This is a genomic window from Aeromonas sp. s9 (assembly GCF_040907765.1).
Classification (GTDB): Bacteria; Pseudomonadota; Gammaproteobacteria; order Enterobacterales; family Aeromonadaceae; genus Aeromonas; species Aeromonas caviae.
In genome coordinates, this window is the sequence record NZ_JBFOCK010000037.1 from 57,034 (window position 1) to 112,079 (window position 55,046).

Annotated in this window: 53 protein-coding genes and 1 pseudogene (1 of these 54 running past the window's edge); 24 read left to right on the top strand and 30 right to left on the bottom strand. The window is 63.9% G+C overall.

The window, feature by feature from the left end; genetic code table 11:
• Positions 1-6 precede the first annotated feature (6 nt).
• Positions 7-588 carry an RNA polymerase sigma factor RpoE gene (rpoE, locus tag AB5Y54_RS07230; protein WP_010675645.1) on the bottom strand — a complete coding sequence of 194 codons (582 nt, stop codon included), beginning with the start codon at positions 586-588 and terminating at the stop codon, positions 7-9.
• Between the two features lie 181 nt (positions 589-769).
• Between rpoE and nadB the strand changes: the two genes are divergently transcribed.
• The gene (nadB, locus tag AB5Y54_RS07235; protein WP_128342483.1) at positions 770-2,377 is read left to right on the top strand and encodes an L-aspartate oxidase; all 1,608 of its coding nucleotides are present in this window, start codon (positions 770-772) and stop codon (positions 2,375-2,377) included.
• Positions 2,378-2,478: 101 nt separating this feature from the next.
• Here the strand turns inward: nadB and AB5Y54_RS07240 are convergent, their stop codons facing one another.
• Both AB5Y54_RS07240 and AB5Y54_RS07245 read right to left on the bottom strand, forming a co-directional pair.
• Positions 2,479-2,850, bottom strand: a complete 372-nt coding sequence (locus AB5Y54_RS07240) for a protein YgfX (protein ID WP_043154867.1) — start codon at positions 2,848-2,850, stop codon at positions 2,479-2,481.
• 58 nt (positions 2,851-2,908) lie between these two features.
• Positions 2,909-3,178 (bottom strand): succinate dehydrogenase assembly factor 2, encoded by a 270-nt coding sequence (locus AB5Y54_RS07245; protein WP_368153408.1) that lies wholly within the window; start codon positions 3,176-3,178, stop codon positions 2,909-2,911.
• A gap of 113 nt (positions 3,179-3,291) precedes the next feature.
• On the opposite strand from AB5Y54_RS07245, the gene ygfZ reads away from it, so the two are divergent.
• Positions 3,292-4,203, top strand: a complete 912-nt coding sequence (gene ygfZ, locus AB5Y54_RS07250; RefSeq protein WP_266109127.1) for a tRNA-modifying protein YgfZ — start codon at positions 3,292-3,294, stop codon at positions 4,201-4,203.
• A gap of 7 nt (positions 4,204-4,210) precedes the next feature.
• Here the strand turns inward: ygfZ and AB5Y54_RS07255 are convergent, their stop codons facing one another.
• A complete protein-coding gene (locus tag AB5Y54_RS07255; RefSeq protein ID WP_010675650.1) occupies positions 4,211-5,092 on the bottom strand; it encodes a LysR family transcriptional regulator in 882 nt (293 codons plus the stop codon).
• Between the two features lie 124 nt (positions 5,093-5,216).
• Here AB5Y54_RS07255 and AB5Y54_RS07260 point away from each other — a divergent pair, with 124 nt between their 5' ends.
• The gene (locus AB5Y54_RS07260) at positions 5,217-5,654 is read left to right on the top strand and encodes a PACE efflux transporter (RefSeq protein ID WP_039040541.1); all 438 of its coding nucleotides are present in this window, start codon (positions 5,217-5,219) and stop codon (positions 5,652-5,654) included.
• Between the two features lie 70 nt (positions 5,655-5,724).
• On the opposite strand, the gene AB5Y54_RS07265 is transcribed toward AB5Y54_RS07260, so the two are convergent.
• Positions 5,725-6,066, bottom strand: coding sequence for a hypothetical protein (locus AB5Y54_RS07265; RefSeq protein ID WP_368153409.1), 342 nt, complete (start codon positions 6,064-6,066; stop codon positions 5,725-5,727).
• A 183-nt stretch (positions 6,067-6,249) separates the two neighbouring features.
• Between AB5Y54_RS07265 and cutA the strand changes: the two genes are divergently transcribed.
• The 3 genes from cutA to AB5Y54_RS07280 all read left to right on the top strand — a co-directional run bounded on the left by cutA (position 6,250) and on the right by AB5Y54_RS07280 (position 8,886).
• A complete protein-coding gene (gene cutA, locus AB5Y54_RS07270; RefSeq protein WP_213320111.1) occupies positions 6,250-6,567 on the top strand; it encodes a divalent-cation tolerance protein CutA in 318 nt (105 codons plus the stop codon).
• Entirely contained in the window at positions 6,564-8,336 is a 1,773-nt protein-coding gene (locus tag AB5Y54_RS07275; protein WP_368153410.1) for a protein-disulfide reductase DsbD, read from the top strand. Before cutA ends, AB5Y54_RS07275 begins: the two co-directional genes overlap by 4 nt.
• Positions 8,337-8,460: 124 nt before the next feature.
• Positions 8,461-8,886: a hypothetical protein gene (locus AB5Y54_RS07280; RefSeq protein WP_039040544.1), complete on the top strand. Its 426-nt coding sequence runs from the start codon at positions 8,461-8,463 to the stop codon at positions 8,884-8,886.
• Positions 8,887-8,904: 18 nt separating this feature from the next.
• On the opposite strand, the gene AB5Y54_RS07285 is transcribed toward AB5Y54_RS07280, so the two are convergent.
• The 9 genes from AB5Y54_RS07285 to AB5Y54_RS07325 form a co-directional block, all read right to left on the bottom strand.
• Complete coding sequence (locus AB5Y54_RS07285) at positions 8,905-10,206, bottom strand: FAD-binding oxidoreductase (RefSeq protein ID WP_041213912.1); 1,302 nt, start codon at positions 10,204-10,206, stop codon at positions 8,905-8,907.
• A 153-nt stretch (positions 10,207-10,359) separates the two neighbouring features.
• Complete coding sequence (fbaA, locus tag AB5Y54_RS07290) at positions 10,360-11,439, bottom strand: class II fructose-bisphosphate aldolase (RefSeq protein ID WP_010675658.1); 1,080 nt, start codon at positions 11,437-11,439, stop codon at positions 10,360-10,362.
• A 115-nt stretch (positions 11,440-11,554) separates the two neighbouring features.
• Positions 11,555-12,718, bottom strand: coding sequence for a phosphoglycerate kinase (locus AB5Y54_RS07295; RefSeq protein WP_052815671.1), 1,164 nt, complete (start codon positions 12,716-12,718; stop codon positions 11,555-11,557).
• Between the two features lie 66 nt (positions 12,719-12,784).
• Positions 12,785-13,795 (bottom strand): erythrose-4-phosphate dehydrogenase, encoded by a 1,011-nt coding sequence (gene epd, locus AB5Y54_RS07300; RefSeq protein ID WP_041211676.1) that lies wholly within the window; start codon positions 13,793-13,795, stop codon positions 12,785-12,787.
• Positions 13,796-13,845: 50 nt separating this feature from the next.
• The gene (locus AB5Y54_RS07305; RefSeq protein ID WP_045522010.1) at positions 13,846-14,775 is read right to left on the bottom strand and encodes an ROK family protein; all 930 of its coding nucleotides are present in this window, start codon (positions 14,773-14,775) and stop codon (positions 13,846-13,848) included.
• Positions 14,776-14,926: 151 nt separating this feature from the next.
• Positions 14,927-15,994: a uroporphyrinogen decarboxylase gene (hemE, locus tag AB5Y54_RS07310; RefSeq protein WP_043154833.1), complete on the bottom strand. Its 1,068-nt coding sequence runs from the start codon at positions 15,992-15,994 to the stop codon at positions 14,927-14,929.
• A 139-nt stretch (positions 15,995-16,133) separates the two neighbouring features.
• Positions 16,134-16,913: an NAD(+) diphosphatase gene (gene nudC, locus AB5Y54_RS07315; RefSeq protein WP_210555957.1), complete on the bottom strand. Its 780-nt coding sequence runs from the start codon at positions 16,911-16,913 to the stop codon at positions 16,134-16,136.
• 164 nt (positions 16,914-17,077) lie between these two features.
• Positions 17,078-17,683, bottom strand: a complete 606-nt coding sequence (locus tag AB5Y54_RS07320) for a TIGR04211 family SH3 domain-containing protein (RefSeq protein ID WP_368153411.1) — start codon at positions 17,681-17,683, stop codon at positions 17,078-17,080.
• A 152-nt stretch (positions 17,684-17,835) separates the two neighbouring features.
• Positions 17,836-18,588: a potassium channel family protein gene (locus tag AB5Y54_RS07325; RefSeq protein WP_029314808.1), complete on the bottom strand. Its 753-nt coding sequence runs from the start codon at positions 18,586-18,588 to the stop codon at positions 17,836-17,838.
• Positions 18,589-18,688: 100 nt separating this feature from the next.
• Between AB5Y54_RS07325 and AB5Y54_RS07330 the strand changes: the two genes are divergently transcribed.
• From AB5Y54_RS07330 to glnE, 3 genes are all read left to right on the top strand, one after another.
• A complete protein-coding gene (locus AB5Y54_RS07330) occupies positions 18,689-19,939 on the top strand; it encodes a methyl-accepting chemotaxis protein (RefSeq protein WP_010675666.1) in 1,251 nt (416 codons plus the stop codon).
• 118 nt (positions 19,940-20,057) lie between these two features.
• Complete coding sequence (locus AB5Y54_RS07335) at positions 20,058-20,498, top strand: GNAT family N-acetyltransferase (protein WP_039040551.1); 441 nt, start codon at positions 20,058-20,060, stop codon at positions 20,496-20,498.
• 135 nt (positions 20,499-20,633) lie between these two features.
• Positions 20,634-23,507, top strand: a complete 2,874-nt coding sequence (gene glnE, locus AB5Y54_RS07340) for a bifunctional [glutamate--ammonia ligase]-adenylyl-L-tyrosine phosphorylase/[glutamate--ammonia-ligase] adenylyltransferase (RefSeq protein WP_368153412.1) — start codon at positions 20,634-20,636, stop codon at positions 23,505-23,507.
• A gap of 56 nt (positions 23,508-23,563) precedes the next feature.
• On the opposite strand, the gene AB5Y54_RS07345 is transcribed toward glnE, so the two are convergent.
• The 3 genes from AB5Y54_RS07345 to AB5Y54_RS07355 form a co-directional block, all read right to left on the bottom strand.
• Positions 23,564-24,298, bottom strand: coding sequence for an SDR family oxidoreductase (locus tag AB5Y54_RS07345; RefSeq protein ID WP_143237084.1), 735 nt, complete (start codon positions 24,296-24,298; stop codon positions 23,564-23,566).
• Between the two features lie 139 nt (positions 24,299-24,437).
• A complete protein-coding gene (locus tag AB5Y54_RS07350; protein WP_368153413.1) occupies positions 24,438-26,606 on the bottom strand; it encodes an AsmA family protein in 2,169 nt (722 codons plus the stop codon).
• Positions 26,607-26,795: 189 nt separating this feature from the next.
• Positions 26,796-28,943: a prolyl oligopeptidase family protein gene (locus tag AB5Y54_RS07355; RefSeq protein WP_102948899.1), complete on the bottom strand. Its 2,148-nt coding sequence runs from the start codon at positions 28,941-28,943 to the stop codon at positions 26,796-26,798.
• Between the two features lie 217 nt (positions 28,944-29,160).
• Here AB5Y54_RS07355 and AB5Y54_RS07360 point away from each other — a divergent pair, with 217 nt between their 5' ends.
• From AB5Y54_RS07360 to AB5Y54_RS07405, 10 genes are all read left to right on the top strand, one after another.
• The gene (locus AB5Y54_RS07360) at positions 29,161-30,372 is read left to right on the top strand and encodes a threonine synthase (protein ID WP_368153414.1); all 1,212 of its coding nucleotides are present in this window, start codon (positions 29,161-29,163) and stop codon (positions 30,370-30,372) included.
• Positions 30,369-31,034 (top strand): amino acid ABC transporter permease, encoded by a 666-nt coding sequence (locus AB5Y54_RS07365; RefSeq protein ID WP_143237079.1) that lies wholly within the window; start codon positions 30,369-30,371, stop codon positions 31,032-31,034. Before AB5Y54_RS07360 ends, AB5Y54_RS07365 begins: the two co-directional genes overlap by 4 nt.
• Before the next feature lie 192 nt (positions 31,035-31,226).
• On the top strand, positions 31,227-31,889 hold the full coding sequence (locus AB5Y54_RS07370) for an amino acid ABC transporter permease (RefSeq protein ID WP_128344898.1): 663 nt from the start codon (positions 31,227-31,229) through the stop codon (positions 31,887-31,889).
• Complete coding sequence (locus AB5Y54_RS07375) at positions 31,886-32,647, top strand: amino acid ABC transporter ATP-binding protein (protein WP_143237078.1); 762 nt, start codon at positions 31,886-31,888, stop codon at positions 32,645-32,647. Before AB5Y54_RS07370 ends, AB5Y54_RS07375 begins: the two co-directional genes overlap by 4 nt.
• Entirely contained in the window at positions 32,644-33,480 is an 837-nt protein-coding gene (locus tag AB5Y54_RS07380) for a transporter substrate-binding domain-containing protein (protein WP_143237077.1), read from the top strand. Before AB5Y54_RS07375 ends, AB5Y54_RS07380 begins: the two co-directional genes overlap by 4 nt.
• 220 nt (positions 33,481-33,700) lie before the next feature.
• A complete protein-coding gene (locus tag AB5Y54_RS07385) occupies positions 33,701-34,960 on the top strand; it encodes an MgtC/SapB family protein (RefSeq protein WP_143237076.1) in 1,260 nt (419 codons plus the stop codon).
• A gap of 133 nt (positions 34,961-35,093) precedes the next feature.
• The gene (locus AB5Y54_RS07390; protein WP_143237075.1) at positions 35,094-35,684 is read left to right on the top strand and encodes a sugar O-acetyltransferase; all 591 of its coding nucleotides are present in this window, start codon (positions 35,094-35,096) and stop codon (positions 35,682-35,684) included.
• Positions 35,681-36,019 carry a DUF1294 domain-containing protein gene (locus tag AB5Y54_RS07395; protein WP_041211693.1) on the top strand — a complete coding sequence of 113 codons (339 nt, stop codon included), beginning with the start codon at positions 35,681-35,683 and terminating at the stop codon, positions 36,017-36,019. Before AB5Y54_RS07390 ends, AB5Y54_RS07395 begins: the two co-directional genes overlap by 4 nt.
• Positions 36,020-36,113: 94 nt before the next feature.
• Positions 36,114-36,326, top strand: a complete 213-nt coding sequence (locus tag AB5Y54_RS07400; RefSeq protein WP_043154852.1) for a hypothetical protein — start codon at positions 36,114-36,116, stop codon at positions 36,324-36,326.
• Positions 36,327-36,526: 200 nt separating this feature from the next.
• On the top strand, positions 36,527-36,988 hold the full coding sequence (locus tag AB5Y54_RS07405; protein ID WP_368153416.1) for a hypothetical protein: 462 nt from the start codon (positions 36,527-36,529) through the stop codon (positions 36,986-36,988).
• Positions 36,989-37,061: 73 nt separating this feature from the next.
• Here AB5Y54_RS07405 and AB5Y54_RS07410 read toward each other — a convergent pair.
• The 4 genes and pseudogenes from AB5Y54_RS07410 to AB5Y54_RS07425 form a co-directional block, all read right to left on the bottom strand.
• A pseudogene (locus AB5Y54_RS07410) lies at positions 37,062-37,696 on the bottom strand (FMN-binding negative transcriptional regulator).
• Positions 37,697-37,908: 212 nt separating this feature from the next.
• Complete coding sequence (locus tag AB5Y54_RS07415; RefSeq protein ID WP_143237073.1) at positions 37,909-38,457, bottom strand: DUF4865 family protein; 549 nt, start codon at positions 38,455-38,457, stop codon at positions 37,909-37,911.
• Positions 38,454-38,846: a tautomerase family protein gene (locus tag AB5Y54_RS07420; protein ID WP_143237072.1), complete on the bottom strand. Its 393-nt coding sequence runs from the start codon at positions 38,844-38,846 to the stop codon at positions 38,454-38,456. Before AB5Y54_RS07420 ends, AB5Y54_RS07415 begins: the two co-directional genes overlap by 4 nt.
• The gene (locus AB5Y54_RS07425; protein ID WP_010675684.1) at positions 38,837-39,163 is read right to left on the bottom strand and encodes a carboxymuconolactone decarboxylase family protein; all 327 of its coding nucleotides are present in this window, start codon (positions 39,161-39,163) and stop codon (positions 38,837-38,839) included. Before AB5Y54_RS07425 ends, AB5Y54_RS07420 begins: the two co-directional genes overlap by 10 nt.
• A gap of 96 nt (positions 39,164-39,259) precedes the next feature.
• On the opposite strand from AB5Y54_RS07425, the gene AB5Y54_RS07430 reads away from it, so the two are divergent.
• Positions 39,260-40,153, top strand: a complete 894-nt coding sequence (locus AB5Y54_RS07430; protein ID WP_223931648.1) for a LysR substrate-binding domain-containing protein — start codon at positions 39,260-39,262, stop codon at positions 40,151-40,153.
• Between the two features lie 106 nt (positions 40,154-40,259).
• Here AB5Y54_RS07430 and argH read toward each other — a convergent pair whose 3' ends face one another.
• The 5 genes from argH to argC all read right to left on the bottom strand — a co-directional run bounded on the left by argH (position 40,260) and on the right by argC (position 46,113).
• Positions 40,260-41,645 (bottom strand): argininosuccinate lyase, encoded by a 1,386-nt coding sequence (gene argH, locus AB5Y54_RS07435; protein WP_223931649.1) that lies wholly within the window; start codon positions 41,643-41,645, stop codon positions 40,260-40,262.
• Between the two features lie 422 nt (positions 41,646-42,067).
• On the bottom strand, positions 42,068-43,303 hold the full coding sequence (locus AB5Y54_RS07440) for an argininosuccinate synthase (RefSeq protein WP_010675687.1): 1,236 nt from the start codon (positions 43,301-43,303) through the stop codon (positions 42,068-42,070).
• A gap of 56 nt (positions 43,304-43,359) precedes the next feature.
• Complete coding sequence (locus tag AB5Y54_RS07445) at positions 43,360-44,277, bottom strand: ornithine carbamoyltransferase (protein ID WP_010675688.1); 918 nt, start codon at positions 44,275-44,277, stop codon at positions 43,360-43,362.
• 25 nt (positions 44,278-44,302) lie between these two features.
• The gene (argB, locus tag AB5Y54_RS07450; protein ID WP_010675689.1) at positions 44,303-45,082 is read right to left on the bottom strand and encodes an acetylglutamate kinase; all 780 of its coding nucleotides are present in this window, start codon (positions 45,080-45,082) and stop codon (positions 44,303-44,305) included.
• Positions 45,083-45,105: 23 nt separating this feature from the next.
• On the bottom strand, positions 45,106-46,113 hold the full coding sequence (gene argC / locus AB5Y54_RS07455; RefSeq protein ID WP_010675690.1) for an N-acetyl-gamma-glutamyl-phosphate reductase: 1,008 nt from the start codon (positions 46,111-46,113) through the stop codon (positions 45,106-45,108).
• 261 nt (positions 46,114-46,374) lie between these two features.
• Here argC and argE point away from each other — a divergent pair, with 261 nt between their 5' ends.
• Positions 46,375-47,520, top strand: a complete 1,146-nt coding sequence (argE, locus tag AB5Y54_RS07460; protein WP_039040568.1) for an acetylornithine deacetylase — start codon at positions 46,375-46,377, stop codon at positions 47,518-47,520.
• Positions 47,521-47,733: 213 nt separating this feature from the next.
• Positions 47,734-50,367, top strand: coding sequence for a phosphoenolpyruvate carboxylase (ppc, locus tag AB5Y54_RS07465; RefSeq protein ID WP_368153417.1), 2,634 nt, complete (start codon positions 47,734-47,736; stop codon positions 50,365-50,367).
• 166 nt (positions 50,368-50,533) lie between these two features.
• Here the strand turns inward: ppc and AB5Y54_RS07470 are convergent, their stop codons facing one another.
• The gene (locus AB5Y54_RS07470) at positions 50,534-51,967 is read right to left on the bottom strand and encodes a diguanylate cyclase (protein WP_368153418.1); all 1,434 of its coding nucleotides are present in this window, start codon (positions 51,965-51,967) and stop codon (positions 50,534-50,536) included.
• 230 nt (positions 51,968-52,197) lie between these two features.
• Between AB5Y54_RS07470 and ybaK the strand changes: the two genes are divergently transcribed.
• On the top strand, positions 52,198-52,668 hold the full coding sequence (gene ybaK, locus AB5Y54_RS07475; RefSeq protein WP_368153419.1) for a Cys-tRNA(Pro) deacylase: 471 nt from the start codon (positions 52,198-52,200) through the stop codon (positions 52,666-52,668).
• A gap of 125 nt (positions 52,669-52,793) precedes the next feature.
• Here the strand turns inward: ybaK and AB5Y54_RS07480 are convergent, their stop codons facing one another.
• From AB5Y54_RS07480 to AB5Y54_RS07490, 3 genes are read right to left on the bottom strand one after another with little or no spacing between them, the layout of a single operon-like run.
• Complete coding sequence (locus AB5Y54_RS07480) at positions 52,794-53,561, bottom strand: GNAT family N-acetyltransferase (protein WP_223914999.1); 768 nt, start codon at positions 53,559-53,561, stop codon at positions 52,794-52,796.
• Positions 53,551-53,988 carry a rhodanese-like domain-containing protein gene (locus AB5Y54_RS07485; RefSeq protein ID WP_069651919.1) on the bottom strand — a complete coding sequence of 146 codons (438 nt, stop codon included), beginning with the start codon at positions 53,986-53,988 and terminating at the stop codon, positions 53,551-53,553. Before AB5Y54_RS07485 ends, AB5Y54_RS07480 begins: the two co-directional genes overlap by 11 nt.
• Before the next feature lie 18 nt (positions 53,989-54,006).
• On the bottom strand, positions 54,007-54,474 hold the full coding sequence (locus AB5Y54_RS07490; protein ID WP_368153420.1) for an OsmC family protein: 468 nt from the start codon (positions 54,472-54,474) through the stop codon (positions 54,007-54,009).
• 252 nt (positions 54,475-54,726) lie between these two features.
• Between AB5Y54_RS07490 and AB5Y54_RS07495 the strand changes: the two genes are divergently transcribed.
• On the top strand, positions 54,727-55,046 hold the start of the coding sequence (locus AB5Y54_RS07495; protein ID WP_113977623.1) for a PLP-dependent aminotransferase family protein. The gene runs 1,108 nt beyond the window's last position; the window shows 320 of its 1,428 coding nt (coding positions 1-320); its start codon is at positions 54,727-54,729; its stop codon lies beyond the right edge, outside the window.

Consider the following 55,046-nt stretch of genomic DNA (forward strand, 5'->3'; position numbering starts at 1 on the left):
CCCCAGTTAATGCTCGATCAGAGGTTGCAGCTTTTTATCGATTGCTTCCCTCGCCCGGAAGATGCGGGATCTCACCGTACCCACCGGACAATCCATGATCTCCGCAATCTCCTCGTAGCTCAGCCCTTCCATTTCACGAAGGGTGATCGCCGTTCTCAAATCTTCTGGCAAGGCTTCTATGGCGGTAAACACGGTACGCTTGATCTCGTCGGTCAGCGCCAGGTTTTCCGGGGTGGCCACCTCTTGCAGGGCTTCACCACCACCATAATATTCAGCCTCGTCCGCTTCGACATCACTGCTGGGCGGTCTGCGCCCCTGTGACGTCAGGTAGTTTTTGGCCGTGTTGACGGCAATCCGGTACAACCAGGTGTAAAACGCGCTCTCGCCACGGAATGTCGGCAACGCACGGTAGGCTTTGATGAATGCCTCCTGCGCCACATCCGGTACATCGCCCGGATTGTTGACATACCTGGCCACCAGGTTGACCACCTTGTGCTGGTACTTGCGTACCAACAGGTTGAATGCATTTTTATCGCCACGCTGGACCCGTTCAACCAGCTGTTCGTCCAGTAGATTCTGGTCGCTCATCAGAGCCGTAAAACCCCCATCAGGTTATCGTTTTTCTTTTCCGGCCCCTTCTAAGCGCACAAGTTCAGACAGGAGGAATCAGGGAAAGTTCGCTTGCATTGAAAAAAATGTGATGCGGGCTGCATCACAACCCCCCTTGGGCTACCATGGGGCCAGTTCTTAATCCAGGCCAATGATACTTATGAAAGCAAGTGTTGAATACCTTTGCGACGTACTCATCATTGGCAGCGGTGCCGCCGGTCTGTCCCTCGCGTTGCGATTGGCAGACCAGGCCAAAGTCCTGGTTCTGAGCAAGGGGCCCATCAGTGAGGGGGCCACTCTCTATGCGCAAGGAGGCATCGCTGCCGTGTTCGACGAGACCGACAGCATCGAATCCCACGTGAGCGACACGCTCAACGCCGGCGCCGGGTTGTGCGACCCGGCGGTAGTGGAGTTCACCGCCCGCAACGCCCGCGACTCCATCCAGTGGCTCATTCAGCAAGGGGTCCCCTTCGATCAGGAAGAGGATGCCGAGGGGGAATCCCACTATCACCTGACCCGGGAAGGGGGCCACAGCCATCGCCGCATCTTCCACGCGGCCGACGCCACCGGCAAGGCGGTGCAGCTCACCCTGATCGACCAGGTGCGCGCCCACCCCAACATCCAGCTGATGGAGCGCTTCAACGCGGTCGATCTCATCACCACCCGCAAGCTGGGTCTGCCGGGCAACAAGGTACTGGGAGCCTATGTCTGGAATCGCAACGCCGAGCAGGTCGAGGTGATCCGCGCCCGCTTCGTGGCGCTGGCCACCGGCGGTGCCTCCAAGGTGTACCAGTACACCTCCAACCCGGACGTCAGCTCTGGCGACGGCATCGCCATGGCATGGCGCGCCGGCTGCCGGGTGGCGAACCTGGAGTTCAACCAGTTCCACCCCACCAGCCTGTTCCACCCGGACGACCCCAACTTCCTGCTGACCGAAGCGCTGCGTGGCGAGGGGGCCTACCTGCGCCGTCCCGACGGCAGCCGCTTCATGCCGGAGTTTGACGAGCGGGCCGAGCTGGCCCCGCGGGACATCGTCGCCCGCGCCATCGACCACGAGATGAAGCGCCTCGGGGCGGATTGCATGTATCTGGACATCAGCCACAAGCCGGCGGATTTCATCATCAAGCACTTCCCGACCATTTATGAGCGCTGCCTCGCGGTCGGTATCGACATCACCAGGGAGGCGATGCCCATCGTCCCGGCGGCCCACTACACCTGTGGCGGCGTGATGATCGACAACAACGGCCAGACCGACATCCCCGGCCTCTATGCCATCGGCGAGGTGACCTATACCGGGTTGCACGGCGCCAATCGCATGGCCTCCAACTCCCTGCTCGAATGCGTGGTCTATGCCCACCAGGCGGGAGCCGACATCCTGGCCAAGCTGCCCACCAGCGTGGCGCCCCCCAGCCTGCCGGCCTGGGACGAGAGCCAGGTGGATGACTCGGACGAGCAGGTGGTGATCCAGCACAACTGGCACGAGCTGCGGCTGATGATGTGGGACTACGTGGGCATAGTGCGCACCAACAAGCGCCTGGCCCGGGCCAAGCGTCGCATCGATCTGCTCAAGCAGGAGGTGCAGGAGTACTACGCCAACTTCCGGGTCTCCAACAACCTGCTGGAGCTGCGCAACCTGTTGCAGGTGGCCGAGCTCATCGTCAACTGCGCCCTGGAGCGCAAGGAGTCTCGCGGTCTGCACTACAACCTGGATTATCCGGACATGCAGCCGGATTCCAAGCCGACCGTGCTGACCCCGGATCTGGAATAAGGCCGTTGCGTTCGATTCGGGCGTATGCCCTCCCCCAGATGACCCCGCCCAGGCGGGGTCATCTGCTATGAGCGGCAGATGTAGCAGGTAGAGAGACGCCCCTAGCGGACAGCGAGGTGAATGGCGCGGGCCAGGGCGCGGTAGTGTGCAGGGGCCAGGGCATCGGAGAAGAGCCAGAGCTGCCCCTCGGAGCCCTCCACCGTCTTCAGCCGCAACCAGAGCACCCCGGGCAGGATGCGGCTGCGGGGATCCAGCCGATGGCGCGCCCCTTGCCACTCGAGCCACTCCCCATCCCAGACGAGCACGCCGCTCGCCGCCGGATGGCGGCGCAACGCGCGCCACAGACTCAGCCCCCAGACAGGGAGGAACAGCCCCCATTGCCAGCCCTGGATCAAGCTGGCGACGGGCAAGAGCAGCAACAGAAACAGGATGCACAGCAGCAGACGCTGCTGGCGGGAGGCGATCACGGGCATCACTACCCGCTGGGGAGACGCGAGGCTGGCCATGAGGGGTGGCGGTCGCGAGTCGGGCTCAGCGCAGGCTGTCGTGACGGGCCTGGTTGCGCTCGAGGATCAGGGGGATCATGGCGGCAAAAGCGGGATCCTCGGGCACGCCGTGACCCATGCACCAGCGGAACAGCTCGGGATCCTCGCACTCCAGCAGGCGGATGAAGGTGCACTGTTCGGCCTCGCCGAGGCCATCGAACTCGTGCTCAAAGAATGGCATAAAGATCACATCCAGCTCGAGCATGCCGCGACGGCAGGCCCACTTCAGGCGGGACTTCTCACTTGGGTTCAACATGGAACTCTCCTTACAAAGACCGGGGAATGGTAGCAGCAGGATTTTCCGGCTGACAAACATTCCTTACGTCTTTACCATGCAGGTCACATACTTTCTGTCTCTGGAATCCCATCGTGAGCCTGCCGACCCCTCTTCTTCCTGCCGAGCCGACCCTGTTTTCCCTGACCAATCTGGCCATCACCCGCCTCGGCGGCCCGGATCGCGCCAAGTATCTGCAAGGTCAGGTCACCTGCGACGTCAACGCCCTGCAACCGGGCCAGAGCACCCTCGGCGGCCACTGCGATCCCAAGGGCAAGCTGTGGAGCGATTTTCGCCTGCTCTGCCTGGAAGACAGCCTGCTGATGCTGACCAAGCCCTCGGTGCTGGCCCGCCAGCTGCCGGAGCTCAAGAAGTTTGCGATCTTTGCCAAGGTCGAGATCGGCGAGTTTCAGGGCAGCCTGGCCGGACTGGCCGGTCAGGGGACGGACGACTGGATGGCACAGCACTTCGCGCTGACCGGCACCGGCCTGGTGGAGGGCGGCATGGCAGTCAGGGTGGAGGCGGACCGCTGGCTGCTGGCGAGCACATCCCCGCTGGCCCTGAACCTGCCGGTGGGCGACGAAGGACTCTGGTGGGGGCTGGAAATCAAAGCCGGTCTCCCCCATCTGGAAGCGGTCCATCAGGGGGAATACATCCCCCAGATGCTGAACCTGCAAGCCCTTGATGGCATCAGTTTCAACAAGGGCTGCTACATGGGGCAGGAGACGGTGGCGCGCGCCAAGTATCGCGGCGCCAACAACCGCGCCCTCTTCGTGCTGAGCGGCACTGCCGCAACGCAGGTGGCCAGCGGTGACACCCTGGAGATCCAGCTCGGTGACAACTGGCGCCGCAGCGGTCTGGTGCTCAACGCCTGGCAGCAGCAGGGTCAGGTGTGGCTCACCGCCGTGCTGCCCAAGGATACCGAGGCCGACGCCCGCTTCCGCCTCAAGCTGGAAGAGGGCTCCAGCCTCAGTCTGCAACCCCTGCCCTATGCGTTGATCGACTGAATCCCCCCTAGCGAGGCACCCGCGCCAGCAGTGCCTCCTGCAACCAGCGCCCCGCCTGCCCGAGCGGGCGGGCGCGATACCACTGCAACTCCAGCGCCAGTTCCGCCTCGGCGATGAAGTCCGGCTTGAGCACCACCAGCTCCCCCCGCGCCAGGGGCCGGTGCAGCAGAAACTCGGGCACCGCCGCCCATCCCAGCCCCAGTTTCACCAGCTCCAGGATCCCGAGATCCCCCTCCACCCACCACACTTGCGCCGAGAGACGGAAGCGATGACGCTCCGTCCCCTCCCGCCGTCCGGTCACCATCAACTGGCGAGCCCCTTGCAGGTCGCTCTCCTTCAACGGCGTCTTGTGGGCCAGGGGGTGATCCGGAGAGACCACCAGGGGCATGGTGACCGTCCCTAGGGAGCGGGAGACCAGCTCCCGCTCGGGGTGCGCCTTCTGGTAGCTGATGCCGAGCTGGGCACGGCCACTCTTGAGCAGCTCGGTCACGTCCTCCATCAGCGGGAACAGCAGCTCCAGCTCCACCGCCGGGTAGCGGCTGGCAAACTCCTCCAGCAGGGAGCCAAGCCAGGGCAGGTGGGAGTCATCGTCGATGGCCAGGGTGAGGCGCGACTCGACGCCGTTGGCCAGCTCGCCGGCGATGGCCTGCAGTCGCTCGCTCTGGGCCAGCAGCACCCCCGCCTCCTGACAGATGCGGGCACCCGCCTCGGTCAGCACGGGATAGCGGCCGCTGCGATCGAACAGCGCAAGGCCGAGATCGATCTCCAGGTTGGCGATGGCGGCACTCACCACCGACTGGGCCTTGCCCAGCCTGCGCGCCGCCGCCGAGAACGACCCGGTCTCGGCCGTCGCCAGCAATGCCTTGAAGTGTTCCAGTGAAGGGGTCATGAGCCTGCTCCGCCGTGCTGTTGTGTCGTCACATCTATCTATTTTAGCGATAGATACCAACGTGAATCTATCCGGTTTTGGCGATACATTGCCGCCATTCCCTGACCAAAGAGAGAGACAGACCATGCGTACGACCCGTGACCGCCTGCGCCACGCCATCGGCTTCGAATTGATTGGCCTGCTGATCGCCGCCCCGCTGGCCAGTTGGGTGACCGGCGTCGGGCTCAACCACATGGGCCCCCTGGCCCTGTTCTTCTCGGTGGTCGCCACCGTCTGGAACTATGTCTACAACATCGGGGTGGACAAGCTGCTGCTGCGCTATCAGGGCCACACCCACAAGGCGCTGTGGCAGCGGGTGCTGCACACCCTGGGGTTCGAGGGGGGCCTGCTGATCGTGGCCCTGCCGGTGATGTCCTGGTGGCTCGACATCGGCCTGCTGGAGGCGCTGGTGCTGGATATGGGCTTCGTGCTCTTCTACCTGGTCTATGCCTTCGTCTACAACTGGAGCTACGACAAGGTGTTCCCCATTCCCATGGGACAGGTGCAGAAGGCGCTGGGATAAGCGATTCGAGGGGTAAGGGCGAGGCACCATCATGCGATGGCATGATGGTGCTGAAGAGGGCCTCGCGGGGTCAGGCCTGGGCCTTGGCCTCTTCCGGCGGGGTGTCGTCCTGCCTGGTTTCCTGGCGCATCATGGCTTCGAGGTCGCTCTGGTACTGGTTCAGCATGCGCTGGGCCGCCACCATGTCCCCCTTGTGCAGGCGCTCGAACAGATGATGCTGCACCACGCCGTTGAGGTACTCCACCGTGATGGGTTGCTCCAACGCCGACAACAGCTCCTCTTTTTCCAGCTCCGCATTGATCTCGTCGACACTGGTACGCAGCAGACCGGCCAGTTGCACCAGCATGCGGCGCTCCCCTTCACGCAACAGGCTCAACATGCGGTTTCTCTGCTGCTCATTCTGTTGGGTCATACATTTCCTTACGTAGAATTGGAACAAGCCCGCTCATTCTGCCCTGTCCTTTTCACAGCGTCCATCTCGGGCGCATGACTTATTCCGGGTGCGGGGGGCCGGGTGCTATTTGCCCCCCGGCCCGGTATAGTAACGGCTGATCCAGGGGGCCCGTGCGCCCCGTTGCCGAGACCGTCCATCCCTATGACCGACGCCATTCTGGTGCTCTGCACCTGCCCCGACGAGACCAGTGCAGACCGCCTCTGCGAGCAGCTTCTCGACCAGCGCCTCGCCGCCTGCATCAACCAGCTGCCCGGGGTTACCTCCGTCTATCGCTGGCAGGGCAAGACGGAGCGAACCCGGGAGATCCAGCTCGTCATCAAGAGTCGGGCCGCTCTGTTCGACCCCCTGCGCCAGTGCATTCTCGCCCACCATCCCTACGAGGTACCGGAGATCCTGGCGCTCCCGGCAAGCCAGGGCCACCCTGCCTATCTCGACTGGTTGACACAGGAGACCTCATGACCGCCTCTCGCCCCCTCTCCTTCCTGCCGATGCTGCTGGGCCTGCTCTGCGTCCTGACGACGGCCCCCGCCCGGGCCAGCAGCCAGGATCTGCTCGGCAGCCTCGGCATCGAGACCCAGCCCAGATTCCTCAAGGTGGATCAGGCCTTCGCCCTCGAGAGCGAACAACAGGGTGATCGGCTGCTGCTCCGGATACGCATCGCTGACGGCTACTACCTCTATCGCCACAGCATCCGTGTGAAGGGAGAGAACCTCGCCTTCGACGAGCCCGTCCTGCCCCCCGGCACCGAGCACGAGGATGACTTCTTCGGCAAGAGCCGGGTCTATTACCAGGAGGTGCAGATCCCCGTGGCGCTGACCCGGGTCGGGGACGCGGCCAGCCTCACCCTGAGTTACCAGGGCTGCACCGAGGGACTCTGCTACCCACCCACCGACAAGCGGATCGCCGTCGAGCCCCTCGCCGCCCCCGCCCGGGCGGAAGCGGCGGCCCCCCTTCAGGCCACCGACGTGCCGGGCAGCCAGCAGGACAGGCTTGCGGCCGCCCTCGGCAGCCAGGGGTTCTGGATCAGCGTCGCCGCCTTCTTCGCCCTGGGTCTCGGCCTCGCCTTCACCCCCTGCGTCTTCCCCATGTATCCCATCCTGACCGGGATCATCGCCGGGGCCGGGCATCGCCTCTCCACCCGTCGCGCCTTCCTGCTCTCCTTCGTCTATGTGCAGGGGATGGCGGTCACCTATACCCTGCTCGGGCTCGTCGTCGCCTCGGCGGGCCTGCAATTCCAGGCGGCCCTTCAACACCCCTATGTGCTCATCGGCCTCTCGGTGATGTTCGTGCTGCTCGCCCTCTCCATGTTCGGGCTCTACACACTGCAACTGCCGAGCAGCCTGCAAACCCGTCTCTCGGGCTTCTCCAACCGCCAGCAGGGCGGATCCGTGGCCGGCGTTGCCATCATGGGCATGATCTCGGGACTGGTCTGCTCCCCCTGCACCACGGCGCCGCTCTCCGGGGCCCTTATCTACGTGGCCCAGAGTGGCGACCTCTGGCTCGGCGGTGCGGCCCTCTATGCCCTCTCCCTGGGCATGGGGCTGCCGCTGCTCTTGCTCGGCACCTCTGGCGGCAAGCTGCTGCCCAGGGCCGGCGCCTGGATGGATGTGATCAAGCAACTCTTTGGTTTCGCCCTGCTGGCGGTGCCCATCCTGCTGCTCTCAAGGCTCCTGAGCGACCTCGTCGCCACCCTGCTCTGGCTCGGCTGGGGGCTGGTGCTGTGCGGTTATCTCTATCACCACAACCAGCATCGCGCCCATTCGGTGGGCAAGAGCCTCGGCGGCTTCGTCCTGCTGCTGGCGATGATGGGCCTTGTGGTGGTGGGCAAGGATCTGCTGCTGCCACCCGAGGGGGCCAATGCCGCCGCCCAGACCCCCCGATTCATCCGCATCAAGACCCTGGACGATCTCAAGGTGCAGCTCGCCGCCGCCCGCGGCAAGCCGGTGCTGCTGGATCTCTACGCCGACTGGTGCGTGGCCTGCAAGGAGTTCGAGCACAAGACCTTCAGCGACCCCGATGTGCAGGCGCGCTTCAGCGAGATGGTGCTGCTGCAGGCGGACGTCACCGCCAACGACGACGCCGACGTGGATCTGCTCAACGGCCTCAACGTGCTGGGATTGCCGACCCTCCTCTTCTTCGATCGCGATGGCAACGAGGTGAACGGCCAGCGGGTGACCGGCTTCATGGGGCCTGCCGAATTTCTCGGCCAGCTGGACAAGCTGCCCTAATACCGGGTGGCCCGTGCAACCGTGTGGGCCCCCGGTTTGACCGCCATTTTTCCGGCAATCCCTTGTATATGACCGACGCCGTGGCAGAATTTGCCCTTTCCCGTCTCGTTCGTCCGGAGTTTTGATGAAAAAGTGGTTCATCCCCCTGCTGGCCCTCTGGCTTTATGGCTGCAACGCAGGTCCCGGTGAAGAGACCATCCAGAGCCAGGTCACCGCCAGGTTGCAGGCGGGCACAGATGCTGACCTGTTCGACATCCGCGACTTCGCCGTGCTCGGCAAGGAGGAGCGGATGGAGGGGGTCTATCTGGTCAAGGTGAGCTACCAGCTCCACTTCAAGCAGGGACTGGATCAGTTGCAGGTGCTGCACGACGAGGATCTCGTCTATGACAGGGTCGGCCCCTTCCAGCAGGAGATGGGGCTGATGGAGCTCGAGCGCAAATATGGCGACTTCGAGGCAGGCCAGGCCCTGGCGCAGGAGACCCAGGTCTGGATGATGAAGACGGAGCAGGGCTGGCGCCTGGCCGAGCCAGACGCGACGCAGCAGGGATAATCCCGAGCCCCCCTCCCCCTAGAGCAGATCCTTCAGCCGATACCAGAGCATCCCGAGCGCCAGCAACGGAGAGCGCAACGCCGGGCCACCCGGGAAGGTCATGTGAGGGACGCGGCTGAAGAGATCGAAGCCCCGGCTCTCCCCCTTGATCGCCTCCGCCACCAGCTTGCCCGCCATGTGGGTGGCATTGAGGCCATGGCCCGAATAGGCCTGGGCATAGAAGACATTGGGATGCTGCTCGAGGCGGCCTATCTGGGGCAGCCGGTTGGCGCCTATGCCTATCATGCCCCCCCACTGGAACTCGATGGCGGTACCCGCGAGCTCGGGGAAGACCCGCAGCAGCTTGGGCAGCATGAAGGCCTTGATATCGCGGGGGTCACGGCCCGAGTAGTTGCAGGCCCCGCCGAACAGCAGGCGACCGTCCGCCGACAGCCGATAGTAGTCGAGCGCCACATTCTGATCGCACACCGCCATGTTCTGTGGCAGCAAGCGCTGGCGCAGGCGCTTCTCCAGCACCTGGGTGGCGAGAATGTAGGAGCCTGCTGGCAGCACCTTGCCCCCGAGATCGGGCTGGAGGTCGCCCAGGTAAGCGTTGCAGCCGATCACCAGGTAGTCCGCGCTGACCCGGCCGTGGGCCGTGGTCACCTCGACCCGCTCGCCGTAGTCGATGTGGGTCACCCTTGAGTGTTCGAACAGGGAGACCCCGAGACTGGCTGCCGCACGCGCTTCGCCGAGGGCAAGGTTGAGAGGATGCAGGTGACCGGAGCCCATGTCGATCATCCCGCCGATATAGCGATCCGACCCGACCACGGTGTGCATCTCCTCCCGCGCCACCATTTTCAGTGCGTGCCGATAACCCAGGCTCGCCAGGTGCTCGGCATCCTCCTCGAACCCCTTCAGGTGACGCGCCTTGGTGGCGAGATCGCAATAGCCCCAGGTCAGATCGCACTCGATATTGAAACGCTCGACCCGCTCGCGCACCAGCTGCACCGCTTCGATCCCCATCAGATCCAGCTCCCGCACGCCCGCCTCGCCAATCCAGCGGGCGAACTGGCTGGTATCGTGACCGATGCCGCGGATCAGCTGGCCGCCGTTGCGCCCCGACGCCCCCCAGCCGATGCGGTTGGCCTCCAGCAGCACCACCTTGTAACCGGCATCGGCCAGATTGATGGCGGTGTTGAGGCCGGTGAAACCGCCACCGATGACGCAGACGTCCGCATCCAGCTCACCACTGAGCTCGGGCCACTGCCGATGGTCGTTGCGAGTGGCCGCGTAATAGGAGGCCGTGTGTTCCTGATGTCCCTGTCTTCCTGTCTGCATGCTCAGCATCCTGCCTGGTTGCATTCGTTTACTAAATTAAACGGGTGTCATCGATAATACCCAGCCCCCCATCCCCAATCCAGCCCGTCAGGATCACAGAAATGCAAAAGGCGCCCCGAAGGGCGCCTTTTCATGCAATCAAGGTGCTGCGAATTACAGTACGTCGATGGCGTTCAGGTCGGAGAAGGCCTTCTCCAGACGCGCGATCATGGAAGTCTGACCGGCACGCAGCCATACGCGCGGATCGTAGAACTTCTTGTTCGGCTTGTCGGCACCTTCCGGGTTGCCCAGCTGGCCTTGCAGGTAGGCTTCGTTGGACTTGTAGAAGTTCAGCACGCCTTCCCAGGTCGCCCACTGGGTGTCGGTGTCGATGTTCATCTTCACCACACCGTAGGAGATGGATTCGCGGATCTCTTCCAGGGTAGAGCCGGAGCCACCGTGGAACACGAAGTCCAGGGACTTGGCAGGCAGACCGAACTTCTCGGAGACGTACTTCTGGGAGTTGTCCAGGATCTTCGGAGTCAGCTTGACGTTACCCGGCTTGTACACACCGTGCACGTTGCCGAAGGAGGCAGCGATGGTGAAGCGCGGGCTGATCTTGGACAGACGCTCGTAGGCGTAGGCCACGTCTTCCGGCTGGGTGTACAGGGAGGATTGGTCCAGGTGGCTGTTGTCCACGCCGTCTTCTTCACCGCCGGTGCAGCCCAGTTCCAGCTCCAGAGTCATGTTCATCTTGGCCATGCGGGTCAGGTACTCGCAGCAGATGTCGATGTTCTCTTCCAGAGACTCTTCGGACAGATCCAGCATGTGGGAGGAGAACAGCGGCTTGCCGGTTTCGGCGAAGTGCTTCTCGCCCGCGTCCAGCAGACCGTCGATCCACGGCAGCAGCTTCTTGGCGGCGTGGTCGGTGTGCAGGATCACGGGAACACCGTAGGCTTCGGCAACGGCGTGCACGTGCTTGGCACCGGAGATGGCACCCAGGATGGCAGCTTGCTGGCCTTCCAGCTTCAGACCCTTGCCGGCGGTGAACACGGCACCACCGTTGGAGAACTGTACGATAACCGGGGCTTTGACCTTGGCAGCAGCTTCCAGCACGGCGTTCACGGAGTCGGTACCGACGCAGTTGACGGCCGGCAGAGCGAAGCCGTTTTCCTTGGCGATGGCGAACACTTTCTGAACGTCATCACCAGTGATCACGCCGGGTTTTACGAAGTCGAAAATTTTCTTAGACATGTTTAATCGTCCTGTCTCGTATGCCGTTAATAAAAAGTGGGGGGTTCATCATGAACCGGCACAGCGGCCACATGATAAACGAAACGGGAGGCTTTTGCCCCCCGTCCCGGGTCAATTAGGCTTTGGCGCGCTCTTCGAGAATCGCGACAGCCGGCAGTACCTTGCCTTCTACGAACTCCAGGAAGGCGCCGCCGCCGGTGGAGATGTAGGAGACCTTGTCGGCGATGCCGAACTTGTCGATGGCAGCCAGGGTGTCACCACCGCCAGCGATGGAGAAGGCCGGGGAAGCGGCGATGGCTTCGGCGATCACCTTGGTGCCTTCAGCGAACTGGTCGAACTCGAACACACCGACCGGGCCGTTCCACAGGATGGTCTTGGCGTTCATGATGATGTCGGCCAGGGCCTTGGCGGAATCCGGACCGATGTCGAAGATCATGTCGCCGTCAGTCACGTCGGACACAGACTTGATGGTGGCCGGGGTGGATTCGGAGAACTCGGCGCCCACAACCACGTCGGTGGTCACCGGAATGTTGGTTTCGGCAGCCAGTTTCTTGGCGGTGTCGATCAGATCGTGCTCGCACAGGGACTTGCCGACGTTGTGACCGGCAGCAGCGATGAAGGTGTTGGCGATGCCACCACCGACCACCAGCTGGTCAGCGATCTTGGAGAGGGATTCCAGTACGGTCAGCTTTGTGGAGACCTTGGAGCCGCCCACGATGGCAACCATGGGGCGCTCGGGCTTCAGCATTGCTTTGCCCAGGGCTTCCAGTTCACCGGCCAGCAGGGGGCCTGCACAGGCAACCGGCGCGAACTGGGCCACACCGTAGGTAGAACCTTCGGCGCGGTGAGCAGTACCGAACGCATCCATTACAAAGACGTCACACAGGGCGGCGTATTTTTTGGCCAGCTCTTCGGTGTTCTTCTTCTCGCCTTTGTTGAAGCGGCAGTTTTCCAGCACAACCAGCTCACCGGCGGCGACGTCTACGCCATCCAGGTAGTCTTTGGCCAGACGAACCGGGCAGGACAGTGCGTCTTTCAGATAGTTGACAACCGGAGCCAGGGAGAATTCTTCGTTGTATTCACCCTCGGTCGGACGACCCAGGTGGGAGGTGATCATCAGCTTGGCGCCCTTTTCCAGAGCCAGCTTGATGGTCGGCAGAGTCGCAACGATACGTGCATCGGAAGTGACCTTGCCGTCTTTTACCGGCACGTTCAGGTCAGCACGGATCAGAACGCGTTTGCCCGCCAGATCCAGGTCGGTCATCTTGATAACAGACATATTCAGTCCTCTATATATTTTCAGGTAATGTTAAAAAAACAGTAACCTTGCGCCCGGTGCAGACTTTCAGCCTGCGGCCATCATGGCCCGGGTGGTATCCAGCATGCGGTTGGCGAAGCCCCATTCGTTATCGCACCACATCAACATCTTGACGAGGTTGGCATCGCTGACCCGGGTCTGGGTACCATCAATGATGCAGGAGTGTGCATCATGATTAAAGTCTACGGAGACCAGTGGCTCTTCCGTGTAGTCCAGAATACCGTGTAATGTACCTCTGGATGCCCGTTGCAGGGCTTGATTTACGTCACTAACTGTCACTTTTTTACGAACAGTAATGCTCAGATCCATGGCGGTTACATTGATGGTCGGTACCCGCACCGCGATCGCCTCGAACTTGCCGGCGAAGTGGGGAAGGATACGTTCCAACCCCTTTGCCAGCTTGGTGTCCACCGGGATGATGGACTGGCTGGCTGCCCGGGTTCTGCGCAAGTCGCCGTGATAGGCATCGATGACTTGCTGATCGTGCATGGCCGAGTGAATTGTCGTAATAGTACCACAATTTATCTCGAATTCTCGATGCAATGTTTCGATGACGGGGACCACGCAGTTGGTGGTGCAGGAGGCGTTGGAGACGATCCGCTCCCGCCCGGTCAGCACCTGGTGGTTGACCCCGTAGACGATGGTGGCGTCCACGTCCGCGTCCGCCGGATGGGAGAAGAGCACCTTGCCCGCTCCCGCCCCCAGATGCAGCTCGGCATCGGCCCGGGAGCCGAACACCCCGGTGCAGTCCAGCACCACGTCCACCCCCAGCGCCCGCCAGGGCAAGTTCGACGGATCCCGCTCGGCAAACAGGGCAATGAGATCCTCCCCCACCTGCATGCTGTTGCCCGCCAGTTGCACCGGATAGCGGAACCGGCCGTGGCTGGTGTCGAAGCGGGTCAGGTGCACCATGGCCTCGGGGGCCGCCAGCTCGTTGATGGCCACTATCTTGATGGTCTTGTCGCGGCCGCTCTCGTAGAGGGCCCGCAGCACGTTGCGGCCGATGCGGCCATAGCCGTTGATGGCAATCTTGATCATGGAAACGTTGTGTCCTTAGCTGCGACAAAGGGATGAGAGGAAGGGGCGACTCACGAGAGCAGTGCCTCGCGAAAGACGCCGCGGGCCAGCAGTGCGGCACCGAATACCCCGGCGCTGTCCCCCAGAGCCGGCGCTACCATGGGGGTGGCGAAGCGGGGGTTGAACAGGAAGGGCAATACCGTTTCGCGCCCGGCGCGATAGAGGCTCTGCACATTGCCCACGCCGCCACCGATGACGATGACGTCCGGATCGAGAATATTGATCACGTTGGCGAGGGCCTGGCCGAACAGCAGGTGCAACCTGTCCATGGTGAGCCTGGCGACATGATCATGGGCACTGGCCGCAGCAATCTGGGCGAGCGAGAGACGGCGTTTGGTCCTGGCCTCGTACCAGGCCTCCAGCGCCGGGCCGCTGATGAGGGTTTCGACGCAGCCGCGCTTGCCGCAGTAGCACTCTGGCCCCTCCGGCAACAGGACGTTGTGCCCCCACTCCCCGGCGATGCCGTGGTGACCGTTGAGGATCTGGCCGTTGATGACGATGCCGGCCCCGACCCCGGTGCCCATGATGATGCCGAACACCACTTTTGCATCGGGATGATGCTGGCGCACCGCCCCCAGATGGGTTTCCGCCAGGGCGAAACAGTTGGCGTCGTTGGCGATGAGCACGGGGACGCCCAGCCTGCGCTCCAGATCTTCCTTGAGCGGCTTGCCGTTGAACTCGGTGGTGTTGCTGTTTTTCAGCAGCCCGGTCTGGGGGTCCCGGGCCCCCGGCGTCCCCATGCCGATGAGTGCAGGACGCTGACCGAGTTTGGCGGCACACTCGTCCACCAGTTTGGCGATCTGGCCCAGCATGTGCTGGTAGCCGCCGTGCCGTTCAGTGGGAATGCGGTGGCGCAGCAACACCTCGTCGCCATCGAGCACCACGCACTCGCACTTGGTCCCGCCAAGGTCGATCCCCCAATCCCACGCCTGCTTCTCCATCCAGCCTCCTGCCCCTCAACGACCCCATCCCGGCCACAACTGCCAACATGGGGGTGCAGTGTAACCCGAGCCGCAACCAGGATGCAGCCCCCTGTGTCACGGACAGCAAAACGGGGCCCGCAGGCCCCGTTCATCACGCTGTTTGCCGCGCTCAGCGACCGTGGTACCGGGCGGAGAGCTCATGCACCGCGTTGACGAACACGCCGGCATGTTCCGGGTCCACATCCTGATGGATGCCGTGCCCCAGGTTGAAGACATGACCGTTGCCATGACCGAAACCGGCCAGAATGGTGGCGACCTCTTCGCGGATCCGCTCCGGGGTGGCGTAGAGCATGGAGGGGTCCATGTTGCCTTGCAGCGCCACCTTGTCGCCGACCCGGCGTTTGGCGTCCGCGATGTCGGTGGTCCAGTCCAGCCCCAGGGCATCACAGCCGGTGGCGGCGATCTGCTCCAGCCACTGGCCGCCGTTCTTGGTGAACAGGGTGACCGGCACACGGCGGCCCTCATGTTCACGGATCAGGCCATCGACGATCTTGTGCATGTACTGCAGGGAGAAGTCGCGGTAATCGCGCGGGGTGAGCACGCCGCCCCAGGTGTCGAATACCATGACCGCCTGGGCACCCGCCCTGATCTGGGCGTTGAGATAGCTGATCACGCTGTCCGCCAGCTTGTCGAGCAGCAGATGCAGGGTCTGCGGCTCTGCATACATCATCTTCTTGATCTTGGTGAAGGCCTTGGAGCTGCCCCCCTCCACCATGTAGGTGGCCAGGGTCCAGGGGCTGCCGGAGAAGCCGATGAGCGGCACGTCGCCCTTGAGCTCGCGGCGGATGGTGCGTACCGCATTCATCACGTAGCCGAGCTCGTCTTCCGGATCCGGGATGGGCAGGGCCTGCACGTCGGCCATGGAGGTGATCGGGCGCTCGAAGCGCGGGCCTTCCCCCTGTTCGAAGTAGAGGCCCAGCCCCATGGCATCGGGCACGGTCAGGATGTCGGAGAAGAGAATGGCGGCATCGAGCGGATAGCGGCGCAGGGGCTGCAAGGTGACTTCACAGGCCAGCTCGGCGTTGCGACACAGGGACATGAAATCCCCCGCAACGGCGCGGGTCGCCTTGTATTCCGGCAGATAACGGCCAGCCTGACGCATCATCCATACCGGGGTCATGTCCACTTCCTGGCGCAGCAGGGCACGCAGGTATCGATCGTTTTTCAGCTCTTTCATCCCAGTTCCTGAGTCATGTCACGCATAAAATGGCGGACATGATACCACTTTGTGCAAGGCTGAGGGCGACCCTGACGCCGCACTTCGCCGCAGGAGTGCAAAGATGTGAGGGGGCGCATACAAGCGCCCCCGTTTTCCCTCAACGCGCCTCGGCGAGGCACTGTTCGATGAGCCGGCGCGCTATGGTGCCATGAGGGGGCAAGCGCGGCAGCCGGTCGGCGGCAAAGAAATCGGCCGCCACCAGTTCGTCATCCTGCACCCGGATCTCGCCGCTCTCGTAGTCGGCGGTGAAGCCCATCATCAGGCTGTGGGGGAAGGGCCAGGGCTGGCTCGCCACGTAACGCACATTGGTCACCCGGATGCCGCTCTCCTCGAACACCTCCCGCGCCACGCACTGCTCCAGATTCTCCCCTGCCTCCACGAAGCCGGCCAGCACGGTATACATGGGATCATCCGCCTGATAGTGACGGCGGTGGGCTGCCAGCAAGATGGCCGGCCCCTTGCGCACCGCGACGATGATGCAAGGGGAGATGCGCGGATAGACGACATGGCCGTGATGACACCCCTGGGCCCACTCTCCTTCCCTCGGGGTCATGGGGGCGCCGCACTCACCGCAGAAACGATGGGTTCGGCGAAAAGTGGCGAGCTGCCAGGCCCGTCCTGCGAGGCGAAAGCCCTCTTCGTCCCCCGCCACCATGAGCTGGCGCAGCGGGGCCATGGCCCCGGTCTCCGCCTCGCCCCCCAGATCCAGCAGATGGCAAGGCAGGCCGTCCCACTCGTCGAAGCGCTCGAAGGGGGCGGTGTGCAGATGGGTGGGCAAAACGGCGCGGGGCCCTTGTGGAATGCGCCCCTGTTCATCCAGCAGGACGAGGTGATCGCCCCCCAGCACGAACCAGAAGGCCTGTTCAGTTGATGACATATGATGAAGGCTCTTGTTGAGAATGCGCGCGGCACAGGATCGTTTGCCTCATCTTACGAGCAGGAAGGGCCGATGGCGACCCCCGACATGGCCCTCTTCTCGCCAGACACACCATGAAAAAAGGCCGCCTCTGGCGACCTTTCATTCTGTTGACCGCCGGGCGATCAGTTCATCCAGCGCTCGCTGCTCTTGCGACGGCGCGGGAGCATGGGCAGGAGGATCCCGAGCAGGATGCCGCCCCCCACCATGGCACCACCGCGGATGAACCAGTCCATCTGCATGTCGTGCTCACGGTTGTCATAGCTCTGGGTCAGGGCGTCGTTCTGTTCCTTGAGGCCGCTCATCTCGGCGCTCTGGCTGTCCAGACGGGCTTTGAGGCTGGCGATCTCCTTGCTCTGCTCGGCGATCTTGCCATCCTTCTCGGCGAAGCGTTTCTCGTTGTCGCCATTGAGGTTCAGCAGACGCGCCTTGGCTTCGTCCAGCTCTTTCTGAACCTGGGGAAGACGTTCACGCAGGCTGATCTCCCCCTGCAGCTCGCTGTTCTTGATCCAGCCCTCGCGGCCACGACCGTCCACCACCTGGGTGAATCCGGCCTCCTGGTTCACCGCCTTGACCTCCAGCGGCTCACCGGCCTTGACGCTGCCGAGGATCCGGTACTGGGTACCCGGACCGTTGTGGATATAGGTAAAGATGTTGTCTGAAACATAGCGGGTATCGGCCAGTGCCTGTTGGGTACACAAGCAGATCAGGATCCCGAGAAGGGCGCGCATGGTCGATCGATTCTCTTCGTTGGATTAGGTTGCAGGCCGAATGTTAAGCCGCCTGCGGGTCAAAGGACAAGCAAAGAAAAGCGCCATCTCCCCGAGTGAGAGCTGTCTCGCAGCACCGCCGGTTTACGACGCGACCATTCCAGACGTCGCACCTACTTCTGTTTCAGCGCTTGCACCTCGGCGCGCAGGGCCTTGAGCTCTTTGAGCAGTTGCGCCTGCTGCTCGCTCTGTTGGCGTCGCCACACAGCGGTGTCGTCGTTGGTCTTGCCGGGATGGACGAACAGGCTGGCCATGAAGCCGCTGAGGGCGCCAAACAACCCCACTCCAAAGAGGATCAGCAGGCTGGCGACGAAGCGCCCCTCCTCCGTCTTGGGCACCAGATCCCCGTACCCCACGGTAGAGAGGGTCACCAGCGTCCACCAGAAGGCATCGTAAGGAGTCTGGATCTGGCTGCCGGGTTGCCCCGTTTCCAGCCAGTACATGACGCCGGAGCCGACCCCCAGCAACAGGAAGAAGAGGAAGAGAATGCCGGAGAGGGTGGTTTCGTTGCGTTCACGACGGAACATGGCCAGCAGATCCGGTCTGTCCCGGAGCAACTGGTAGACCCGCCACAGCTGGATGAGCCGCGCCCAGCGCAGTTGCTCCACCATGGGCAGGCTGCCGGGCAGATAGAACCAGTTGCTCTTGAAGAAAGCCATCCTGTCGGAGGCACGCGCCCAGCCATAGGCGAAGTGAGCGAGGAAGAAGTAGCAGATCAGACTGTCGACATCATAAAAGAGCTGCAAAGTCTGGGGACTCAGTTCACCGTGCCCCAGCCAGCGAGCAGCCACCAGGCAAACCGAAATCACGGAGAGAAACCCCATCAGCAGATCCATGGTACGCAAATGAGTTAAGTGATGTCGCATACATTTTCCAACTTTAAGCACGGTGCAAATTAATAAAAAGGAAGATAATGCCGATAGCTATGACGGCAAAGGAATAATGGACGTTGAAAGGAGAAAAATTATGCAGTTGAACCCGCTGGAGAGGCGCATGAGCAACATCCGACTGGTGCCCAAGGTGGTGCTGCTCATGGTGTTCAGCACCCTGCTGCTGCTGGCCAAACTCTGGTTCGATGCCAGCAACCTGGAAGCGACCCTGCTCAGCGAGGGCATTGATGCCGCCATGGCCAACACCATCGCCGATCGCCTGCTCTGGACCGGGCTGGTGGAGACGGCGCTCATGGGGGTCGTCTTCGTGGTGCTGCTGCTCACCGGCTCCCGCCTCATGGTCAAGCAGGTCCACTACCTGGTGGGGCTGCTGGAGCGTTTCGCCAACAAGGATCTCAGCCACAGCGTGCTGCTCAAGTCCCGGGACGAGTTCGGCGACATCGCCAAGGCGGTGGCCCACTCTCAGGAGAACCTCAAGGAGGTGTTCGGGACCCAGCGTGCCGCCTGCAAGGAGCTCAACGAGATCGCCTCCCAGGTGACTCTCTGCATGGATGAGGCAAACGAGGCCATCAACGAGGAGTTCACCCAGATTGAGCAGCTTGCCAGCGCCATGAGCCAGATGGTGGGGGCCATTCGAGAAGTGGCCAACCACGCGGAGCAGGCGTCCCACGCCACCGCCGAAACCAGCCAGCTGGCCGAGGAGGGCAGCCGCTGCGTGGCGGCTACCGTCAACACCATCGACACTCTCTCCGGCAACATCCAGCGCTCCTCCACCGTGGTCAACGAAGTGGAGCACGGGGTCGATCGCATCGGCTCCGTGGTGGACACCATCCGCAGCATCTCCGAGCAGACCAACCTGCTGGCCCTGAACGCTGCCATCGAGGCCGCCCGCGCCGGTGAGGCGGGTCGCGGTTTTGCCGTGGTCGCCTCCGAGGTGCGCGAACTCGCGAACCGTGCCCAGGCGGCCACCGTCGAGATCCAGAAGATGATCGAGCAGCTTCAGGGCAACGCCCGCCAGGCCGTCGGCCTGATGGCCGAGAGCGTGCAACAGGCGGACAAGGGGGTGGAGCAGGTGACTCAGGCTGGTACCCAGCTCGACACCATAGTGCAGCGGGTGCAGGGAGTGGCCGACATGAACCGCCAGATCGCCGCCGCCTCCGAGCAGCAAAGCTCGGTGGCCGAGGAGATGAATGCCAACCTGGAGCAGGTCAAACAGGTGGTGGAAGGCTCCGTCGTGGTGCTGCGGGAGCTGAAAGATGCCTCCGAACTGGTAGAACACCACAGCCAGACGCTGGACAGCCATATCCAGGCCTTCAAGCTGGCCTGATGCTGGCCTGATGCTGGCGCCCATCGTCAAACCTTCAGGCTGGCCTGAGGTCGTGATTTGAGTACACTGGAAGGCCCCCTTAGGGGCCTTTCTTTTTTCATCACGGCAAGGAGCCAGGATGCAGACCACAGAACCTGCGCTTGAGATAAGCGACGACAAGGGACGCCTCGACGTCCCGCTCATTCACCGTTTCCTCAGTGAAGAGGCCTACTGGTGCCTCGGCATTCCCCTCGCCACCCTGCAGCGGGCCATCAACCACTCCCTGTGCTTCGGAGCCTATCTCGACGGCCAGCAGGTCGCCTTCGCCCGGGTCATCACCGACAAGGCCACCTTCGGTTATCTCGCCGACGTCTTCGTGCTGCCCGAACATCGCGGGCGCGGTCACAGCAAGGCCCTGGTGGCAGCCATCCTCGCCCACCCGGAGCTGCAAGGGCTGCGCCGTCTCTCTCTCGCCACCTCCGATGCCCACGGCCTCTACGCCGGCTTCGGTTTTGTGCCGCCGAGAAGCCCCGGCAGCCTGATGGAAATCTACGACCCCGAGATCTACCGGCGTCCCTGAGCCCGGCCGATCGCCAGATCCGTTGCCGGATCACCTTCCGGGCAGCGGCGCTGTGACGCCAGCGCCCGGGAGTGCTAGATTGGCAGCCGGCATTTCACTCTCCCTGCAGACTCGTCAACCACAAGGATGGCAACCGTGGCCCAGCACTCTCCCTCTTTCTCCGCCTTCTCCCCCTTGTTGCAGGAGCAGGCCCTGCGCCACTGGCAGCGGCTGCTAGCCCTGGCGCCCCAGTATGACGCACTGCCCGAGCCCACCCGCCAGACCCTGCTGACCCTGCTCGGCCTCTCCGACTTTGTCGCCGACTCCCTCATCAAGCAGCCGGGGCTGCTGGCCGAGACCCTGGCATCGGACGCACTGACCCGGGCCGAGCGCTGGCCCGCCTATGAACCTGAACTCGCAGCCCTGCTCGCCGAGGTCGCGGACGAGGAGGCGCTCAAGCGCATCCTGCGCCAGTTCCGCCGCAGCCGCATGCTGGTGATCGCCTGGCGCGAGCTGCTCGGGGAGTCCGAGGTCGAAGAGAGCTTCATCCATCTCACCAAGCTGGCGGATGTCCTCATCTGTGGAGCCCGCGACTGGCTCTACGCCAAACAGTGCAGCGAGCTGGGCACCCCCATGGACGGCGATGGTAACCCCCAGCCGCTGCTCATCCTCGGGATGGGCAAGCTCGGCGGCGGCGAGCTCAACTTCTCCTCGGACATCGACCTTATCTTCACCTTCCCCGAGAACGGCTACACCGTTGGCGGGCGGCGGGAGCTCGCCAACCAGCAGTTCTTCATCAAGCTGGGGCAGCGTCTCATCAACGCCCTCCACCAGCCCACCCAGGATGGTCAGGTGTTCCGGGTCGACATGCGGCTGCGCCCCTTTGGCGATGCGGGGCCGCTCGCCATCTCCTTCGCCGCCATGGAGGACTACTACCAGCATCACGGCCGCAACTGGGAGCGCTACGCCATGGTCAAGGCACGGGTGCTGGGCCCCCAGTGCGAACACGCCATGGCCCTGACCGAACTGCTGCGCCCCTTCGTGTTCCGCCGCTATATCGACTTCGGCGTCATCGACGGCCTGCGCCAGATGAAGGCGATGATCGCCGCCGAGGTGCGTCGCAAGGGACTGGAGGGCAACATCAAGCTGGGGGCCGGGGGCATTCGCGAGGTGGAGTTCATCGCCCAGGCGCTGCAACTCATCCGTGGCGGGCGCGAGCCCGCCCTGCGGGTACGCCACCTGCCCGAGGCGCTGGCCGCCATCGCCCAGGGGGGTGCCCTGGAGGGGAGCCAGTGCGAACGCCTGCTCACCGCCTATCGCTTCCTGCGCCGGGTGGAAAACATCTTGCAGGAGATCGGCGATCAGCAGACCCAGACTCTGCCCAGCGAGGATCGGGATCGCCAGCGGCTCATCGCCACCCTCGGCTTTACCGACTGGGACGCCTTCATGGCCCACCTCGATGAGGAGATGGCCGCCGTCCATCAGGAGTTCGTCGCCGTGGTGGGGGAAGAGAAGGAGGCCCCCGCCCACCTGGAACAGCTCTGGCTCGATCTCTGGCGCACCGAGCTTGATGCCGCCGAGCTGGAAAAACTGCTGACCACGCAGGGAGTGGTGGAGCCCGCCCCCCTCTGCGCCGCCCTGCTGCGTTTCAAGGAGGAGTACAAGCGCCGTCAGGTAGGGCCCCAGGGGCGCATCGCCCTGGACTGGCTGATGCCGGAGCTGCTGCGGCTGGTGGTGGCGAGCCGCGAGCCCGCCCGCCTGTTCGAGCGGGTCTGCACCCTGCTGACCTGCATCTTCACCCGCAGCGCCTATCTGCAACTGCTGGCGGAAAACCCCGCCGCCCTGCGCCAGCTGGTGCGCCTGTGTGACGAGAGCAACCTGGTGAGCGAGCAGCTGGCCCGCTACCCCATCCTGCTGGACGAGCTGCTGGATCCCCAGCACCTCTACCACCCCACCCCGCTGGATCAGTACAAGCCCCAGTTGCGCCAGTTCCTGCTGCGCATCCCCGAGGAGGACGTGGAGCAGCAGATGGAGGCGCTGCGCCAGTTCAAGCAGGTGCAGCTCCTGCGCATCGTCGCCGCCGACATCGCCGGCGCTCTGCCGCTGATGAAGGTGAGCGACCACCTCACCTGGCTGGCGGAGGCGATCACCGAGGAGGTGGTCAATCAGGCGTGGGCCCAGATGAGCGAACGCTACGGGGTGCCGCCCGAGGTGGCGGTGAGCGGTGAGCGCGGCTTTGCGGTGGTGGCCTACGGCAAGCTGGGGGGCATCGAGCTCGGCTACGGCTCGGATCTCGATCTGGTGTTCCTGCACGGCGGCGACCCCAACAGTTACACCGATGGCCGCAAGCCCATCGACAGCCGCCAGTTCTACCTGCGCCTGGCCCAGCGGATCCTGCATCTGTTCAGCACCCGCACTCCGTCCGGCATCCTCTACGAGATCGACATGCGGCTGCGCCCCTCCGGCGACTCAGGCCTGCTGGTCTCATCGCTGTCGGCCTATGAGCAGTACCAGCAGCAGGAAGCCTGGACCTGGGAGCATCAGGCCCTGGTGCGAGCCCGTCCCATCTATGGCGATGATGCCGTGGTCGCCGAATTTGCCCGCATCCGCCGCGACGTGCTGGCCAAGGAGCGGGATCTGCCCACCCTGGCCCGCGAAGTGCGGGAGATGCGCCAGAAGATGCGGGATCACCTGCTCAAGGCGGGAGAGGGAGAGTTCGATCTCAAGCAGTCCCCCGGCGGCATGGTGGACATCGAGTTCATCGCCCAGTACCTGGTGCTGGCCCATGCCTGCGGTGAGCCGGACGCCCTCACCCGCTGGTCAGACAATGTGCGCATCTTCGATGAGTGCGTGATGGCGGGAGTGCTCACACTGGAGCAGGCAGAGGGGCTCAAGCAGGCCTATCTGGAGATCCGCAACCTCGGCCACCGCCTCAACCTCTCGGAGATCTCCCGCAAGGTGGGGGACGATCAGTTGCCGCGAGAGCGGGGCCATGTGCTGGCGGTCTGGCAACAGTTGCTGGGAGAATAAGCAGAAGGGGCGCCATGGCGCCCCTTCTCGTTGACGAAAGGCTTGTTGAAGATGACCTAGCGTCCGCCCGCCACATCGATAAAGGTGCCGGTGGCATAGGAGGCCTCGTCCGACAGCAGCCAGGCGATGGCGGCCGCCACCTCACGGGGTTCGCCGCCCCGTTGCAGCGGAATGGCCCCCTTGATCCTGTCCACCCGGCCGGGCTCGCCGCCGTCGGCATGCATGTCGGTGTAGATGAAACCCGGACGCACCCCGTTGACCCGGATCCCCTGGGCCGCCAGCTCCAGCGACAAGCCTCTGGTCAGCACGTCGACGGCCCCCTTGGCGGCGGCATAATCCACGTACTCCCCGGGGGAGCCCAGCCGGGCAGCGGCGGAAGAGACGTTGACGATGGCGCCCCCCGCCGTCATGCGGCGCACCGCCTCGCGGCAGCAGAGAAAGCAGCTGGTGACATTGGTGGTCAGGGTCTGGTTGATGCGCTCTGCGCTCATCTCCAGCACCTTCATCTGGGGCTGCAACCTGCCGGCGTTGTTCACCAGATGAGTGACGGGGCCGAGCCGCGCGTCCATCTCCTCGAACAGGCGCACCACCTCGGCCTCCACGCTGACATCGGCCTGCACCGCGATGCACTCGACCGGATGGGTGGCCAGGAGCTCGGCCACCACCGCCTCGGCGGACACCCTGTCCTGACGATAGTTGAGACAGAGATGGTAACCCTGCGCCGCCAGATAGCGGGCTGTCGCGGCCCCGATACCTCTGCCACCGCCGGTGATCAGCACCCGTTTTTTCATGAACCCTCCTGGTTCCCGGTTTCGAAGACTATTTCGCATAGTACCTCATGTTGCCGACCACACCTCGTCCCGTAACGCCCGGCACCACAGCAAAGAGCCCGCACGGGGCGGGCTCTTGATGACAACAACGGGAGGCTGGCTATTTGAACAGGCCCTTGAGCAGCTGGTCCGCCACCCCCTTCACCCCTTCGTTGTCGGCCTTGTCACCCAGCAGCTTCTTGAGACCGCGCTCGGCCTCCTTGCGGGCCTTCTCCTCCAGCACCTTGTTGTTGCTGAGCAGCTCCTTCACGTCAAGCTTGTAGCTCGGCGCCTGCCAGTGGCCACCGATGCGCACCGGTATGGTGATGTCCTTGAGCTCATCCACCGTCTTGCCCCCCTGCCCCTTGCTGCTCTCCACCACGGAGGTGAGGAACAGGAAGTCGAGGGTCTCCGGCACCAGAGCGGTCTGGCCCTGCCCCTTCACCCGCAGGGCGGGGGCAAAGAGCTGGATGTCATCGCTCCTGGCAACCCCGTCGGCAATCTGGAAGCTGGCGGTGAGGGCACTGAAGTCGGTCTTGCGCACCTCCTTCACCTGATCCGCCCCCTTGCCGGTCAGGGTGGCCCGCGCCTCGCGGATCATCTCCGCCAGGTTGATGCCGTGCAGGGCGCCATCGCTCAACTTGAGGTTCACCTTGCCCTGCATCCGGCTGCGCAGCGCCTGCTCGGAAAGACCGCTACCCTGCACCTGCACCTCCAGATCCCCCTTGCCTTCCAGCAGGTCGGTCTGGGCCAGGGTCTGCAGCAGGGGCCGCACATCGACCCCTTGCACCCGCTTGTGCACCTGATAGCGGGCCGGCTGCTGACGGGCATCGAGCACGCCGCTAGCGGTCACCTTGCCACCGGCCACCCCGGCACTGAACTGCTTGAGGTTGAGCTCACCGCCGCTCAGGGCCAGTTGCAGATCGACGGAGCTCAGGTCCAGGCCCTTCACCTTCAGGCCGCCCAGTTGCAATCGACCCGCCAGATCGACCAGTTTGAGGGCACTCAAGTCAGGCTCTGCCGTGGACAGGGACTGAGCCGAGGGGGCTGACTTGGCCGCTGCGCCCTGCTCACCCGCCGACACTGTGGCCGGTGCGGCAGAAGATGCGGCGGTCTTGGCCCCGTCCTGCTTGCCGAGCCAGCCGTCGAGATCGAGCTTGTCCCCCTTGAGGTCAAAGTCCACTTTGGGTACGGCCCCCAGACGAACGGCGCCGCTGCCGCTCAGCAGAGCATCATCCACCCCCATCACCAGGTTGCTGAGGGTGACGGCCTGCTTGTCCAGCTCGGCGCGGGCAAAGCCAGCGAGCTTCACCTGCATCTGCGGGCGCGGCAGGGCATCACCGCTCAGCTTGGCGGCCAGCACGGCATCCGACAGCTCCAGCAGTTGCCGGTTTTCATCGAGGCGCGCCTTGAGGGTCCCCTCCAGCGTACCGGCCAGGGTCGGCTTGTCCGCCGCCCCCTGGGCCCCCTGCAGACTGAGGGTGAGGCTGCTCCACTGCCCCAGTGCCAGCCGGTCGGCCTTGAGGGAGAAGGCATCCAGCCGCTGGGTCGGTTCGCTCAGGCTCCCCGCCAGTGCGACGTCTTTCAGCTCGCTGCGGCTGGCATCGGACGCCACCTTGAGCTGGGTCGACCCCTTGAGATCAAACGCCAGCTCACCCTGGGCCCCCTTGGCGGCCAGAGTCACCGGTACCCATTGATCGACCGCCAGCTGGCCCAGGTTCAGGTCCAGCTGTTCGAGACGAGAGACGGTGCCATTACGATCGTCCTGCAGCAGGGCGCTGGCCTGTTGCAGCTCCACTCCTTGCAGGCTGATCTGCCAGGGCTGTTTGTCACTGGCGGGCGGGGGCGTCGTTGCGACAGGCTCGGTGGTCGCTGCCTCCCCCTTGGGCTCGGCGGAGGCCTTGAGCAGATCGCTCAGGTTGGAGCTGCCGTCAGCCTTGGTCTGGATAAACAGATGGGCGCCACTCAGGGTCACCTTGCCGATCTCAAGCCGGTGAGAGAGCAGCGACAGCAGGCCCACCGAGGCCTCCCCGCGCGTGAAGCGCACCAGGTCGGGCTCGGCAAAGCCGGCAGGGTTACGCAGTGCCACCTGCTCGAGGGAGAGGCCCAGGCTTGGCCAGAAACGCCAGCCGATATCCCCTTGTATCACCAGCTCGCGGCCGGTGCTCTTGCCCACCTGTTCCACCAGCTGGGGCTTGAACTGGTTGGGATCGATGAGAGACACCAGGGCGGCGATGGCCACCACGGCCGCCAGCGCCAACCCCAGCAGGATGTAGATGATCTTCTTCACGATGGACTCCTTGAATGCGGATCTTGTGGCTGACTATACCACCGGGGGGATGACAGATGGGGCCCTTCAGCCAAAACGGGCCAGCGGCGAGACAGGGATGGTCGCAGGCCCACGTTCAAACTCGCGGCAATGAAAAGGGCCCCGCAGGGCCCTGATGATAGTGGATGGCTGGCGCCCGTCTCGCCCGGATCAAGGCTGACGCGGCAGCTCCCGGTAGCCCATCTCGTACAGGGTGAAGGCATAGATGTCCGCACTCTGCTCGATCAGTTTCGCCACCGGCGTACCCGCCCCGTGCCCGGCATTGGTCTCGATACGGATGAGCTGGGGATGGGGGCCGGCATTGTCGGCCTGCAGGGTGGCGGCAAACTTGAAGGAGTGAGCCGGCACCACCCGATCGTCGTGATCCGCCGTGGTCACCAGGGTCGAGGGGTAGCTGACCCCGGCCCGGACGTTGTGCAGCGGCGAGTAGCCCTTCAGGTAGTCGAACATCGCCTCGCTGTCGGCGCTGGTGCCGTAGTCATAGGCCCAGCCTGCCCCGGCGGTGAAGGTGTGGTAGCGCAACATGTCGAGCACCCCCACCGCCGGCAGGGCGACCCGCATCAGATCCGGCCGCTGGGTCATTACCGCCCCCACCAGCAGACCGCCGTTGGAGCCACCGCGGATCGCCAGCCGATCGGTGCGGGTGTAGCCCTCGGCCTTGAGGTACTCGGCCGCCGCGATGAAGTCGTCGAACACGTTCTGCTTGTTCATCCTGGTGCCCGCCAGGTGCCAGGCCTGGCCGTACTCGCCGCCCCCGCGCAGGTTGGCCACCGCATAGACGCCCCCCAGATCGAGCCAGTTGGCCACCGCTACGCTGAAGCTCGGGGTCAGGCTCACGTCGAAACCGCCGTAGCCGTAGAGGATGGTCGGATTGCTGCCATCAAGCTTGAGGCCCTTGCGGTAGCTGATGATGAGCGGCACCCGGGTGCCGTCCTTGCTCTGGTAGAAGCGCTGCTCGGAGACGTAATCCTCCGGTTTGAACGGCGCCGCCGAGGCGCGATAGAGGCTGATGGCGCCGCTCTTTGGCTCGAACCGGTAGAGCGTGGGCGGCTGGGCATAGTTCTCGAAGCCGAAGTAGAGGGCGGGATCATCGTGCTTGCCGTTGAAGCCGCTGACGCTGCCAAGGCCGGGCAGCGCCACCTCGCGCACTCGCTTGCCTTCGTAGTCGAACTGCTCGACCCGGGCGGTGGCATCCACCATGTACTCGGCGAACAGATAGCCGCTGCCGCTGTGCACCGTCAGCACCTGCTGACGCTCGGGGATGAGATCCCGCCAGTGGGCCGGGCCCGGGTTGGCGGCATCCACCGTCACCAGCCGGCCGTTGGGGGCGTCCCGGTTGGTCAGCAGGTAAAGGGTGCTGCCCTGGTTGTCCACCAGGCTCACGTCCGCCTCCAGATCCCCCTGCACCGTCAGCAGCGGCGCGTTCTCCTGGCTCAGATCCTTCACATAGAGGCGGTTGCCTGAGGTGGAGTTCGCCGCCGAGATGAGCAGGAAGCGGTCATCTTCGGTGACGGTCGCCCCCACATAGCGGTGGTGCTGGGCCGGGATGGCGCCGAACACCAGCCGGTCATCCTCCTGCGCCGTGCCTAGCCGGTGGAAATAGACCTTGTGCTGATCGGTCCTGGCCGACAGCTCGCTGCCGTCGGGCTTGTCGTAGCTCGAGTAGAAGAAGCCCTCGTTGCCGAGCCAGCTGATGCCGCTGAACTTCACGTCCTTGAGGGGCGCCTCCAGCGGCTGCTTGCTCTCTACGTCCATCAGGTGGATCTCGCGCCAGTCGCTGCCGGCCAGCGACAAGGAGTAGGCCAGGATGCGGCCATCGCGGGAGAAGCTCAGTTGATCCAGCGCCGTGGTGCCGTCGGGGCTGAGGGTATTGGGATCGAGGAACACCTCGGCCGGCTTGCCCTCCTGCTGGCGCCACAGCACGTTCTGGTTCTGCAGGCCGTCGTTCTTGAAGAAGTAGTGGTAGCGCCCCTCGCGAAACGGCGCCCCCTCCTTGGCATAGTTCCAGGAGGCGGCCAGCTTCTCCTTGATGGCGGCGCGATACGGGATCTGTGCCAGGTAACCCTGAGTCACCCGGTTCTGGGCCTTGACCCAGGCCTCGGTCTCGGGGCTGCGATCATCTTCCAGCCAGCGATAGGGGTCGGCCACGGCCTGGCCGAAGTAGTGATCCACCTGCTCACCCTGACGGGTGACGGGGTAGTGAAGGCGCGCTTTCCCTGACATGGCATCCTCTTTGGTTGACTGGCCGCTGCACGCACACAGCAGTGACAGGGCCAGCAGGCTGACAATGGCTCGCATCGATGCGGCTCCCTGCGATTTCGGGTGAAGCGGGCAGGTTAACAAAGCGCGCCGGATGGCCCAACCCCCCGACCGGTGGCAGAGGGTGGTCCGCCGACACGGGGGAGCCATATGAATTTTTTCGCTTAAGTTTGCCGCTTTATTTTGTTTGTTATCCGGCCCTTTGGTCACAGGATGGAATAAGACACCAGCCAACGTGAGCCATTCAGGATAAAGCATGCCGTACAGCTACCTATCACATCTGCGTTGCAGCAAGACCGGCGAGATTGTGGATGCCGATCAGCCCCAGCAGTTGAGCCCGGTCGGCGCCCCCTTGCTGGCCAGCTACGACCTCGAGGCCCTGAAGCAGGCCTGGCACCCGGCCGTCCTGCTGGGGCGCCCCGCCAGCCTGTGGCGCTACCACGAGCTGCTGCCGGTGCGCGACCCCGCCCAGGTGATCACCCTGGGGGAAGGCTTCACCCCTCTGCTGCCCCTGCCCGCTTTCGGCAAGCAGATCGGCATTCCGGATCTCTGGATGAAGGATGAGAGCCTCACCCCCACCGGCTCCTTCAAGGCCCGTGGCGCCGCAGTCGGCGTCTCCCGTGCCCGCGAACTCGGTGTCACCCACTTCGCCATGCCCACCAACGGCAACGCCGGGGCCGCCTGGGCGCTTTACGGCGCCCGCGCCGGCTTGCGCAGCACCATAGTCATGCCCCAGGCGGCCCCCGCCATCACAAGACTGGAGACCTCGCTGGCCGGTGCCCGCCTCTATCTGGTGGATGGCCTCATCAGCGACGCCGGTCGCCAGGTGGCCGAGACGGTGGCCGAGCAGGGGCTGTTCGATGCCTCCACCCTCAAGGAGCCCTATCGCATCGAGGGCAAGAAGACCATGGGGCTGGAGATCGCCGAGCAGCTCGGCTGGACCCTGCCGGACGTCATCCTCTACCCCACCGGCGGCGGAGTCGGTCTCATCGGCATCTACAAGGCGCTGCGGGAGTTGCAGGAGCTGGGCTGGGTCAAGGGGCCACTGCCGCGACTGGTGGCGGTGCAGGCAAGCGGCTGCGCCCCCATCGTCCAGGCCTGGCAGCAGGGGGAGCGCGAATCGCGCTTCTGGCCCGATTCCCAGACCCTCGCCTTTGGCATCAACGTGCCCAAGGCGCTGGGGGACTTTCTGGTGCTGGACGCCCTCTATCGCACCGAGGGGTGCGCCATCGCGGTGGACGATAGCGCCATCCAGCGCGAGATCCGCCAGCTCGCCGCGCGCGAAGGCAGCTTCGTCTGCCCGGAAGGGGCGGCCGCCTTCGCCGCCGCCCGCCAGCTGCGGGAAGCGGGCTGGATACAGGGGGGCGAGCGGGTGGTGGTGCTCAACACCGGCGCCGGCATCAAGTACCCGGATGCCATCACGGTCGTGCTCCAGCGGCTGCGCCGCGACGGGAGGATCCCGGCATGAGCTTCGACTGGTCCTTTGTTCTCACCACCCTGCCGGCGTTCGGCCAATCGGTCTGGGTCACCTTGCAGCTCGGCGCCATCGTGATCCTCACCTCGCTCGTCGTGGCGCTGCTCAATGTGACGCTGCTGAGCCTGCACAAGCCCTGGCTGAACGGGGTGATCCGCGCCTATGTGGAGCTGGCCCGCAACACGCCGCTCTTGATCCAGCTGTTCTTTCTCTACTTCGGGCTGCCGGCGCTCGGCATCTCGCTCTCCGGCTTTGCCACGGCAGTGATCGCCATGACCTTCCTCGGTGGCGGTTACCTCACCGAGGCGCTGCGGGCAGGCGTTCAGGCAATCCCCCCCAGCCAGCTGGAAGCGGGCCGGGCCATCGGCCTCTCCCGCTGGCAGCTGCTGCGCCACGTCCAGCTGCCCCAGGCCTGGCTCGCCAGCCTGCCGGCGCTGTTTGCCAACTTCATCTTTCTGCTCAAAGAGACCACGGTGGCCTCGGCAGTGGCGGTGCCGGAGCTGCTCTACACCACCAGGAACTACATCGCCCTCTACTACAAGACCTACGAGATGCTGGCGGTGCTGACCTTGATGTGCGTGCTGATCTTTCTGCCGCTCTCCCTTGCCCTGCGCGTCGTTGAAAGGAGGCTGCAACATGGTCAGTTCAGTCATTGAGCAACTGATGCAGACACCTATTGTCCTGCTGCCACCCTCACTCGCCACCCATGCAGAGGAAAGGAGGGATCAATATGGTCAGTTCGGTCACTGAATCGCTGATGCAGGCGAGGATCCCGATGTGGGCACTTATCTTCCTGCAGCTGCAGCCGCCGTCACTCGCCACCCATACACAAGAAAGGAGGGATCACTATGGCCAGTCCGGTCACTGAGCAGCTGACGCAGGCGCTGCCGCTGCTGGCGGTGGGCGCGGGTCAGACCCTCGCCATATCGCTGCTCGCCATCCTGTTCGCGACCCTGGGTGGTCTGGGTTACGGCGTGCTGGCCCAGCAGGGCGGCCGCCTGACTCAAGGGGTGCTGCGGCTGTATCTGGAGCTGTTTCGGGTGGTGCCCGTGCTGGTCTGGCTCTACCTCTTCTTCTTCGGGCTGCCGATCTTCTTTGGCCTGGACATCCCGGCCTTCTGGTGCGCCGTGCTGGTGCTGGCCCTCTGGGGCGCCAGCGAGGTGGGGGAGGTGGTGCGCGGCGGCCTCAACTCCCTCGCCCGCGGCCAGCAGGAGGCTGGCCTGGCGCTCGGGCTCTCCCGCTGGCAGCTCTATCGCCACGTGCTGCTGCCCCAGGCGCTGCAACGGCTGACGCCGCCCACCATCAACATCTACACCCGCATCATCAAGACCAGCTCGCTGGCGGTGCTGATCGGGGTGGTGGAGGTGATCAAGGTGGGCCAGCAGATCATCGAGCGCACCTATGGCTCGCTGCTTATCTACGGTCTGCTGTTCCTGTTCTTTTTTCTGGTCTGCTATCCGCTCTCGCTCGCCTCGCGCCGGCTGGAGCAACAATGGGGTAATGCGGTATGACACCTCTGCTTGAGCTCAATGCTGTCAGCAAACAATTCGGCCAACACCGGGTACTGGATGAGGTCAGCCTCACGGTGAACCCAGGGGAAGTGATCGTCATCCTGGGGCCGAGCGGCTGCGGCAAGAGCACCTTGCTGCGCACCCTCAACGGGCTCGAACCCATTCAGGGGGGCGACATTCGCTTCGACGGAGAGTTGCTGGATGCCAACACCGACTGGCAGCGGCTTCGCCAGCGCATCGGCATGGTGTTCCAGAGCTATCACCTCTTCCCCAACCTGACGGTGCTGGAGAACGTGCTGCTCGGCCCTGTGCAGGTGCAGAAGCGGGAGCGAGCCGAGGCCCTGTTGCAAGCGGAACAGCTGCTGACCCGCATCGGCCTGTGGGAGCGGCGCCATGACTATCCGCGCCAGCTCTCCGGCGGCCAGCAGCAGCGCATCGCCATCGTGCGGGCCCTGTGCATGAACCCCCAGGTGATGCTGTTTGACGAGGTGACCGCAGCGCTGGATCCCGAGATGGTGCAGGAGGTGCTGGAGGTGATCCGGGATCTCGCCGGCAGCGGCATGACCCTGCTCATCGTCACCCACGAGCTGGCGTTCGCCCAGGCGGTGGCGGATCGCATCGTCTTCATGGACGGCGGCCACATCCTGGAGCAGGCCGCCCCCCATCAATTTTTCGACAATCCCAGGAGCCAGCGTGCCCGCCAGTTCCTCGCCAAGTTTTCTTATACAACTGTCAGCAAACGAAAGGAGTCAGCATGAAGATAATTACCTCGGTCCTGTTTAGCGCCCTCATCGGCCTGGGCCTCGCCAGCGGCGCCGCCCAGGCAGAAGACGGTTCCCTCGCCAAGATCAAGGCGCGGGACAAGCTCATCGTCGGCGTCTTCACCGACAAGCCGCCGTTTGGCTATGTGGACGAGAAGGGCAACTACGTCGGCTTTGACACCAATCTCGGCCGCCGCTTCGCCAAGGATCTGCTGGGGGACGAGAACAAGGTCGAGTTCGTGGCGGTGGAGCCCGCCAGTCGCATCCCCTTCCTGCAGAGCGACAAGGTGGATCTCATCCTCGCCAACATGACGGTGACCCCGGAGCGGCGGCAGGTGGTGGACTTCACCAACCCGAACCTCAAGGTCGCGGTGCAGGTGCTGGTGCCGGAAGGCAGCGACGCCAAGAAGCTCGACGATCTGGCCGGCAAGCGGCTTATCGTCACCACCGGCACCACGGCCGACATCTGGCTGACCCGCAACCACCCGGAGTGGAAGGTGCTCAAGTTCGAGAAGAACACCGAATCCCTGCAGGCCCTGGCCCAGGGCCGCGGCGACGCCTACGCCCAGGACAACCTGGTGTTGTTCAGCTGGGCCAAGGAGAACCCGGGCTATCGGGTGCTGCCCGAGAAGCTGGGCTCGGAAGACCCCATCGCCCCGGCGGTGAAGAAGGGCAATATCGAGCTGCGTGACTGGGTCAACGACCGTCTCGCCAAGCTGGGGGAAGAGAAGTACCTGCTCAAACTCTACGACCAGTATGTGCGCGACAAGCTTAGCGCCGATACCGATCCCAACGACGTGATAGTGGAAGGAGGCAAGTGGCAGGGTTGAGCCCTGCCCCCACAGCAGTGCTGAGTGTGAAGTGTGTGATCTTTGGTTCCGTTGGTCTGCAAACCGCAAGGTTTGACCTTTCCAGGCGCCCCCTCCAGGTGGCGCCTTTTTTTTGTTTGCAAGGCCCCGGCAGGCGGGACACCCGCTCTGTGGGCCAGCTCCCCCTGCCCCGGGATGCCCTGTGCCATCCTCACTGAAACGGCAGCGGGAGGAGAAACCCATGTGGATAGAGGCCGAGCCCGTCTACGGCGCCCTGGTGTCCCTGGCCATCGGGCTCATCATCGGGCTGGAGCGGGGCTGGCAGGTGCGCCAGCTCGGAGACAACCAGCGCATCGCCGGGATGCGCACCTATGGCCTCATCGGTCTGCTCGGCGGGGTCTGCGCCCTGCTGCTGCCCACCCTGGGGCCCTGGCTGGCTCTGCTCGGTCTGCTGACCGTGGTGACGGGGTGCGGCCTCTCGGTCTGGCTGGCCCAGCGCTGGCAGGGGGAGTTCGGCCTCACCAGCTCGGTGGCCATGGTGCTCACCTACCTGCTGGGGCTGATGTCGGTGCTGCAGAGCCCGAGCGAGGCGGTGGCCTGCGCCGTGCTGGCGGCCCTCCTGATGGGGCTCAAGGGCAAGATCCAGCAGGGGATGCTGTTCTTGAGCGAACTGGAATTTCACGCCACCCTGCGCTTTCTGCTCATCTCCCTGGTGCTGCTGCCTGTGCTCCCCGATGCCGAGATGGGTCCCCTCAATGCCTTCAATCCCTTCAAGATCTGGCTCATGGTGGTGGTGATTGCCGGCATCTCGTTCTGTGGTCACTTTGCGGTGCGCCTGCTCGGCACCCGCTCCGGACTGGTGCTCACCAGCATGCTGGCGGGGCTCGCCTCCTCCACCGCCCTCACCCTGCAATTTGCCCGCCTCAACAAGGAGCAGGGAGGGCTGGAGCGGCTGCTGGCCACCGGCATCCTGCTGGCGGGGGCCACCATGTGGCTCAGGCTGCTGACACTGGTGCTGATCATCCACGGAGAGCTGGCGCTGCGTCTGGCCGCCCCCCTGCTGCTGCTGGCAGCCATCGTCTACGGCTTTGCCTTCTGGTTCTGGCGCCAGCGGGAAGAGATGCCGGACGGCCCGGTACAGCCCGAAACCCGCAACCCACTGGATCTCGCCACCGCCATCAAGTTCGGCCTGCTGCTCGCCCTCATCGGCTTCATGGCCACCCTGCTGCAAAGCAAGGTGGGCAACTCCGGGGTCTATCTGCTGTCGCTGGTCTCCGGCATCACGGACGTGGACGCCATCACCCTCTCCCTCTCCCAGCTCGCCCAGAAGGAGCTGGCCCTGGAGGTGGCGGCCAGGGGCATACTGCTCGCCGGGCTGGTCAACTCCCTGGTGAAAGGGGTGCTGGCACTGGTGATTGGCGGACGCAGCCTGGGGCGGCGGGTCTTGCTCCCCTACCTCGTCTCCATCCTGCTCATCCTGCCCCTTGTCCTGATGACGTGATGACGTGATGACGTGATGACGTGATGACGTGATGACAGGATGACGGGGATCACCTGACGGGCCCGGCACTCACTCTGACACCCTTTCCCCTTGTCGCGTATACTGCCCCCTCTTGCAGCAGGAGGAGATGACCATGGCAAGCGACTGGGACAAGGTACTGGCGGGGGGCGCCCTGGACAGCCAGAGCGAGGAGATAGCGAACGACCGCATTCGCGGCCAGACGCTGCTGAGCCGACTCAACGCCTCACCGGCGGGGGATCACGTCCTGCGCCAGCAGATCTGCCGCGACCTCTTCGCCCACTGTCCCGACTCCTGCTGGATCAGTACCCCCTTCACCTGCGAATTCGGCCGCAACATCCACATCGGCGAGAAGACCTTCTTCAACTTCAACGTCACCATACTCGACGTAGGCGAGGTGCATATCGGCAACCATGTGCTGCTGGCCCCCAACGTGCAGATCTACACCGCCACCCACACCATGGACTATCTGGAGCGACGCAACTGGACCGCCTACAACAAGCCGGTGCGGATCGGCGATGACTGCTGGATTGGCGGCGGGGCCATCATCTGCCCAGGCGTCACCATAGGGCCCCGCTCCATCATAGGGGCTGGCGCCGTGGTGACCCGGGACATCCCGGCGGACTCCCTGGCGGTGGGCAATCCGGCCCGGGTGATCCGCACGCTACACCCGGGCGAGACCCGGGATCCGGCGTGCCTGTCATGATGGCCCTTGCCCTGCTGCCTTTGGGTTGGGCAGGCTGGCTCGGCGCGCGGGACGCCAACTGGTGGCCGCTGGCCCTGATCCTGCTGATGAGCCTGCTGACCCTGGCTGCCTACGCCTGGGACAAGCGCCAGGCCATTCGTGGCGGCTGGCGCGTGCCCGAGGCCCGCCTGCACCTGCTTGAGCTGTGCGGCGGCTGGCCCGGCGCCCTGGTCGCCCGCCAGTGGCTGCGCCACAAGACCCAGAAAGGGAGCTACCGCCTGCGGTTCTGGGCCATCGTCTGGGGGCAGTTGCTGCTGCTCGGGATCTGGCTCGGCTGGCCGCTCTGGCCGCTCTGAACAACCAAGCGGGCATTGCCGCCCAAGGTCGGGTATGAGACAACGACAGCGCGGGAGACAGATCCTCTCGTTCAAATCTTGAAAGGAGTCATTCATGACCATGTGGACAGGTATCGTTCTGATCGTCTTTATCAGCGTGTCGTTCAGCTATCTCACCAAGCGCGCCCGCTACCAGATGGGGGATGCCCGCATTACCGACCGTCTCGGCAAGCAGGACATGATCATCAAGGAGTTGCAGGAGCGCATCGCCAATCTGGAGGCCATCGTCATCGAGGAGGAGAAGCGCCGCCCGTTCAAGGATCTCTGATCCGGCAAGCCGGGTGGCAAACCAACCAGCCCCCGGGCTGCAAGGGTTTGCCGCCGCCCCCGTTCGCACCCGCTCGCCCTCTGCCTGGCAAAAACGAAATTCACAGCAGGATCAATCCCCTGCCATTTTTCGGCTGAATGATCGCCAAGCTGGCCCGTTCCCTGCTCCGTCATGACATCAGTCGTACGGAGAGTGACATCATGATCGCCATCGGCACCCTGCTTCCCCTCGCCTCCCTTGCCATCAAGCTCGGCAGCAAGCTGCTGGGCGACAGCACGCCGCCCGCCCAGACCGAGCCTGCCGTGCAGGAAGAGCACCTTGCCCCCACGGTGCAGAGCCTGTTCCAGCGCCTTGGCATCCAGGAGGCTGACAGCGAGCAGAACCGCCCTGCCATCAACCACTTCATGGGGGCGCTGATGCAGACCCTGGGCCAGGAATCCTCGGGCCAGTCGCTGCCCCAGGCCATCGATGCCGCCCGCATCCAGTTGGCAGACGGCACCCAGAGCACCCGCCTCGACGCGCTGCAGAGCGAGCTCGACACCCTCAAAGGCTCCCTTGGCAACAGCGACCTCAACCTCGATCAGCTGCTCTACGCCTTCAAGCAAACCCTGCCCAATGGCAAGGGGGAAGGTGTCGGCAAACTGCTCAATGCCAGCGCGTGAACGGGAGTGGAACCATGAAAAACGGCAACCTAGAGGTTGCCGTTTTTGTCGGGCCGGATCCCATGATGCCACGCTAGGGTAGTGAGGAAGGTGGACTCAGCATCGCCTCTGCCAGCGTGCTCTGCCCGCGCTCCTGCAGGGCATTGGCCGCTCCCAGGCGATCCGCCGCCTCTTTGTTCTGACCCAGCTTGAACTTGCCGACCAGCCGCTCAATCTCGATCTCTATGCCCACCACGGCCTGCACCATGGTCTCGAGATAGTCTCTCGGTGCATCCGCCATCTTCCAGGGAATGGACTCTCCCGCCTCGTGGGTACGGGTCAGGGTCGCGAGCAGGCGACGCACGAAGCGGGCATCGTCCCTCACCCGGATACGGCCATGGGCGTGCACCACGGCATAGTTCCAGGTGGGCACCTGCTGGTGATGCACCTGCTTGCCCGGATACCAGCTGGGAGAGATATAACCCTCGGCGGCTCTGAAGATCACCAGCACCTCGTCGCCCTCTTTCACCTCCTGCCAGAGTGGGTTGTTGCGGGCCACATGGGCCCGCAGCACACCGTGGGCCCCCTGCTCCCCATCGAACTCGAACGGCAGGTGGTTGGCATCCAGCCCCCCTTCACCACAGGTGATCAGGGCCCCCAGGGGTGCGCCTGCATCAGCTGGTGCAGCGCCTCGGGGTCGGTAACGGCGAAATGGGGTGGCAGGTACATGGGAACTCCTTGATCCGGTTGACGCGTCCATACGCATTGCAGCGGGATCATGCCCTGCCCGGCGCGGGCCGTCACCCTGAATGTGTCCCACTGAGCCAGTTCATTGCCGCAGGTGGCCGCAATGCCACATCATCATCCACAAGCGCGATATAACACCCTATGTTCACGATGCGAATATCACTTTCACAGCCCAAGTGAATGGAAAAATAACCTCAATGACAAAGATAATTCCGCTTTACCCCCCCGCCCCCCTTCGCCAGATAGCCGACACGGTAGATCTCGCCCCCGCCAGGCAAGGGCGATGAGGGGGACGGGAGAAAATCCGCCTCCAGCCATTCCCATCGGGTGAGATCCCAGCCGCTCACCATGGCCTCGCCGTGCAGGTCGGCCAGCTGGTCGTGGGAAGCGACCTTGGTGCGCCGCAGCCTGGCCATGCAAGCCCCGTCGAGGGAGGCCGGATCCGGCGCCCGCAGCAGATGCCAGGTCTCGATGCGGGGCCAGCCGAAATGCCGGGTGAGCGCCGCGAATCCCTCGCTTGCCAGGAATCGGTGCATCGCCTCGGCGCTGTGCCACACATAGAAGGGGGCATAGCGGTTCTCCTGCCCCGGCAGGGCCCCATCGTCCTGACGGCTGTAGAGATAGGCCTTGAACAACAGACCGGGAAAGCCGTCCAGTCTGGCGCCATTGCTGGCGATCCGCTGCTCGATCAGCGCCATGTCGTAGTCTGCGGGCAGGGTGAATCGGTAGTGCATGGCGATCATGAGGCCACCTCCTGTCTGAACATCCGGCCCTGGCCGAAACTCCACGCCGCGGCATCGGTCTGCTGGATCACCACCATGAGGTTGTCGGGGTGGATCCCAAGCTCGGCCTCAAGGCGCTCGGCGAGACGTGCATAAAGCCGCTCCCTGGTTACGGTGCTGCGCACCTTGCCCGCCAGGATCTGGAAGAGGATGAAACCCTGGTCCCGGCGGCCGGTCTGGTAGTGGGGGTCATAGATGAGCGCACTGGCAGGCAAGATCTCGAGGATCTGGAATTTATCCTTCGGCGGCACCTCGAACACCTCCACCAGGGTCTGGTGGTAGAGGGCGCTGAGTTGTTGCAGGTGTGCGTCGCTCATCCCCTCGCACAGGGTGATACGGGTCAGCGGCATGGGGTCACCTCCTCGCGGGGGGGCAGATAGCCCACGGCCGTCACTGCGGCGGGCAAACCGGCGTAGAAGGCAAGATGGGTGAACAGCTCTTCCAGCTCATCCCGGGACAGGCCGTTTTGCCGGGCGAATGCAATATGCCAGGGCAGTTGTTGCACCCGGCCCAGTGACGCCAGGATGGCCAGGGTGATCAGGCTGCGCTCGCGGGCCGAGAGGGTGGGGCGCTGCCAGATATCGCCAAACAGCGTCTCTTCCGCCAGTCGGGCGAGTCGGGGGGCAAGCTGCGCCAGGGTGGCGCGATCGGGAACATCGGGTGTCATGGCAATCTCCTTGGTGGATGAAGCCACTCTCCCTCACTGCTACAATTTAAAAAATCGAAATATTAAAGACCAATCATCCCGATTATAAGGATAGTTATGTCACCCCTTCCCCCCAGCCTGGATCTCGATGCCCTGCGCAGCTACGTGCTGGGGCTGGAGTGCGGCAGCTTTGCGCTGGCGGCGCAGCGGCTGTGCCGCTCCACCTCGGCGGTCAGCGCCCAGTTGAAAAAACTCGAACAGCAGTGCGGCACCGATCTGGTCATGAAGCAGGGACGTCACCTGGTGCCGACGGCCAGCGGTGAGCGCCTGCTGGGCTACGCCAAGCGGCTGCTGGCGCTCAATGACGAAGCCGTACTCGCCCTCAAAGGGGAACTGCTGCAAGGGGAGATCCGGCTCGGGGTGCAGGAGGACTTCGGTGAATCTTTGCTCCCCGCCGTGCTGGGACCCCTCTGTCGCCAGCACCCGGCCCTGCGCATGACGACCCGCATCGATCGCAACGGGGCCCTGGTGCAGGGGATCAGGGAAGGCACCCTCGACATGGCTCTCGCCTGGCAGCCACAGGGAGAGCGGGAGGATCTTTCCCTCATCGAGGTGGTGCAACTGGCCTGGATTGCCCACCCCGAGTGGGACCCCGCCCCTTTGCTCGCGCGCGGGGAGCCCCTGCCCCTGGTGCTCTTCGATGCCCCCTGCCTGATGCGGGCACGGGCCATCCGCGCCCTCGACGATGCAGGGATCCCCTGGCGGATCGCCTTCACCAGCCAGAGCCTGGGCGGGATCTGGGCCGCCGTGCAGGCTGGGCTCGGGATCACGGTGCGTTCCCCCATCGGCATGCCGGCCAGTCTCGCCCTCCTCGGCGACGTGCTGCCCTCACCGGGCACCCTGGGGGTGGTGCTGCTCGCCGCCAGCCATGAAGCCGACGAGGCCAGATGCCAGTTGCAACGACTGCTCACGGACGCCGTGCATCAGGCCAGCGCCGGACACAGGGGCTGAACAGCGCCTGGTCAACGCGCCTCACGGCGCCGAGGCGTGCCCATAAAAAAACGGCAACCCTGGGGTTGCCGTTCTGCCTTCTTGTTCCCATGGCAAGCCGATTGGCTTAACCCGCCCGTTTGGCCAGCCAGGCCTCGGCGGCGGTGAGAGCTGCCTCTATCTGCTCGCGAGCGACGCCTCCCTTGGCAACCCGCTTGGCCAGGGTCGCTTCCAGCTCCAGGTTCGGGTAAACATCCTCCCCCACCACGGGGCTGAAGCGCTGGAACTCGGGGAGGGAGAGCTCTTCCAGGGGCTTTTTCACCTGGATCGCATAGACCACGGTCTCACCGACGATATGGTGCGCCTCGCGGAACGGAATGCCCTTGGCCACCAGATAGTCCGCCAGCTCGGTGGCGTTGGCGTAGCCGCCCTGGGCCGCCGCCTTGGTCCGCTCGCCATTGACCTTCAGATCGATCAGCACCAGCGCCGCCATATCGAGGCAGTCGTGCCAGGTGTCGAGGGCGTCGAACAGCCCCTCTTTGTCTTCCTGCATGTCCTTGTTGTAGGCCAGCGGCAGCGCCTTGAGGCTCATCAGCATACCCATCTGGGCGCCGACCACCCGGCCGGTCTTGCCACGAATGAGCTCCAGCGCGTCCGGGTTCTTCTTCTGGGGCATCAGGGACGAGCCGGAGGTGACGGCGTCAGACAGCTCGACAAAGCCCGCCTCGCCGGTGTTGTAGAAGATGAGATCTTCGGCAAAGCGCGACAGGTGGGTCATGGAGAGGGACGCGACGTGCATCAGCTCCACCACGTGATCCCGATCGGACACCGAATCCAGGCTGTTGCGGGTAGCGCCGGCAAAGCCCATGTCGAGCGCCAAGGCTTCGCGGTCGATGGCGTAGGCGGTGCCCGCCAGGGCGCCGCAGCCGAGCGGGCTGGTGTCGAGGCGCTTGAGGGCATCCTGCAGCCGGGAATGGTCCCGCTCCAGCATCTCCACATAGGCCAGCGCCCAGTGGGCGTAGGTGACCGGTTGGGCCCGCTGCAGATGGGTGTAACCGGGCAGCACCGCGGCCTGATTGGCGCGGGCGGAGGTGACCAGCCCCTGTTGCAGGGCGGTAATGGAGGCGAGCAGCAGCTCGCCCTGGGCCTTGCACCAGAGTTTCAGGTCGGTGGCGACCTGATCGTTGCGCGAGCGGCCGGTGTGCAGCTTCTTGCCAAGGGCGCCGACGGCGTCGATGAGCTGGCTCTCGACCCAGGAGTGGATGTCTTCGGCGTCCGAGTTCAGGATCTGCTGGGGATCCTGCTGCACGGAGGCGAGCAGCACTTCCATCGCCTGCTGCAACTTGGCCTGCTCACCCTCGGTCAACACGCCCACCTTGACCAGCGCTTTGGCCCAGGCCATGGAGCCCTGAATATCCTGCTCCGCCAGACGGTAGTCGAACCGCAGCGAATCGTTGAACTGCTTGAACCGGCTATCGGCTCCCTGACTGAAGCGTCCACCCCAAAGTGCCATACTGCTCTCCTTGAATGCGTTGTCGGCGGCGCCCTTGCGCCTGCCGTACTGGCGCAGCCCCTTGGCCTGCGCGCAAAAAATCTTGCCCTGTTTTTTTCTGCATAACAGTGCGGTGGTGAGCGACGCTGTTGCCGTTAAACACGTCACATCCAGCAGCTACGAGCCGGTCCCCTCTCCCTCTGGGAGAGGGCTAGGGTGAGGGGAATGGCCAATGACCTCCCCCTCATCCCCAACCCTTCTCCCGCAAGGGGAGAAGGGGGCAAAGCACACCAAATAATTCGAAAACCTCCCCTGTTATCTCACAGAAGCGGCCGGGGCGCTGCCGCTCTTGTCACACCTGCCGATGATGGCTCAGGGGCCATGCCCTCTGCCTATAGAAGAGGGGGCCATGCCCCCTCGAATCAACGGGTGATAGCGCTTGTTTAGCCGTGGGTATGGTCGCCACCGATGGCTTGATGCTGCTCTTTCATGGCGCGGATCCGGCTCGCCAGGGTGTAGAGACGGATGAAGCCTTCGGCATGGCTCTGATCGTACACTTCGTCGGCACCGAAGGTGGCGAAGTCTTCGGAGTAGAGGCTGTTCGGCGACTTCTTCTGCACCGCGGTGACCTGACCCTTGTACATCTTCAGCACCACTTCACCGTCGAGCTCCTCGGCAATGGCGTTGGCGGAGGCGACAATGGCCTTGCACAGCGGGGTGAACCAGCGACCGTCATACACCAGGTGGGAGAACTCGGCGCCGAGTTTTTCCCGCCAGGCGCGGGTCGGTCTGTCCAGTACCAGCTCTTCCACGGCGCGCAGTGCGGCAACCATCACGGTACCACCCGGGGTCTCGTAGCAGCCACGGGACTTCATGCCCACCATCCGGTTCTCGGTGATGTCGATCCGGCCCACGCCGTGCTTGCCGGCACGCTCGTTCAGGGTGGTCAGGATCTGGTGCGGGCTGAGCGGCTGATCGTCTACGGCGACCACTTCGCCCTTGGCCACGGTCAGCTTGACGTATTCCGGCTCGTTCGGGGCATCCTCTGCAGAGACGGTCCACTGCCAGACCGCTTCGGACGGCTCGTTCCAGGTGCTCTCCAGCTCGCCACCCTCGGTGGAGATGTGCCAGGCGTTGGCGTCACGGCTATAGATCTTCTTCAGGGTCGCCTTGCAGGGGATGTTGCGGGCTTCCAGATAGGCCAGCAGATCTTCCCGGGAGCGCATGTCCCACAACCGCCAGGGGGCGATCACTTTCAGCTGGGGCGCCAGAGCAGCTACCGCCCCTTCGAACCGCACCTGGTCGTTGCCCTTGCCGGTGCAACCGTGGGAGATGGCATCAGCCCCTTCTGCCAGGGCAGCCTCGACCATCGCCTTGGCGATCACCGGACGGGCCATGGAGGTGCCCAGCAGGTAGGTGCCTTCATAGACGGCGCCGGTCTTCAGGGTCGGGTAGACATACTCTTTGACGAACTCTTCCCGCAGATCCTTGACGATGCACTTGACCGCGCCGGAGGCGATGGCCTTCTGCTCGATCCCTTCCAGATCGTCACGCTCCTGGCCCACGTCGGCGACGAAGGCGATGATTTCAGCGTCATAGTGCTCCTTCAGCCAGGGAATGATGGCCGAGGTATCCAGTCCGCCCGAGTAAGCCAGTACGATCTTGTTGATTCCGCTCATTTACTTCTCTCCGTGATGATTCGATAAAAAGGGGTGATTCCGGGTCGGTTGCCGGATTACTTCTGGCCCTGTCCGAACAGGGTCAGCAGCACGGCGTTCTGGATATGCATCCGGTTTTCTGCCTCATCCATGATGAGGGAGGCTGGGCCGTCCATGACCTCCGAGGTGATCTCCAGCTCCCGGTGGGCCGGCTGGCAGTGCAGCACGTGCTGGATGCCGGTCCGATCGAGCAGGGCCTGGTTGATCTGATAAGGCATGAAGATATCTTTTACCTGCTCCATTGGTGTGTTGTCACCCATGGAAACCCAGGTATCGGTATAAACCACGTCAAAGCCTTCGATATCCGCGACATCATCGCTGATATGTATGGTCGCGCCAGATTGAGCTGCCAGCGCCTGGGCCTGCAGGAAGATCTGGGTATCCGGGCCATGGCCTTTCGGGCAGACCAGGGTCACATCGGTGCCGAGGGTCGCCCCCAGCAGCAGCAGGGAGTGGCTCACGTTGTTGCCATCGCCGAGATAGGCCAGCTTCACCTTGGACAGATCGCTGTAGTGCTCGCTGATGGTCATGAAATCCGCCAGCCCCTGGCAGGGGTGGTAGAGGTTGCACAGGCTGTTGACCACAGGCACCGAGCCGAACTCGGCCAGCTCGACCAGGGTCTGGTGATCGAACACCCGGGCGACGATGGCGTCACACCAGCGGGACAGGTTGCTGGCGAAATCCTTCACCGACTCCCGCTTGCCGAGCGCGCCGTTCTGCTGATCCAGATAGACACTGTGACCACCCAGTTTGGCGATGCCGATGTCGAAGGTGACCCGGGTACGCAGGGAGGGCTTCTCGAACAGGGTGACCACGCTCTTGCCCGCCAGGGCCTGGCTGTATTTCTTCGGATCGGCCTTGACCGCTTTGCCAAGCGCCAGCAGCGCCTCGATCTGGGCCTTGCTTAAATCACTGTCTTTCAGAAGATGTTGCATCGGATTGTCCTTTTCCCGGTGGAGATCAGAGGGTGACCTGGGTGCCGACCGCGCCGCCAGCCAGCAGCTTGAGCAGCTGATCCGGGTAGCGCCAACTGGCGACACAGACCGGCTTGCCCAGAGTTTCGGCGGCGTGCAGGGCGGCTTTCACCTTGACGGCCATGCCATCCGTGATAACGCCCTTCTCCATCAGGTCCAGCGCGCTCTGCTTGTCCAGTTGCGGCACCAGCTTGCCCTTGCCATCCAGAATGCCGCTCACATCCGACAGCATCACCAGATCGGCGCCCAGCGCTTCGGCGATGGCGGTGGCCGCCTGATCCGCATTGACGTTCATCATCTGTCCGTCGGCGGTAATGCCGATGGAGCTCACCACCGGCAGGAAGCCCTGCCCCAGGATGCCGGCCACCAGCGCCGGGTTGCCCGGTTTGCAGTCACCGACCGCACCGAGATCCGGATCGAGCTGGGTCACCTGGCACAGACCGCCGTCGGCGAGGCACAGACCCACAGCAGGAATGCCGGTGGAGATGGCCTTGGCCATCATCATCTTGTTGGCGGTACCGGCCAGGGCACCGGCAATCACGGGGATCTGCTCGAACGGGGTCACCCGCAGGCCGTTCTTCTTGGTGGAGGTCATGCCCAGCCCCTTGAGCAGGTCGTCCACCAGGCAGCCACCACCGTGCACCAGCACCAGAGGACGGTGCTGATCATCCAGGAAGGTCTTCAGGGTGGCGAACAGGGCGGTCAGGGCCTCGTCGTTCTCGATCAGGGCACCACCCAACTTGATTACCAGCGTCTGCTTGTCCATCTTCTCGATCCTTTCTTAAAGCGTTAAATCAGGCCGGTGGCCGGTTCAAAACCAAACTTGATATTTATGCACTGCATGGCTTGCGAGGCGGCCCCCTTGAGCAGGTTGTCGATGGCAGAAACCACCACCAGCATGTTGCCCTGCTGCTGCCAGGCGATGTCGCAGTAGGGCGTGCTCGCCACGCCGCGGATGGAGGGCATCTGGCCGGTGAGGCGTACCAGCGGCTTGCCTTCGTAGGCCTTGAGGTAGGCCTGATCCACCTGGGTCGGCGTCACCCCTTCCGCCAGTTGCACATAGATGGTGGCCAGGATGCCCCGCACATAGTTGCCGAGGTGGGGCTGGAACAGCACCTCCTTGCCGAGGTGGTGGCTGATCTCCGGCTGGTGCCTGTGATTGAAGGTGCCGTAGGGATTGAGGCTCACTTCGCAGAAACTGGTGTTGATGGCGGCCTTGCGACCGGCCCCGGAGACGCCGGAAACCGCATTGATGATGGGCTGCCACCCCTGGGCAATCAGCCCGGCCTGTTGCAGCGGCTTGAGAGCGCACAGGGAGGCGGTCGGGTAGCATCCCGGCACGGCAATCAGCTGAGCGGCCTTGACGGCATCGGCATTCCACTCGGCCAGACCGTAGGCGGCCTGCTCCAGCCACTGCTCATTCTCGTGGGTGAAGCCGTAGAAGGAGGAGTAGAACTGCTGATCGTTGACCCGGAAGGCACCGGAGAGATCGAACACCGGCAACCCCTTGGCCAGGAACTTGGGCGCGAGTTCTGCACTCACCTCGTGAGCAGTGGCCAGCACCACCAGATCGGCCTGGGTCAGGATCCGGGTCATGCCGTCTTCGTCCAGGGGCAGCAGCGGCTGATCCAGCTTGCCCACCCACTGGGGATGCAGGGAAGAGAAGCGCTTGTGGGCGTCCTGGCTGCCGGCGGAAACATAGAGGCCGAACAGCTCGAGTTGTGGATGGTTCTGGACCAGAGCGGCCAGTTCGGCCCCCGCGTAGCCACTGGCACCGACGATAACGGTCTTAAGCATGTTTGAGTATTCCAAGTCTGGGTTCGAAATTCACAGCATGGTGCTGCGGTGCAAGGGGTCGGCTATCGCCCCTTTGATGCAACGAGTGCGGAGGGGCAATTCAGGCGGATATGCGTCGTCGGTTACAGATCAGGTGACAGAACATTAACTTTCCCTTACAACTAGAGGCCTTGTCGATGAGCACTCGAACAGAATATTCATGCACTCACTTTGCATTTGTATTTTCTAACAGAAACACTCCGGGGACGCAAGGAGGAGCTGATGGCCAAACTGGATTTTTTTTCACTTTATAAGAATATTATTGCGATTCCCTCTATCAGCAGCACGGATACTCGCTGGGATCAGAGCAATGAGGCGGTGATCCGGCTGCTGGCCGACTGGTTCGGCCAGCTTGGGTTCCAGTGCGAGGTCACGGCCCTGCCGGATCTGCCGGGCAAGTTCAACCTGGTGGCGACCTATGGTCAGGGAGAAGGGGGGCTGCTGCTCGCGGGTCACACGGATACCGTTCCCTTCGATGAAGGAGCCTGGACCAAAGACCCCTTCAAGGTGACCGAAGAGGGCAACCGCCTGTACGGGCTCGGCACCATCGACATGAAGGGCTTCTTCGCCTTTATCGTGGAAGCGCTCAAGGAGGTCGACCTCAAGACCCTGAGCAAGCCGCTGCGCATCCTGGCCACCGCCGATGAAGAGACCACCATGGCCGGGGCCCGCGCCATCGCCGCCGCAGCTGAACTCAAACCCGATTACGCGGTGATCGGCGAACCCACCGGGCTGGTGCCCGTGGTGGCCCACAAGGGCCACATGTCGGAAGCTATTCGCATCACAGGCCGAAGCGGCCACAGTTCGGATCCCGCCAACGGCGTCAATGCCATGGAGATCATGCACAAGGCCATGGGTCAGGTGCTCAGGCTCCAGCAGGATCTGAAGGAGAAGTACGCCGACCATCGCTTCGCCGTGCCCCAGCCCACCCTGAACCTCGGCTACATCCAGGGGGGCGACAGCCCGAACCGCATCTGCGGCTGCTGCGAGCTGCACATCGACATGCGTCCCACCCCGCAGGTGGGTCCCGACGAGCTGATGGGCATGCTGAAAGAGGCGCTCTCCCCCATCGAGATCCACCAGCCCGGCTGCCTGCACCTGCAGCACCTGCACGAACCCATTCCGGCCTATGCCTGCCAGGATGACTCCGAGCTGGTGCGGGAGGCGGAAAAGGCGAGCGGCCGGGCCGCCGAGTCCGTGAACTATTGCACCGAAGCCCCCTTTATCCAGCAACTGGGTTGCGAGACCATAGTGATGGGCCCAGGCCATATCACCCAGGCCCACCAGCCCGATGAATACCTGGATCTGTCGTTCGTCAAACCGACCACGGCGGTGCTGCAGCACCTGATCCGGCGCTTCTGCGTCTAGCCAAATAGGGATGTAAGTAAGTTACATGACAGGCGCCTTGGGACAGGTGAGGGAAATACATGTTCTGAATCGGCTTGTTATTTGACCTTGCGCAGACAATCTGGGTAGATTGTCCCCCTAAGATGACGGAGCATATGTTGTAATCGCACAACAATAAGTGAGGTCGCCTCCCGCCTGGAAGGTCAGGAGGCACCAACAAAATAAGGATGTGGAATGAACGAAAAGTACGCCGCACTACGGGCCAACGTAGGCATGTTGGGCCAACTGCTGGGTAAATCCATCAAGGATCATCAGGGGCAGGCCTTCCTCGACAAGATTGAGACCATTCGCCAACTGGCCAAGTCTTCCCGCAAGGGGAACGAGGCAGACAGAGAGCGCCTGCTCGACACCCTGCGTACCCTCTCCGATGACGAACTGCTGCCCGTGGCCCGTGCCTTCAGCCAGTTCCTCAACCTGGCGAACGTGGCGGAGCAGTTCCACACCATCTCCCGTCGCTGCGAAGAGCAGGTCTGCACCCCGGACCCGCTGGAGCAGATGTTCGACAAGCTGAAAGCCTCCAACCTGTCCCAGGAGGCCATCATCCAGGCCGTGCGCGAGCTGGACATCGATCTGGTGCTGACCGCTCACCCCACCGAGGTGACCCGTCGTACCCTGATCCACAAGCACGTGCAGCTCAACGACTGCCTCGAGGCCCTGGAACTCTCCGATCTGCTGCCCCGCGAGCGGGACAAGATCCAGAGTCGCATCGAGCAACTGGTCAACCAGGCCTGGCACACCAACGAGATCCGCGAACAGCGCCCGACCCCGGTGGACGAAGCCAAGTGGGGCTTCGCCGTGGTGGAAAACAGCCTGTGGCCGGCCATCCCCGAATTCATGCGCAATCTGGACGAGCGCCTGCAACACCATCTGGGTGTGCGGCTGCCGCTGGATGCCGCGCCGGTCAAGTTCACCTCCTGGATGGGCGGTGACCGCGACGGCAACCCCTTCGTCACCGCCAAGGTGACCGCCGAAGTGCTGGAGCTGGGCCGCTGGATGGCGGTGAGCCTGTTCTACAAGGACATCAAGGAGCTCACCTCCGAGCTCTCCATGGCCGATTGCACTGACGCCGTGCGTGCCCGGGTCGGTGATAACCCGGAACCCTATCGCGCCCTGGTACGCGAGCTGCGCGAGCAACTGCGCGAGACCCAGGAGTACCTGACCGCCAAGGTACAGGGCCAGGCGAGCGAGAGCAGGGATCTGGTCAAGAGCACCGCCCAGCTGCGCGAGCCCCTGGAGCTCTGCTACCACTCCCTGCACGCCTGCGGCATGGGCAACATCGCCGACGGCATGCTGCTGGACGTGCTGCGCAAGCTGGCCTGCTTCGGCATCCACCTGGTCAAGCTGGACATCCGTCAGGATGGCGAGCGTCACGGCCAGGTCTTCTCCGAGCTGACCCGCTACCTGGGTGTGGGCGACTACGCCGAGTGGAGCGAAGAGGACAAGCAGGCCTTCCTGCTGCGCGAGCTGAACTCCCGCCGCCCCCTCATCCCGAGCGACTGGGAGCCCAGTGCCGAAACCCGCGAGACCATCGACACCTGTCGCGTCATCGCCCAGCACGACCCCGATGCATTCGGCATCTACATCATCTCCATGGCCGGTGCCCCGTCCGATGTCTTGGCGGTCCAGCTGTTGCTGAAGGAAGCTGGCTGCAAGTTCCGCATGCCGGTTGCCCCGCTGTTCGAGACCCAGGAAGACCTGATGGCGGGCACCGCCGTGATGGAACGCCTGCTGTCGGTGGACTGGTATCGCGGTTACATCCAGGGCCGTCAGTACGTGATGATCGGCTACTCCGACTCCGCCAAGGATGCGGGCATGATGGCCGCTGGCTGGGCCCAGTACGCCGCCATGGAATCCCTGGTGGCGCTGGCTGAAGCCAACAACATCCGCCTCACCCTGTTCCATGGCCGCGGCGGTACCGTCGGCCGTGGCGGCGCCCCCGCCCATCAGGCGATCCTGTCGCAACCCCCGGGATCCCTGCGCGGCGGCCTGCGGGTCACCGAACAGGGGGAGATGATCCGCTTCAAGTTCGGCTTGCCGAAGGTGGCCATCCAGAGCCTGAACCTCTACACCAGCGCCGTGCTGGAGGGGAACCTGCTGCCGCCGCCCAAGCCGAAAGAGAGCTGGCGCGCCGTGATGGAGCAGCTGGCGTCTGTCTCCTGCGATCACTACCGCAGTATCGTGCGCGGTCACCCGGACTTCGTGCCCTACTTCCGTGCTGCCACCCCGGAGATGGAGCTTGGCAAGCTGCCGCTCGGTTCCCGCCCCGCCAAGCGCAAGCCCAACGGCGGTGTCGAGAGCCTGCGCGCCATCCCCTGGATCTTCGCATGGACCCAGAACCGGCTGATGCTGCCGGCCTGGCTCGGCGCCCACAAGGGATTGCAACAGGCCATCGACGACGGCCAGAAGAGCGTGCTGGACGAGATGAGTCGCCAGTGGCCCTTCTTCCGCACCCGTCTCGAAATGCTGGAGATGGTGTTCCTCAAGGCCGACCTCTGGCTGGCGGAATACTATGACACCCGCCTGGTGCCGGAGAACCTGTGGGCACTCGGCAAGCAGCTGCGTCAGGAGCTTGCCGACTCCATCGAGGTGGTGCTGAAACTGCGCCCGCAGGGCGACCTGCTGGACGATCAGCCCTGGATCAAGGAGTCCATCAAGCTGCGCAACCCCTACACAGACCCGCTCAACGTGCTGCAGGCCGAGCTGCTCAATCGCTCCCGCAACCACCCGGAGACCCTGCACCCCGAGCTGGATCAGGCGCTGATGGTCACCATCGCCGGCATCGCCGCCGGCATGCGCAACACCGGCTGAGCCCGGACCGTTGCAAACAAGGGCGCCCCGGCGCCCTTTTTCGTCTCTGCCGGGCACGGGGATCCCGATATTGCCGCCAGCACAGCCCCCTCTAAGGGAAAAAAACATCCACAACAAACAGGGCGCCATGATGGCGCCCTGTTTTATTTCGCGATATAGCCTCTCATCAGGAGACCTGGTTGCGACCCCGACGTTTTGCCTCGTAAAGTCGCTGGTCCACGCATTGAAGCCAGTCATCCATGCGCCTGTAACTCATCTGATAGGGGGTGAGCCCCACGCTGATGGTGACGGTGATCGCCTGGTGCTGGTACAGGAAGGTGTGCTGCTCCACCTGGCGCCGGATGCGCTCCATGATGGTGTGGGCCTCCTCCAGGGTCGTGCTCCGCAGCAGCAGGATGAACTCCTCCCCGCCAAATCGCGCCACCAGATCCTTGCTGCGCACCGCCTGCATCAGGAGCCCCGCCAGCGACGCCAGCACGGCATCTCCGGCAAGGTGTCCATATACATCATTGATTTGCTTGAAGAAGTCGATATCTATCAAGGCCAGGCAGCAGGCCTCCCCTTCGGCGGGATGGTGCTGGACGTGATCCAGCAACACGTTTGCCTGCTGGAAAAAGCTGCTGCGGTTGGGCAGCTTGGTCAAGAAGTCGTGCTCGGCGTTGAAGCGCAGCACCCGCTCCATGCGGCTGCGCTCGTCCTCCAGGTTGCGGGCGTGGATAAGGGTGCCAAGGGCCGTGGTGAGGGGCTCGAGCAGGCTGACATGGGTCTCGTCAAAGCCACCCGGGCGGTTGGCCAGGGCGATCATGCCGATCGCCTCTCCCTTGTGGCGGATGGGAATGCCGAGGAAGCTCTCCAGGTGCGGATGACCACGGGGGGAGACACCGCGACTGGCTGGATGGCTCGGCAGATCGTTGCAGCACACCAGGGTATTGTGGGTCACCACGTGCCCAAACAGGTTGTCGAGCTTGCTGAAGATGAGCCCGCCCCGGCTCTGGCGCTGCTGCTCATACCAGGCATGGGTCGCCTCATCCCAGGAGACATTGGAGATGGAGGGGACATAGAGACTGGGACGACCATCCTCGTACTGGATGATGCCGATGAAACCATAGGAGCTTTCGCTCACGCTCAGCAGCTGCTCGAAGACGGTGTCGCAGGCGGAGCCGAGATTGCGATCGAGCAGAAAACTCTGGTGAGCGGCCACCACGATGTCAAACAGCTGGCTCTGCTGCTCGACCCGCTGCTTGGCCATCACAGCCGAGGTAATGTCGTGCGCCAGCTTGACCACCCCCAGCAGGATGCCTGCCTCGTCGGTCACGGGCATGTAGGTGGCATGGAGCCAGAGGGGGTTGCCACCTTGCCTGACCCGGCGAAACTCCCCCGACTGGATCTCGCCACCTAATACCCTCTGCCAGAAGAGATCATGCTCGGCCTGCAGATCCGGCGGCAAGAGCATGAGATGGGACTGGCCCAACAGCGCTTCGGGGGGATAACCCAGCATGTCGCAAAACAGGGGATTGACCGACACCATGCGACCATCGAGATCGAACTCGACCATGCCATAGGCCCGATCAAGGGCGGTCAGCCTGGCTGAGGGTCTCATATCGATCCATCGCGTCGATATCGCGAGCGCAAAGTGCTGTGGTATTCATGGCTACGATTCCTTTCGATCGCCGGCGCATTGCATTGGAATGCGGGGACAAGTGCCCAAATCATAGGATCCGGCACCCGGTTACGCTAACACAGGCCCCGATTGGGTGTGAAGACTGGTTCTTGCCACATCCTGCTCCCGGGCGCAGACTGTCTGGCCTTGCCACGGTTCGAGGAGACCCCATGACACCCGCCATCAACTTGCTGAAGAAGCTGAAGATCCCCCACAAGCTCTACCCCTACGAGTGCGAAGCCCACGACGACTTCGGCAAGCATGCCGCTACCCAGCTGGGTCTGCCCCAGGCGCAGGTGTTCAAGACCCTGCTCGCCCATCACGACAAGCAGGCGGTGGTGGCCATCGTGCCCTCCTCGGGCATGTGCAGCCTCAAGCAGCTCGCCAAGGCCACCGGGCTCAAGAAGGTGGAGATGATGAAGCCGGCGGAAGCCGAAAAGCTGACCGGCTACAAGGTGGGCGGCATCAGTCCCCTGGCCCAGAAGAAGCTGCTGCCCACCGTGCTGGACGACTCCGCCATGGCCTTCGACGAGATCCTGGTGAGCGGTGGCAAGCGGGGGCTCTCGGTCGGGGTGGCGCCGGCAGACATGGTCCGGCTGATGAACTGGATTGCGGCCCCCATCGGCGATCATCACGACTGAACAAACAAAAGAGGCGCCATGACTGGCGCCTCTTGCGTCTGGATGTCGGATCTGGCGCCTTGCGGGCGAAGCGCCCAAGGAACCCGACCGGAAACCGCCCCGTCCCCGCGGGTGATCTGTCGCCCTCAGCACGCCGCAGAGCGGCAGGCGGCGGTCAGTTCGGAGAGTCGGCGACGCTGACGCCCGGCATGGTCGAAGTTGCCGTCCTCCAGCCAGCGCTCGAAGCACCCTTTCAGGGCGGGCCACTCGCTGTCGATGACGGAGAACCAGGCCGTATCCCGGTTGTGTCCCTTGTCCACCCGCGCCTGACGGAAGGTCCCCTCATAGTGAAAGCCGAGGCGCAGGGCCGCCTGGCGCGAAGGCAGGTTCAGGGCATTGCACTTCCACTCGTAGCGCCGGTATCCCAGAGCAAAGGCATTGGCCATCATCAACACCATGGCCGCCGTCGCCAGCCGTGACTGCTGCATGGCGGGGGAGAAGTGCAGCCAGCCCACCTCGATGCTGCCCGCCAGGGGATCGATGCGCAGGTAGCTCGCCAGTCCCAGCGCCCGTCCGCTCCCCTCGTCGATGATGCCGTAGAACTGGGGATCCCGCTTGGTGGCAACCTCCCGCAGCCAGACCCCCATGGCGGTCTCGTCCGCGAAAGGGCCGCTGGTCAGGTAAGTCCACATGGCCCCGCTGTCGGCACTGAATGCCTGCCACAGATCCCCCAGGTGGCGCTCGGGATCAAGGGGCTCGAGACGACAGCCCCAGCCATGCAGTGCGCGGTGGGGAGGGAACTCGGCGCCGCGCCATTCTGGCAGCGCACGCCCCAGAGGCTGCCCAAAGTCGTTGAAAAGGGCGGCGCCGGACAGGGAGGCGTCGCCCCCCTCATTGCAACGTTCAACAGGCACAGGCAATTCCCCCTTCCAGCAGCACTCCGGGCTCGCTGCCCGTGGCGACGGCGAAACCGTCCTGACGCCACCAGTGCAGACCCCCTATCAACTCCTTGACCTCAAACCCGAGGGACGCCAGCTTGTAGGCCCCCTGGGTCGAACCGTTGCAGCCGATGCCGTCGCAATAGCAGACATACACCAGGTTCCGGTCCAGTACCGCCGTGGTCGACGCCGTCATGGTCCTGTGGGGGAAGGAGATGGCGCCGGGAATGTGCCCCTCGGCATAGTGTGCGGGGGAGCGGGTATCGATGACCACGATCCCCGCCACCCCGGCCAGCAGATCGGCGGCCAGATCCGCCGGATCGGTACGAAACTTCAGTTGGGCCTCGAAAAAGGCGCTGGCTTCGGCGGCCCCTGCCACCCCTGTGCTCAATACATGACTCATCCTGAACGCTCCTGATGACTAGATGACGATCTCTGTGGTGACGAAGGTGTTGACCGAGTTGGCGATGAAGCACTCCTCATGGGCCTGGTGGTGCAACTGCTCCAGATCGGCCAGAGCGGGCTCCTGCTCTCCCCCGAAGATCACCCTGGGACGCAGGGTGACCCGGGTCATGGCGAGGCGACCTTGCCCGTTTTTCGCCATGATGCCGACCGCTTCGTCCCGGTAGCTCTCTACCCGATAGCCCGCCTTCGCCGCCAACCAGAGGAAGGTGAGCATGTGGCAACTGGACAGGGCCGCCACAAATGCCTCTTCCGGGTCCACATGTTCCGCCACCGAGTAAGGCAGCGGCACCACATGGGGAGAGGAGGAGGCCAGCACCCTGACCCCGCCATCAAACGCCCACTCATGGGCCCGGCTGTAACGCTGATCGACGAAGGGCTCATGCTCCCCCCGCTGCCAACTGATGGTGGCACTGTATTCCGACATGCAGACTCCTTGTGTTGCCAATCCGTGCCGCCCGCTGGCGCCACCCTGTGACCACCAATGTAGCGACAAAATGGCCTTGCCACGCCGACCAATTTTGCCAATATGGGCAGACCAATTTCATCGAGCCGCCACCATGACCATCCACCCCACCCGCTCTGCCCGTCAGTCACCAGCCCCACAGCCGCGCCATGCCCTGCGGGCAGGATCCCTGCCTCGAAAGAGGCGCAACCCCCGCGCCAACGGGAGCGCATCATGACCGTTCTGCCAACGCTCTTCGCCAGCCAGCAACAAGGGGATCTGCCCCTGCACGAACAACTGGTGCGTACCCTGCGCGAGGCCATCCTGGCGGGCCACCTGCCCCTGCACAGCCGCCTGCCCGCCAGCCGTCTCCTGGCCCGGGATCTCGGTATCTCCCGCAGCACGGTGGAACTGGCCTATGGCCGGCTCGAGGCGGAGGGGTATCTGGTGCGCAAGGTGGGCGCCGGCAGCTTTGTCGCCCTGGCGGCGGTGCGCCCCGCGCCGCGCCCGCCCCAGTCAGCGGCTGGCCTCTCCCGCCGCGGCCAGGAGATGGC

Excerpts from the sequence above, each read along its gene's own strand:
- rpoE (WP_010675645.1), bottom strand. The coding sequence starts at position 588 with ATGAGCGACCAGAATCTACTGGACGAACAGCTGGTTGAACGGGTCCAG.
- nadB (WP_128342483.1), top strand. The coding sequence starts at position 770 with ATGAAAGCAAGTGTTGAATACCTTTGCGACGTACTCATCATTGGCAGC.
- AB5Y54_RS07240 (WP_043154867.1), bottom strand. The coding sequence starts at position 2,850 with ATGCCCGTGATCGCCTCCCGCCAGCAGCGTCTGCTGCTGTGCATCCTG.
- AB5Y54_RS07245 (WP_368153408.1), bottom strand. The coding sequence starts at position 3,178 with ATGTTGAACCCAAGTGAGAAGTCCCGCCTGAAGTGGGCCTGCCGTCGC.
- AB5Y54_RS07255 (WP_010675650.1), bottom strand. The coding sequence starts at position 5,092 with ATGACCCCTTCACTGGAACACTTCAAGGCATTGCTGGCGACGGCCGAG.
- AB5Y54_RS07260 (WP_039040541.1), top strand. The coding sequence starts at position 5,217 with ATGCGTACGACCCGTGACCGCCTGCGCCACGCCATCGGCTTCGAATTG.
- AB5Y54_RS07265 (WP_368153409.1), bottom strand. The coding sequence starts at position 6,066 with ATGACCCAACAGAATGAGCAGCAGAGAAACCGCATGTTGAGCCTGTTG.
- cutA (WP_213320111.1), top strand. The coding sequence starts at position 6,250 with ATGACCGACGCCATTCTGGTGCTCTGCACCTGCCCCGACGAGACCAGT.
- AB5Y54_RS07275 (WP_368153410.1), top strand. The coding sequence starts at position 6,564 with ATGACCGCCTCTCGCCCCCTCTCCTTCCTGCCGATGCTGCTGGGCCTG.
- AB5Y54_RS07280 (WP_039040544.1), top strand. The coding sequence starts at position 8,461 with ATGAAAAAGTGGTTCATCCCCCTGCTGGCCCTCTGGCTTTATGGCTGC.
- AB5Y54_RS07285 (WP_041213912.1), bottom strand. The coding sequence starts at position 10,206 with ATGCAGACAGGAAGACAGGGACATCAGGAACACACGGCCTCCTATTAC.
- fbaA (WP_010675658.1), bottom strand. The coding sequence starts at position 11,439 with ATGTCTAAGAAAATTTTCGACTTCGTAAAACCCGGCGTGATCACTGGT.
- AB5Y54_RS07295 (WP_052815671.1), bottom strand. The coding sequence starts at position 12,718 with ATGTCTGTTATCAAGATGACCGACCTGGATCTGGCGGGCAAACGCGTT.
- epd (WP_041211676.1), bottom strand. The coding sequence starts at position 13,795 with ATGATCAAGATTGCCATCAACGGCTATGGCCGCATCGGCCGCAACGTG.
- AB5Y54_RS07305 (WP_045522010.1), bottom strand. The coding sequence starts at position 14,775 with ATGGAGAAGCAGGCGTGGGATTGGGGGATCGACCTTGGCGGGACCAAG.
- hemE (WP_043154833.1), bottom strand. The coding sequence starts at position 15,994 with ATGAAAGAGCTGAAAAACGATCGATACCTGCGTGCCCTGCTGCGCCAG.
- nudC (WP_210555957.1), bottom strand. The coding sequence starts at position 16,913 with ATGTCATCAACTGAACAGGCCTTCTGGTTCGTGCTGGGGGGCGATCAC.
- AB5Y54_RS07320 (WP_368153411.1), bottom strand. The coding sequence starts at position 17,683 with ATGCGCGCCCTTCTCGGGATCCTGATCTGCTTGTGTACCCAACAGGCA.
- AB5Y54_RS07325 (WP_029314808.1), bottom strand. The coding sequence starts at position 18,588 with ATGCGACATCACTTAACTCATTTGCGTACCATGGATCTGCTGATGGGG.
- AB5Y54_RS07330 (WP_010675666.1), top strand. The coding sequence starts at position 18,689 with ATGCAGTTGAACCCGCTGGAGAGGCGCATGAGCAACATCCGACTGGTG.
- AB5Y54_RS07335 (WP_039040551.1), top strand. The coding sequence starts at position 20,058 with ATGCAGACCACAGAACCTGCGCTTGAGATAAGCGACGACAAGGGACGC.
- AB5Y54_RS07345 (WP_143237084.1), bottom strand. The coding sequence starts at position 24,298 with ATGAAAAAACGGGTGCTGATCACCGGCGGTGGCAGAGGTATCGGGGCC.
- AB5Y54_RS07355 (WP_102948899.1), bottom strand. The coding sequence starts at position 28,943 with ATGCGAGCCATTGTCAGCCTGCTGGCCCTGTCACTGCTGTGTGCGTGC.
- AB5Y54_RS07360 (WP_368153414.1), top strand. The coding sequence starts at position 29,161 with ATGCCGTACAGCTACCTATCACATCTGCGTTGCAGCAAGACCGGCGAG.
- AB5Y54_RS07365 (WP_143237079.1), top strand. The coding sequence starts at position 30,369 with ATGAGCTTCGACTGGTCCTTTGTTCTCACCACCCTGCCGGCGTTCGGC.
- AB5Y54_RS07370 (WP_128344898.1), top strand. The coding sequence starts at position 31,227 with ATGGCCAGTCCGGTCACTGAGCAGCTGACGCAGGCGCTGCCGCTGCTG.
- AB5Y54_RS07375 (WP_143237078.1), top strand. The coding sequence starts at position 31,886 with ATGACACCTCTGCTTGAGCTCAATGCTGTCAGCAAACAATTCGGCCAA.
- AB5Y54_RS07380 (WP_143237077.1), top strand. The coding sequence starts at position 32,644 with ATGAAGATAATTACCTCGGTCCTGTTTAGCGCCCTCATCGGCCTGGGC.
- AB5Y54_RS07385 (WP_143237076.1), top strand. The coding sequence starts at position 33,701 with ATGTGGATAGAGGCCGAGCCCGTCTACGGCGCCCTGGTGTCCCTGGCC.
- AB5Y54_RS07390 (WP_143237075.1), top strand. The coding sequence starts at position 35,094 with ATGGCAAGCGACTGGGACAAGGTACTGGCGGGGGGCGCCCTGGACAGC.
- AB5Y54_RS07395 (WP_041211693.1), top strand. The coding sequence starts at position 35,681 with ATGATGGCCCTTGCCCTGCTGCCTTTGGGTTGGGCAGGCTGGCTCGGC.
- AB5Y54_RS07400 (WP_043154852.1), top strand. The coding sequence starts at position 36,114 with ATGACCATGTGGACAGGTATCGTTCTGATCGTCTTTATCAGCGTGTCG.
- AB5Y54_RS07405 (WP_368153416.1), top strand. The coding sequence starts at position 36,527 with ATGATCGCCATCGGCACCCTGCTTCCCCTCGCCTCCCTTGCCATCAAG.
- AB5Y54_RS07415 (WP_143237073.1), bottom strand. The coding sequence starts at position 38,457 with ATGATCGCCATGCACTACCGATTCACCCTGCCCGCAGACTACGACATG.
- AB5Y54_RS07420 (WP_143237072.1), bottom strand. The coding sequence starts at position 38,846 with ATGCCGCTGACCCGTATCACCCTGTGCGAGGGGATGAGCGACGCACAC.
- AB5Y54_RS07425 (WP_010675684.1), bottom strand. The coding sequence starts at position 39,163 with ATGACACCCGATGTTCCCGATCGCGCCACCCTGGCGCAGCTTGCCCCC.
- AB5Y54_RS07430 (WP_223931648.1), top strand. The coding sequence starts at position 39,260 with ATGTCACCCCTTCCCCCCAGCCTGGATCTCGATGCCCTGCGCAGCTAC.
- argH (WP_223931649.1), bottom strand. The coding sequence starts at position 41,645 with ATGGCACTTTGGGGTGGACGCTTCAGTCAGGGAGCCGATAGCCGGTTC.
- AB5Y54_RS07440 (WP_010675687.1), bottom strand. The coding sequence starts at position 43,303 with ATGAGCGGAATCAACAAGATCGTACTGGCTTACTCGGGCGGACTGGAT.
- AB5Y54_RS07445 (WP_010675688.1), bottom strand. The coding sequence starts at position 44,277 with ATGCAACATCTTCTGAAAGACAGTGATTTAAGCAAGGCCCAGATCGAG.
- argB (WP_010675689.1), bottom strand. The coding sequence starts at position 45,082 with ATGGACAAGCAGACGCTGGTAATCAAGTTGGGTGGTGCCCTGATCGAG.
- argC (WP_010675690.1), bottom strand. The coding sequence starts at position 46,113 with ATGCTTAAGACCGTTATCGTCGGTGCCAGTGGCTACGCGGGGGCCGAA.
- argE (WP_039040568.1), top strand. The coding sequence starts at position 46,375 with ATGGCCAAACTGGATTTTTTTTCACTTTATAAGAATATTATTGCGATT.
- ppc (WP_368153417.1), top strand. The coding sequence starts at position 47,734 with ATGAACGAAAAGTACGCCGCACTACGGGCCAACGTAGGCATGTTGGGC.
- AB5Y54_RS07470 (WP_368153418.1), bottom strand. The coding sequence starts at position 51,967 with ATGAGACCCTCAGCCAGGCTGACCGCCCTTGATCGGGCCTATGGCATG.
- ybaK (WP_368153419.1), top strand. The coding sequence starts at position 52,198 with ATGACACCCGCCATCAACTTGCTGAAGAAGCTGAAGATCCCCCACAAG.
- AB5Y54_RS07485 (WP_069651919.1), bottom strand. The coding sequence starts at position 53,988 with ATGAGTCATGTATTGAGCACAGGGGTGGCAGGGGCCGCCGAAGCCAGC.
- AB5Y54_RS07490 (WP_368153420.1), bottom strand. The coding sequence starts at position 54,474 with ATGTCGGAATACAGTGCCACCATCAGTTGGCAGCGGGGGGAGCATGAG.